Here is a 53113-nt window from a genome sequence, read left to right on the forward strand (position 1 = left end):
CGGCGTGAACGCCTTACCTACACAAAATGGCATCGGTTTGTAGGCCTGATAAGCGTAGCGCATCAGGCAATTTTGCATTTGTCTCAACACGAGGAACACTTCACGTGGACAAAATGGCAAACAAACCAGTACGAAAGCAAAAAAAAAGCCAGCACCCGGCTGGCTAAGTAATACTGGAAGCAATGTGAGCAATGTCGTGCTTTCAGGTTCTCCGCGAGGGTCTTCCTGATCGCGAGACAATAATAATCATTCTCATTCGCACTTGTCCAACACTTTTTGCAAAAAAATGCATTTGACTCGTATTTGAAAGTCAATGATGTTGAAAGGGACATTTACCCGAAAGAGGACAGAGGAATGAGTGAGATAGTAATACGCCACGCAGAAACGCGCGATTATGAGGCCATTCGGCATATCCACGCCCAGCCGGAGGTGTATTACAACACACTACAAGTGCCTCATCCTTCAGAACATATGTGGCTGGAACGACTCGCCGATCGCCCCAGCATCAAGCAACTTGTCGCCTGTATTGATGGAACTGTAGTCGGTCATCTCACCATTGATGTACAGCAACGCCCGCGCCGCAGTCATGTTGCCGATTTTGGTATCTGTGTCGACGCCCGCTGGAAGAATCGCGGCGTCGCCAGCGCCCTGATGCGAGAGATGATTGAAATGTGCGACAACTGGTTGCGGGTAGATCGTATTGAACTAACGGTGTTCGTCGATAACGCGCCAGCAATTAAGGTCTATAAAAAATTCGGCTTTGAGATTGAAGGGACCGGCAAGAAGTACGCATTGCGTAATGGTGAATATGTTGATGCGTATTATATGGCGCGGGTGAAATAGAGAATTTGTAATCTAAGTTTGTCATTTAAGCCCTCACCTACCAGGAGAGGGCTTAAGATATTAGTACCCTGCTGTTAAATCATCCACCGAGCGCGGGTCGGATGCGCCGTACAACTCACCGTCAGGCCCAACCATAATGCTTTGTGTACTGCCCATCGCCTCTTTCAGCGCCACTTTCTGACCTTTTGCTTCCAGCAGCTTGATCGTATCCGGGCTAAACCCCTTCTCGACACGCAGCTCGTCCGGCAACCACTGATGGTGGAAACGCGGCGCATTGGTCGCTTCGGCGACGTTCATCCCATAATCGATGCTATTTACCACCATTTGCAGCACAGTGGTGATAATCCGGCTACCGCCAGGGCTACCAGTCACCAGCCAGGTTTTACCGTCTTTCACCACAATAGTCGGCGACATCGACGACAGCGGACGTTTGTTCGGCCCGACGGCGTTGGCATCACCACCCACCAGCCCGTAAACGTTCGGCACGCCCGGTTTGGCGGAGAAATCATCCATCTGGTTATTGAGCAAAATACCGCTCTCACCCGCGACAATGCCCGTACCGAAGGTGGTGTTCAGCGTATAGGTCACCGCCACCGCGTTACCGTCTTTATCCACTACAGAGTAATGGGTAGTTTGATTACTCTCATAAGGCGCAAGCTTGCCAGGACGAATTTCGCTGGATGGCTTCGCTTTATTGCTATCGATTTGCTCGGCAATGGATTTGGCATAGGCTTTATTGGTCAGCGCCTGCCACGGTACTTTGACAAAATCCGGGTCGCCAAGATATTCCGAGCGGTCGGCGTAGGCGTATTTCTCGGCCTCTGCCATGATTTGCATCGCATCGGCGCTGCCAAAGCCGTATTTCTTCATATCGAAGTTTTCCAGAATATTGAGGATCTGCACGATATGAATCCCGCCGGAAGATGGCGGTGGCATGGAGTAAACCTGATACCCGCGATAATCGCCGCTAATCGGTGTGCGTTCTACTGCTTTATACGCGGCTAAATCTTCTTTCGTAATCAAGCCACCGTTTTTCTGCATCTCCTGAGCGATCTGCTCCGCTATCGTGCCTTTATAGAATTCATCCGGGCCGTTTTCGGCAATCATCTCCAGGCTCTTTGCCAGGTTCGCCTGCACCAGCTTGTCGCCCTTTTTCAGCGGTTCGCCCTCTTTCCAGAAGATAGCTTTGCTGTTTTCGTGATTCGGCAGCACTTCGCTCCCGTAGGTTTTGAGATCGTCGGCCAAAGCGTCGTTAATGATAAAACCATCGCGTGCCAGTTTAAACGCCGGTTGCACCACTTTGTTCAACGGCATGGTGCCGTATTTATCCAACGCCAACGAGAAACCTGCTACCGTACCGGGCGTGCCGGAAGCCAGATGCGAAGTGAGTGATTTTTTGCTGTCCGGGTTGCCCTGATCATCAAGGAACATATCGCGGGTCGCTTTGTCGGGCGCCATTTCGCGGAAATCGATAGCCGTGGTATTGCCATTTTTCGAGCGGATTAACATAAAACCACCGCCGCCCAGATTCCCTGCCTGCGGATGCGTTACCGCCAGCGCGTAGCCCACCGCCACGGCGGCATCAACGGCATTCCCGCCCTCCTTGAGGATATCCACCCCCACCTGAGTGGCAGTAGCATCTACAGACGCCACCATCCCCTGCTTTGCGCGTACCGGATGGAAGACATCTTCCTCCACACCATAAGAAACAGGTGGCGCGGCTGCCGCACTAAAACAACATCCTGAAAGCAAAGCTGCAATCGCCGCCCGGCGTAAAAACGTCGGTTTTATCATCGTTATTCTCCAGTTATGTGTGGGGCAACCCCAGCTAAGCCTGGTATATAACTCTGAATTAATCATCGTTTTGCCGGGAAGCGAGTAAACTTAAAGGATATCTTCAGAGGAGGATACGCGATGAAACGACTTCTGCTTTTGACGGCACTCCTGCCGTTTGTCGGCTTTGCACAGCCCATTAATACTCTGAATAATCCTAACCAGCCGGGGTATCAGATCCCCAGCCAGCAGCGGATGCAAACTCAAATGCAGACTCAGCAAATCCAGCAAAAAGGGATGCTGAATCAGCAACTGAAAACTCAGACGCAATTGCAACAGCAGCATTTAGAAAATCAGATTAATAGCAACTCTCAGCGGGTATTGCAGTCGCAGCCGGGGGAGCTAAATCCTGCCCGGCAGCAAATGCTGCCCAACACCAACGGCGGGATGTTAAACAGTAACCACAATCCGGATAGTTCGCTAAATCAGCAGCATATGCTGCAAGAGAGGAAAAACGGCGACATGCTGAATCCGCCCAGCACGTCGCAGCCTGACATTCCGTTGAAAACTATTGGGCCGTAAAGTTCGGACCAATCACATCAATCGCATCGGTACAGATGCAATCCACGCCCCAGCGCAGCAACTCTGCCGCGCGCTGGGGTTTGTTGACGGTATACACCAGAATCCGCAGTCCAGCGTCTTTCAACTGCATCACTCGCGCTTTATCGAGCAACTTATGATTGAGATGAATAGAGACGCAGCCCAGCCGCGCGGTCAGTTCGCGCCAGTCGTCGCGCCACTCATCAAGCAATAAACCACGCGGCAGTTCCGGTGCCGCCAATTGTGCGGCTTCTAAAGCATCAATCTCAAACGATGACAGCAGCGGCGGCGTCATACCGGCCCACAGTTCACGTGCCACCAGCGCCACCATTTTGCCCGTTAATGGCCCGGTGCCAGTGGTGGGCTTGATTTCGATATTCGCCATCATCCCATGTTCGCGACAGCGTTCCGCCACCTGCGAAAGCAACGGCAGCGGCTCACCTTTAAACGCTTTGCTGTACCAACTGCCTGCATCCACGCGCAGTAAATCCTGCCAGTTCAGCTCGCCCGCAACGCCCCAACCGTTGCTGGTACGTTCGAGATTATCGTCATGGAGCAGGAAGATCTCGCCATCTTTCGATAACTTCGCGTCAAATTCGATCATCTTATGACCGTATTTTGCCCCTACGTCGATTGCCGCCAGGGTGTTTTCCGGGGCCAACTTACCGCCGCCACGATGAGCGACGATGCGGGGATAAGGCCAGTTACTCATACTCGTTGTCCTGTTTCACCATCAAAAAGATGTAGCTGATTTTCCGGCAGATGCAGCCACAGCGTGCTGCCTGCCGTCGGGCGCTCCTGATGCGCCAGTCGCACCACCAGCTTCTGTTCCCCCCAGCGTCCGTGTGCCAGGTTATCTGCGCCGAGGATCTCCAGCGTGTCCATCACCAGTGGCACGCCGCCTTCTGCCTGCGAACTTAGCGCAATATGTTCCGGGCGGATACCGAGGGTCATTTTACGCCCGGCATACTGGCGATAGTAACCGTTTAGCGGCAGCGCAATACCGCCTTCCAGTTCGAAATGCGTGCCTTCGTTATTCACGCGGCCTGTCAGCAGGTTCATCGCCGGACTGCCGATAAAACTCGCCACAAACAGGCTGGCGGGCTTTTCGTACACTTCCACCGGTGTGCCAACCTGTTCGGCAACACCGCCGTTCATTACCATCACGCGCTGGGCGAGGGTCATCGCTTCAACCTGATCGTGGGTAACGTAGAGTGAAGTTGTTTTCAGGCGACGGTGCAGTTGTTGTAGTTCAAGCCGCATCTGCACGCGCAGCTTGGCATCGAGGTTAGAGAGCGGCTCATCAAACAAGAACACCGCCGGCTCACGCACAATCGCGCGCCCCATCGCCACACGCTGGCGCTGACCGCCGGATAGCTCACGCGGGCGACGTTTGAGCAGGCCGTCCAGCTCCAGAATACGCGCCGCTTCTTTAACGCGCTCGGCGATTTGCTGCTTGCCCATGCCGCGGATTTTCAGCCCCCACGCCATGTTCTCCTCAACGCTCATATGCGGATAGAGCGCGTAGTTCTGGAATACCATCGCAATTCCGCGATCTTTCGGCTCCATTTCAGTGACACGCTTGCGGTCGATCCAGATATCGCCCGTCGTTACCCGCTCCAGTCCGGCCACCATTCGCAATAACGTCGATTTCCCGCAGCCAGACGGCCCGACCATCACGATAAATTCGCCATCCGCCACATCAAGGGTCAGCGGTTTAATGACCTGGGTTTTGCCATCCCAGCTTTTGGTTACTGCCTGTAATTTCAGTCCTGCCATCTTATTTCTCACTATCGACCAGGCCGCGCACAAAGGCACGCTGCATCACTAAAACAATCACTACTGGTGGGATCAGGGTTAACAACATCGCCGCCATCACCGAGTTCCATTCCGTGGTGCCTTCGCCAGTGGCGATCATCCCTTTAATCCCTGCCACGGTGGTGCCGAGATCAACGTCGGTAATAATCAACAACGGCCACAAATACTGGTTCCAGCCGTAAATAAAGGTGATCACAAACAGCGCCGCCAGATTGGTTTTTGACAGCGGAAAAACGATGTCGCAAAAGAAACGCATTGGCGACGCGCCGTCGATCCGCGCCGCTTCCACCAGTTCATCCGGCAGCGTCATAAAGAACTGGCGGAACAGGAAGGTAGCGGTCGCCGAGGCCATCAGCGGCAGCGTTAAACCAGCGTAGCTGTCGAGCATCTTCAGGTTGGCGATGACTTCCACCGTCGGGAAGATACGCACTTCAACCGGCAACATCAGGGTGATAAAAATCATCCAGAAGAAGAGGTTACGTAGTGGAAAACGAAACCAGACAATGGCAAATGCCGAGAGCATCGAGACGGTAATTTTGCCGAGCGTAATGCTGAACGCCATCACAAAGCTGTTAAGCAACATCCGCCAGAACGGCGCGCTATTCGTACCAACCCCGTTTACCCAGATATTGTGGATGTTTTCCAGCAGATGCGTGCCGGGAATAAGCGTCATCGGCGCGGCGTAGACTTCTTGTTTATCCAGCGTCGCCGCGACAAACGCCACGTACAGTGGGAAGAGGATCACCGCGATCCCGAGGATCAGCATGGTATGGCTGAATATCGTCAGCCACGGACGGTTCTCAATCATTGGTAACGCACCTTGCTTTCAACATAGCGGAACTGCACCACCGTCAGCACGATGACGAGGAACATCAACACCACCGACTGCGCGGCAGACGAAGCCAGATCCAGTCCGGTAAAGCCTTCGCGGTAGATCTTATAAATCAGCGTCGTGGTGGCCTGAACCGGCCCGCCGGACGTGGCGGCTGATGCGCCGCGCGATAAATGCGCCCATTTCCGTGAGATAAATGGCACCGCTGCGGCGTTTCAATATTTGCAAAAGAATTACAATCCTATCGCGTCATCCTTCCTCTGACTATCTACCGGAAAATACCGGTAGAGCGTCGATAACCCCACCCCGTAGATAATGGCAAGCTGCTGGCGGGTATGCCCCTTATCCAATAGCCGTGCAATCTGTTCCCGCTCATGCGGCTTTAAAGCGTTGGGCCTTCCACCTATGCGTCCCTGTGCTCTGGCTGCTGCCAACCCGGCCAGTGTTCGTTCGACGATCAGCTCACGTTCCATCTCCGCCAGTGCCGACATGACGTGTGAAAGAAGAAGCGCCCCATGGCACTGCTGGTATCAATACTGTCTGTTAAAGAGCGGAAGTGGGCACCGCGTTCATGCAATTCTGATATCAGTGCGATCAGGTTCTTAACGCTGCGCCCCAGCCTGTCCAGTTTCCACACAACCAAGGTGTCTCCGCTATTAACGCACTTTAAAGCGCGATTCAGACCGGGGCGACTGGCAACTTTTCCGCTCATACGGTCTTCAAAAATGCGGTCACAGTTTGCGCTTGTGAGCGCATTACGCTGTAAATCGCTGTTCTGGTCGATTGTTGATACGCGGATATAACCAATGATGGCCATCAATTTTCCTCCTCTATGTCGCGGTGGGAGGATTTTTGCAGATTTCACTATGTGTAACTGCTTTTCCAAAAACCTTGGTTTGGGAACAGCGGCAAAACGGGATGTGGGTACGGGGGTAAATCAGATACCGGATATGTCGAGTTTTCAGTCGGGACTCTACTGGCAAAAACTTCCAGATAAACTTGTTCAGTGGGTTCCCATTCCTCCCCATGATGGTGACCAGGTTATTACCTTGCCTGTTCCTTTCCCCGGGGGAATTTCAGGCTTTGCAGTTGGTGCCGGATATGAACCAACCAGCGGTAGGATTACCACGTTTGCAATAAATGTTGGCACCGGACCGACATCAACTATTATTTCTCGCGCCAGTGACTCCATTTCTGGTGGTTCATGTATTTTGATAGGTTACTGAAAATATGAATAAATATCTGTATGACAGTAAAACAAATGCTTTCTACCCATTTATTCTGAAGGCTGACTATGAACATTCAGACACCTGGCCGGAAAGTGGAGTGGCGGTAGGGGAAGATGTTTTTCTGGAATTTGTGAGAGTGAATCCAGAGAAAGTCCGGGTTGCCGGAGAAGATGGGATGCCTGTATGGGCAGATGCACCGGAACCGACACCAGAACAAATTATTGACTCGGCAACCTGCGAAAAACAACGACGCATCGATGATGTCAATGATTATATTAACAACAAGCAGTGGCCTGGCAAGGCTGTCATAGGCCGCCTGAAAGGCGAAGAACTGGCTCAATACAATTTGTGGCTGGATTATCTGGATGCACTAGGAATAGTCGATACTTCCAGTGCTCCAGATATTGAATGGCCTATGCCTCCGGCTTCGGCGGAAAGGTAATACCAGGCGCGGTACTGGTATCGACTTTAGTCAGTTTGTAGCGGTACCGCTGCCATTCAGCCAGACGTGGCACGTCAACATCGTCGATGTAGCCTCCTGCCTGAGCATCTGCCAGTGGGGCGATAATCGCCGTTGCCTCCGCCAGTAACGCGGATTTCTGAAATTCCGCAGCGATAATTTGTTCTTTTTTAGATGGTGGTTGTACATCTATCCATGTTGGTTTCCCATTAACATCCGGGCCGCGAGTTTTGCCTTCTGGCGGTGTGCCGCTATATTCCGTAAAAATATCTTCGTCAACATCAACCCCATTTTCAGGCCATGCATTAGCTCGTTTGTAATCATCAAATAATGCCCAGGGATAAAAGGAATTTGTCTCGCCAGAATATCTGTATTTCATTATCAATACCCCACAGCTATATATGAGAGGTTGAATCCACCGGCACCACTCATCCAGGCCTGAAAACCTGTCCTGGTTTGTGACCCCACGACTATTCCATAAGACATTGTAGTCCCCGGAACTGCGCCACCTGACGTGACGTCAGACCACGTGAGATTGACTACGGCCCCTGACGCAAACGCGATCGGAAATGTAGTGCTTGAGAGATTTGAACCAATGCCAAATCCCAGCGTTCCCTTTTGAATAATCAGTCCACCTACAGTTTTGACCCAATTAGGCCCATAACCCTGAAAGCTCATATCCGGTATCTGATTTACCCCCGTACCCACATCCCGTTTTGCCGCTGTTCCCAAACCAAGGTTTTTGACAAAGAGCGCCGGGTCAGGAATATCTGCGCCGTTCTGGTCTTTGGCCAGCTTCTCCGCCAGCTTGTTCAACACCGTGGTCGCAAAGTTCGGATCGTTGCCGAGGGCATCAGCCAGCTCTTTGAGCGTATCCAGCGTCTCAGGGGCGCTGCCTGCAAGCGCCGCAAGTGCTTTGGCCACGAACTCTGTCGTCGCCAGCTTCTTGCTGTTATCGCTATTTGCAGGCGTAGGCGCTGTTGGCGTGCCGGTGAATGTCGGACTGGCTTTCGTCGCGTACTGGGTATGCGGGTCAACTGCCGCGATATGTGCAGCCAGGTCTGTTCCGCTTTTTTCGACCTTTTGTTTGAGGTATGACGTGCGGCTGGCCAGTTGTTTAGCCTGACGGTTAGAAATTCCGTCAGGCCCGCCCAGAACGGGGTCAGAGACCTCAATCTGGTAGATTCCGTCTTCCCACTGCGGGGTTTCAGGTAGGTTTGCCATAATTAACTGCTCCCGTGGTTATAGCTACCGTCATAGTTGACGGTGTTGTTGTAGCGAATGGCGACAGACTGATACTCAAGGCTCGCCAGATGGCAGCGGGCCGGAGCAAAGGCAGCGAGCGTCTGGCGTAACAGCGCCGCCTGATCGTTAGTAATGGGCTGTTGAAGGATGACGCGATAGACCGCCCAGGCTTCCGCATCGCCATGGACGAAAAGCCCGTTGTAAGTGTGTTTGCCGTCGTAGCCAATCTGGCCAGTGCCTTCAATCAGATCCACTTCGCCAAAGCCAAAACGGCGGATAATTTCCCGGATTGACCACGGCGTCCCTTTGTAGCGGTGCAGCTCGATAGCGGATTTGATAAGCATGCGGCGTACATCATCCGATTCCGCCAGCTCCCAGCCATCGCCGAACAGTGAGAACTGCTCGCCCAGCCATGGCAGCGCGGAACTGTCGACGATATCGACGAGATAGACCATCAGTACGCTCAGGTCGATGTTATCCAGCCGCCCGGCCAGTCTTCCCAGCGTTCTGAGGCTGATATCACCCTCAAGCGGCGGCGGCAGTTGCAGCGGTTCAGCCATCGGACACCCCGGTCATGTTAAGAGTGATCGCCGTACAATTTGCCCATTCGTTTTCTGCCACCACCCGCAATGCCGGTGTCACCAGTTCAACCTGGTACACCCCGGAGACGGACAACACGCTGATGATCTGGCTGGGGACAATATCACGCCCCAGCGTGGCGGTACGGGATGCCACCCAGTTCTGTATGGCGCTGTTAGCGCTGTCCTTTACCGAGTTCGCATCCTGATCACGGTAGATAGTGATGTTGGCTTCAATGGTGTAATCCACCTGAACAGGCGTTTTAGCCCGCACGGTATCAGTAAGTGGCCTGACTTTTTCGTCCGAACAGAAACTCTCTACCAGCGTGAGGATGCTGTCGTCCGGCAGACCGGTACTGAGCAGCGGATACAGCTCTACAGTGCCGGGAACCGGGGAAAGCACGGCAACATCGACGATGTTGGGATGGGCCTGCATGGCATGAAAACGGTATGCCATACGGCTTCCGGCGTTAGTGAATGACTCCGGGGCAAGTTTGATACGCTCGCGGAGCCTGTCATTGTCTTCCTGCTCAGAACCGCCAGAACTGGCCGCCAGATTGGTCACCTGCAGATCGACGTTATCAATCTCATCAAGCAACTGACTGACCTGCGCAGGTTGCCAGCCGTTGCCAGCGGCTCCCGGTTCGGTACAGGTGGCCGTGGCATTGACCAGCAGCAATCCGGCTTTCAGCACTACGTCCGTATCGGTGGCAAAAATAATGCTGTCGGAAGCGCTGACGCGGGTGCCCGCCGGAATCAGCACATCAATGGCCAGCGCATCATCCACGGAGAACTGGAGCGTGGTGGTGGCAGGCTGCGCGGCAAGACGGTATACACCGACCAGTTCACCGAGGTAATCAATCATCGGCTCACGGGCAAAGGCGACCAGATTCTGTTTGGCCGCTTCCTGCGTCGCCACCCTGACCAGCATTTCGCGGTATGCCCACAGGTCAATCAACAGGCGTTCAGCCTGAGCGGGATACAGCGTTTTGCCGGTTGCAGCTTCGTACTGTGCAATCATTTCAGCCGTGATTTTATCGGCATCACGTTCAATAAAATCGGGTTCTGTCAGCGCCATAGCAACTCCTGAGTCCGGGGCTGTCCGTCAGAGCCTTTCCAGCTCACCCGGAGCGTAAGATGTTCGCCATCGACGGCGGGTTTAACCGATATAAGCTGGCAGCGAGGCTCCCAGCGGCGGATGGCATCGACGGATTCGCGCACCACATGCGGAATGGCCCGGTCAATAGGCCAGTCGATATAAAGGTGCAGATTGCTGCCAAACTCCGGGCGATGCGGGTCGCTGCCGCGAGGAGTACGCAGGATGATTTGAATGGCCTGCCAGATATCATCCAGCCCCCGGACGATTTCGCCAGGGGCCTGCAGGGCCGGTTGCCAGAATACGGAGGTTGTTTTCATGGGGGCAGTATTGCCCCTGTGCGGGAACGCCGATATTAAAGGCGTTTAAGAAGGTTAATGGGAGTGATGATTGGAGTTCGGGCCGTCAGACAGCATGCTGCCTGTAGAGTGGGCATTGCCGTTGATTTCAAGGTTGCCGTTCACCGTGGTGGTGTCAGCGGTCAAATCAATAGTTTTTCCCTTCAGGCTGATACCTACCGCAACCTCGATTACTACGCGCTCGATACCGCCTTTGACCGTCAGCGTATGGGTCGCGCGGTTATAGCTGAACTCTGCACCATCCGCGTATTTCGTGCCCCGGACGTTTTTGTCGCTGAACGGCGGTTTATCGACTTCTGAGTACACCGCGCCCAGAATGACACCATCCTCGCCGTTGGCATCGAGCAGCACCTCAACCTGCTCCCCCACGTCAGGGAGCCAGTAATCCTTGTTATCCTGGGTATTGCGCTGCAGCACGTTAAGCCAGTTAGTGCGCAGGTTATCGCATTCCGGCAGACGAACGCGGGCCTGAACCTTGTCGGCATCGACGGCGCTGACCGTACCGACCTGACGGGTGACACCTGCCATTATTTCTTCTCCTTTATTACCGTGGACGTGCTGCCGTCCGGTTTATAGACGGTCAGCGTCTGGGTTTTGCCGGTCTTTTTACCTTTCTTCGCCTTGCCCTGCGTGACCGGCCCTCGTGCCACTTCCAGCTCGGTGATGTAGCCGCTGTTACGGTCAAACGCATGGCGGGCAGTGGTTATCAGCCATGGCCCGGATAACTGACCAAAGCCCACCAGTTCAATTTTGTTGCCTGCAGTCAACTGGGGCGTCCCCATCAGCGTCAGGGAGCCGTTCTGCTGGTATTCGTTATGTCTGGCCAGCGCCGAATCTGCTTTAATCCGGGCGCTGTCTGGGTCACTGACGCGGCTGTTGACCTTCAGTGAGTCGGCACTGGTGACTTTTCCGCCTTTGGTTTGTTTGTCGCTTTCGCTGGTACCGCCATCAGCTTCATAAACGATCAGCTTTTTATCGCTGCTCTTCTGGTGTTTTACCTTCGCGGATTTGTAGACGCGGTTGATGGTGTCACGCAGGGAAAAGCGGGCCACATCCTGCGGCTTTAACTGCCTGACCGGCTCCTGACCGCGCAGCGTGGCCAGATGAGAAAAAACCAGCTGGTCGCTGACCACTTTCACGGCATAACCATACTCGCTGGCCAGTCGGCGCAGGAAGCCCACGTCCGTTTCAGCATACTGGGTCACCCGGTCAATTTTAATGGACTCAATACTGCCAACCAGCTTCAGCTGATGCTTTTTGGCAATCCGCCCGGCGATAGCCGCCAGCGTGGTGCTCTCGAAACCACGACTGGATTTTGTCCGCAGGGCGTTGTTGACCGACGTGGCCACACCCCGGATAGCGACAACGGACGCGGGCGAACTCACCTCGATCTCGTCAATAGAGAACGTACCGCAGGACAGCAGCTTCTCGCCCTGATAACCCATTTTCAGTGTCAGCGTGTCACCCTTGCCCGGATACCACTTATCCAGCCAGCGGCCATCGGTGTCGTCCAGTTCCACCTCAATGGTATCGGACTCGCTTTTGATGTTATCGCTGTAGGTTACGCGGGTGACATAGGGGGCGATATCGGTGGTGATGTTCTTCTGCAGATACCACAGCGTGAACACCGGACTCAGAACATCGCTGACGCCGGTTGACGCTGATGCGGCCTGTGCAGTGCTGTTTATCTCAGCCATGGGGCAATATCCTCTTCTGTGGTGGCTTCTTCAGCCTCGATAACCGGAATCAGTAACAACAGCCCCGAGGGCAGCACCGGCGTGATGGCCACGTGCGGATTGGCGGCAATTATCCGGGGATAGCCCAGCGGGTCGCCATAGTACTGCCATGCGAGAGAGTCCCAGCGCTCTCCGTCACGGGTGACATGTTCAAGAAACATCACACACTCCTCGCCAGTATTCTGGCTGCCATGGTGCTTAACCCCGGCGACATACGGGTGAAGGTGGTGCTGGCGGAGTTAAGCTGCCCGGAAACGGCATCCAGCGCCGCCGCGATATTGCTGCCGTCGACTCCGCTCAGCGAAGACTGTGCCTGTTGTACATACGTGGCCGCATCACTGGTGGCTCTGGCCAGACTGATGGCATCAGGCATGGATTCAGAGAGTGCATTAAACGCCGGAACGCTCTTACCTAACGCCCCGGACACGTTGCCCAGTCCGTTCATCAGCCCCGGCATGCGGGTCAGTGCAACGGCGGGGTTATCCTTCATCTTCTGCGCCACCCGAACGGCACTGATAGTGGTCTGGAGAACAGACTGCGCCTGTTTGGCATAATTGACACCGTCGCGAACGTACTGCGCCACCCCGGAAGGTGAAGGAACGGCACCGGAGACCGCCCCGACGCCGGGAACCGTTGTGCGTATCGCAGGAGGCTGTAGCGGGTTTTTCGGGTCGCCGATGTACTCCCGGAGAGACGCGGTGGCATTGACAGCCAGCACGTTGCCGGTGCTGTCGGTTTGCTCGCTGGTCGCAGTAACATCGGTAATCACGAACCAGCCGCGATAGTCACCGTTGCCGAAGACCAGCGCCAGCGCCTGATGGGCCTTCATGGCCGTTCGCAGTCTCGCCAGCTCCACGTCGGGCACACAATAGTGCTGATGGAAGACCAGGCTTATCTGGATCTCGTCCAGCTTATCGCCAACGAACTGCAGGCCGGGCTTACCCTCGATACGGGGATGCTCCACATAATCGACGCCGAACGTGACCTCGAAGCCGTCCCAGTAGGTAATCAGTTCAAACTCAATATCACCCAGTACTGCAAACATCAGCTGTACCTCCTGCGTTGTTGCTGAGCCAGCAGACGCTCCAGCATTTTCTCCAGCTCATGCAGGCTCATATTCAGTGCGCCGGTCAACCCGTCAGGCGCTGCGGTTTCTTTGCCATTGAGGAAAAACTGAGGATTAAAGCTGACCTGAATACCGCCAGATGTCCCACCGCCAGTTGCAACTGCGCCACGACCTGAATATCCCGCAGCCATGATTTCCGGCGACGGGATACGGGGAACATCCGGTGTCATTTCGGTAGCCAGACGCTGCCCGGCCAGTGCAGCAAGTGGTGTGGTGCGCTGCAGGCCGATAGCTGCCCCCTGAGCGATGTTGTCACCGAAGCCCATAAACACGCGGCTCGGCGAATGGATGCCCAGCTTTTCCTTGAACCAGCCACCGACGTTGTCGCCCATATCGGTTACGGTGGTTTTGAGCGACTCCCATTTGTTTTTGATGCCGTTTATCAGCCCGTCGATAAGATGGCCACCGAAGTCAGTGAACTTCGCTGGCAGATCAACGCCGAGATATTTCAGTGCAGCCGCAAAGGCTTTATAGAGCAGACCAACCGGCGACCAGTTGAGTAACAGTTTACCTATCCCAACGATGCCCCCATTAAACGCCTCTTTAATGTCAGCCCAGCGCTGTTTAAACCAGCTACTGACTGTGCCCCAGTTGCGGTAAATAAGGTAAGCTGCCGCCGCGACGGCGGTGATGGCGAGACCAATGGGATTCATAAGCAGCGCCCGACCAATCCAGAGAACGGCCCGCCCGGCGATCATAATGCCGCGAACCAGCCCACCTGACAGCACACCACCCAAAGTTCTGGCTCCTCTGGCGACGGCGCTGAAGCCGGTTATCAGCCAGCGGAGCTTACCGCCTTCACCGAGTGCAATCGTCAGTCGAAGCCAGTTGGCCCGCAGTAAAACGGCATTTTTCCAGACGTTAACAAAGGGGGAAATAAGGAGATTCAGCCCCAACTTGAGACCGATAGTGGCCATCTTGAAAGCGAGTAATGCTCCTACAACCTTTATGGTACCGCTCACGAGTTGCGGGTTTGCCGCTATCCATTTGCCGATACTGTCCATTAAAGGAATAAAAGTCTCACCCAGTTGGATCAAGGCCGGGCGTAGTGACTCACCAATGCTGATGGCTGCCTCGTTAAAACCAATCTGAGTTCTGCGCCAACGACCTTCGAGCGTATTATTTTGTTTTGCAGCATCCTTATCCAGCGTAGACATTGCTGACGGGGTATTCATTTCCTGCTTGCTGGAAAGGTATTTATCCCAGCCCTGACGCATTGACAGTAAATGGTTAACAGTCTGGATATCAGTGAAGACTTCTGCCAGACCAAATGACTCCATTAGCTTCTGCTGGCCTTCCTGATCGCCTCTTGATCCTGCTGCTTTCCATTGCTGTAAAAACGCCTTACCTTTACCGTCGATAAAACGGTTGGCAATCACCAGTGAGGCTTCGTACTGTGAAAAGCCCTGAGCGACGTAATTCTGCATTGACCCCTGATAATCCACCCCGGCTTTAGCATATTTCTGGATGGTATCTCCGCGTCCCATAGCCGCCAGCCAGTTGGACATATTGGTGACCGCTTCCTCAGCAGAGCCGCTACCTTTGCCGACCTCCAGACTGGCAACAATCTGGGTAATTGCATCTTTTCCATAAATACCACGAGCTGCGAAGGCTTTAGCCATGCCGGGTAATGCTTTTGCCATATCCTTCAGCTCAAATGACCCAAGTTTGGCTCCTGTTGCCGCAATACCAAACGCCTGTTCAAGCTCTTTCGCATCAGTGATTCTAAGCGCATCGCTGAAGGCATATGTCATTTTGGCAAGGTCGGTCATATCGGCTTTGGTCGCCGTGGCCGCCTTACCCAACATCCCTGCAAAATTTGCTGCTTGTTCCGGGTTCATACCATCAGCAACCAATTGGCCAACGCCACCCAGCAGAGATTCCTGCAGCTGATTAACCCTGAGCGATGCCTGCCGAATAGCGTTACCAATAGCCTGTTCCTGCCGGGCATCCAGATCCCCTGTGACACTGATATCCCGCAACTGCGATTCAAACGAGGCATATTGTTTGACTGAGGCCATGACCGGTGCCCCCAGTGTTCTGCCGATGGCATAGGTTTCTGCTCCCTGGCCATAGAGCGCCATGCGGTTAGCTTTCAGCGCGTCACTGGTGGCTGATACTGCTGACAGACGGCGCTGCTGGCGCTCAATTTGCTCCATTGTGCGACTTACCCGCAGCAGGTCGCTGTTGAGGCGCTGCATCCGGGAAGAGCCTAACTGGCCATAACGTTCAGTTGCACGGGTTAAGGCATTCTGGCGTTCCTGCAGGCGGCGCGATGTATCGCCCAGGGAATCAAGGGCGCGTCGTGTACCGCTGACGGCAGAACGGAAGCTGCTTCCGACAATGCCGCCAATAATGACGCCGACTGAAAATTCACTGGCCACGGTGGTTATCCTCTGAAAGCGGAAAAACGGAAGGAAAATGTCTGAGAGCCATGCAGAACAGCCGCGAGTAGCGGCTGTTAAGTGATGAGGAGTTACTGATTATCGCCGAACTCGCTTCTGATTTGCTCTTCAGCCTGCTCCAGCCACATCTCCAGATCGTCAGTATCGAGGGCATCAATCTCCCCCGGCTGAAATCTAAACCACCTCGCCAGCAGCCCCTGTGCCTGCATCAGCGTTTTCGTCGCTCTTGCCCAGCCCAGTGACTTGCTGAAATCGTTTCTGCAGCTCCATGTAGTCGGCAAGATCCATGTTATCGAGGTCTTCCGGAAGAATACCGGTGCTACGGGCAATCAGCGGCTCGTCCCAGTCAGCCGGGTCTTTACTGATTTTGCGCACCTGCTTCAGGTCTTTGACCGTCAGGCGTTTCAGTTCAACCTGCTCAACTCTGGTGCCTGCAGCTGTGGTGAAGGGGTAAGACAGCTTAAAAGTATCTGATTGGGTTTGTGACATGATCGTGCTCCTGTGTAAGTTCAGAGCAGTATGTCCGGTGGTGGGACTGGCAGATATTAAAGGGGATTAAGAAGAAAGGGGCCGAAGCCCCTTTGGTATCAGTGAGTGCGAAAGCCTTTGCAGTTACGCAGGAAGGCGATAAGAAGTGCCTTTCCTTCGGATTTGCCGATGCCGGTGAACCAGTGGTCAGGTGGCTCCCATGCCTCAATCAGGTCAGCGAGCTTCCGTGCTTTGGAGCGGGTGCAGTCAATCGGGTCATTGGTTTTACGGGTATTAAAAAGGTTTTCCACCCCCGGAATATCGAGGATGGTAAACCAGGTGCCATTCCCCATGCCAATCGAACCACAGTTCCCGCCTTTATCTTCAATCTCAACGGTCATCGTGGTTCCCCGATGCCAGCTGGGACTTCAGCCTGTACCCCTCAAACTGCCACAGCGCTTCAGTCGCATTGTGCTGCGCTTTAGCGATGGCCACTTTCCTGCCGGTCTCTTCATCAAACAGCCCCGGATGCGCCGTGGCGCTGAATCCACTGCTGACCATAAAGCCATCTGGCATCAGCGCGACAGCAATTGTCAGCGTGGTGCCCGGAACGTGGTGGGTCTGATAACTCAGCGACGCCACTAGGTCGTCTATCGTTTTGCGCTCAACTTTGGGTACCACCATGATCACCCTCCGATATTGATGCGGTAATCAGTCAACTGGTCAACGCCGCCGACGCGGAAGATGTTGGCCAGATAGTCCAGCTCCAGCAGCTCTTCACCATCCAGTACCTGCTTGATGTACGTGCAGGTGAAGCTACTGGAGAACTCGGCGTTCTCATGCTGTTTGAACGTCCCCAGCGGGTTCTTCTTAAACATGATCGTCAGGAAGGTGACCAGCGGAATTTCGTCAATCAGCCCCTGCGAACTGTAGCGCTGAACGCTGGAACGGCACTGCAGCGCCAGCGACTTATACGGGTTCGCGGCAGACAGCATCGCGTCGCGGTAAAAGCTGTTCCACTTGATCTCGCCCTCAAGCTTGTCGAAGCCTGCAGGGAGTTCCACCTTGCCCACCATCCCCAGAGCCTTATGCTCCTGCATGGTCATGGAGACGTCAGGCAGTTTGACCTCCTCGGCCCGGCCCAGCAGGTTAGCGCCATCCAGGTAGATGTTGGCATTCGTGATGCGGTTGATCTCAATCTTTGCCATCAGCTATTCCCCTTCAGGGTTAACAGGTATTCCGAGGTGATCTCGGTCTCAAACGTCAGTCGCTCCAGTGGCGGTGGCGGCGTGTATTTGTAGCTCAGCAACAGGTGACCGGCGGCCAGCTCCGTTTCTTCATTACGGGCCGGATCAAACCAGCAGCTGAAGCCCAGCAGCGCACCGTCGCCAATCAGCTTACGACCGTAGGCGTTGACCGACTCCGTCAGCGCATCAATCAGTGCCTGGGTAATCGGCATGTCGATGTACTGCTGGCTGAAATAACGCAGGGACTCGTTGATCACATCACCGGTGCGGCGAACGTTCTCAAAGTTGCGCATATGGGTGACCGTTGGCCATGCTGCCGTCCGGTTGCCCCACAGACGCAGGCCGCTGCCGTAGCTGCTGAAGACCGTAGTGATGCCCTGTTCGTTGAGCAGGTTCACCTCACTCTGCGGGTCGTCAATCATTGCCGACAGCTGGCGCTCCACGCCGGTGATACCCAGAATCTCCTGGTTGGAGGACGACCACCAGTAGCCCTTGTCCAGGTCGACTTTGGCACGCAGACCTGCAGCACGCTGGCTCAGCGGCTCCAGCCGTTCGCTGTTGGTGGCCGCGTCGTACACCTTGACGTGCGGGTAGCACAGACGGACGCGGTCGGAGCTGGTATTGAAGTTAATGGTGCCTTCCGGGCCACGCCCCGCCAGAGCCTGCGCAAAAGTGGTACCAATCGGCGCGTCGATGTAGGTCACCGCGCCCAGCTTCTCAGCCATGGCGATAAGCTCAACCGAGACGCTGTTCTGGGTGCAGAATACCGGGGCAATCAGGATTTTGGCGAAGTAGCCAAACAGGTTGAAGCTGTCGTTAAGCAGCTTCATGCCGGTACGGTTGCCCGCCGCGTTAACGGCACCGATGATATCAGCCGGGGTGACTTTGGTCGGATCAGCATAGTTATAGCTGGCCTTCACCGTTGCATCTGCAGCAATGCTTTTACCAAGGTTAGTAATCACCCCGGTCTGCGCATCAAGCGAGTAGTCCTGACCTTCCACATAAGGCTGACCGTCGCTGTCCGGTTTCAGTACCAGCTGCGCGACCACCGGATTAGCCAGCTGTGCCTTGCCCGTCGCCTTGTCGAACGTTACGTCTTCATCGGCCACAGCGGTTTTATGCACAGCCGGATCAAGCACGTTAATGACCAGAACGGTGCCTGCCCCATGGTCGTAGATCGCATCCAGTGCCTGCGGAATGGTAAAACCGGTGAGCTGGCTGCCAAACGCCGCTGCATCTTTCTCAGACAGGCACTGCACCAGCGTATTGACGTCCCCCATGGGGGCGGTACCAATCAGGCCAATGACGGCAGACTTCACCGTTTTTACCGGGCGGGCACCGTTTTCCACCTCAATGGTTTCGACGCCATGCAGATAGTTAGCTGCCATGGGAGTCCTCCAGTTTTACATCGTTGTCGCCGCCGTTCCTGCGCTTTGGTGACTGCACAGCCGATGTGCTGGCGGGTTTAGTCTCTTCAGATACCGGCGTCAGATGCTTCAGCGCCACCAGTACCTTCACATAGTCATGCTCCTCCGGCAGGGAAACATTCTTCCCCGGCCAGAGCAGGATTTCGGTTCCGTCCGACAGCGTGACGCCGCTGGCCGGGCCGGAATAGCGGTATTCTTTCATCACTCGCTTTCCTCATAGTTCACTTCGGTTAACAGCGGGCCGGACGGTAAGTCGCTGTCTTCGATAAAGACGCTTTCGGTTGCGAAGTCGAGAGCGTACTGCCACAGCCCCTTGACCTCACCGATAAACACTTCACGGGTCAGCCATATACGACGGCGGCAGTTCGGCGGGGTGTAACCACCGAGGATGCGGCGGACTGCATCCAGAACGTCAATCGCACCTCTTTTACCGTTGAGCTGGCGGAAGACCACCGAGACGCAGAGCTGGATAGTCTGAGGCTGGATCACCGCACCAATATCATCGGGTTTGTCGAAGCGCGAACCGACATAGCTCAGCAGCAACGCCCCGACAGGATGATTCAGGCGGTATTCGGACGGTTTTTCCGGGAAGTACTCCACCTGCAACTGGGGCAGCTTCTCGCGCAACCGGGCCAGCACCGCATCTAGGACGGGCAGAACGTTCATCAGTATTTCTCCAGTAAGCCGTCACGCCCGCCAAAGGTGGGGCGGCGTGCCCGCGCCCGGATTTCACCGGACTCAGGCACATCCTTCTGAGTGGACTGCAGCCCCAGCGTCAGCTTCCCGTCGCGGATAGCCTCAAGCTGACGCCGGGCCTCTTTGTTGTCGTCTTTGACGGTGTCAGGCAGATCACCTTCAGGACGACGGACATACAGGCGGTAACGCACCAGCGTGATGGCAATATCCCGCAGAACGGTAGGCACTTCTGCCAGCGGCAGGGTATAGCGGCCACGAAGGTGCGCATCAATCAACTCCCCGGCGTAGCGAATACAGCTGTCCACAACCGTCACATTCACCGTGGCAGGGGTGTCGAAATCCACAACCTCGTTAGTGAGCTGAATCAGCGTTGACTCAGGCACCTGTTCCTGTAAATCCGCCAGGGTGCAGTACATGTCACACCCCGCGCAGGATGCGGATAACGTCACCTTCGTCCAGTGCCTCATCCAGCGCAATCCCGGCAGAGATACCCGCAGGAGTATCTTCCGTGGCGGCTGTCTGAGGAACGGCGCAGGCGTTTGCATCCGACTGGACGTTCTGCCCCTTAGCAATCGCGGCACCGGCCTCGACCGCAACAATACCCAGTACGTTGACCGGCGTTACATCACCGGCAGCGGCATCCACCTCAGCCACGCCGAGCGCGACGGCTCCGGCCTGACAGGGTGCGTTATCGGCACCGACAAAGCGCTGTTGTGTCAGCGCCGCGCTGGCCGTCACGGTAGTGGTCAGAATGACCTGCTGAGTTGTACCCATGACCGTCTCCTTATTTCACGATGTTGGTGACGAGATACCCGGCATCGCCACCGACCACGGCGACTTTGTAGATATCGGTATAACGGCAGTACTTCACCTTGCCGCCGACGCCGTCGTATTTATCCGCCACCGGCATCCCTTTACGGCGCAGGGTGTAACCGAAGGACGGCTCGTTTTCGTCGGCGCTGTCGGTGCCCGGCTGGGGTTTGCCGACGTAATGCAGCATCAGGTTGTCGCCCCAGATATCGGTCGGGACTTTGTCCTTGTTCTGCGCGTCTTTCATGGAGGCCATGGAGACCGGCTCGCCGATCACCACATCTTCCAGCTGGAAAAGGTCTTTCAGAATTTCGATGGTGATACGCTTGCGCTCGTTGGCACCAATCGCTGCCTGAATCGCCGGGTGGAACTTCAGCAGCGACATGACGCTTGCCCCCATGGTCATCAGGTTCGGACGCAGGCCTGTGGCGTTACGCACCGCTTCGATCCCGCCTTCAATGATGCCAATCGGGTCACCCTGACCACCGGCCCAGCGTTCAGCCGCAGCCAGCGCCTTGACGTTAGCCGCGCGATAGACTTTTTTGTCCTGAGCCAGACGGGCCGCATACAGTTCGCGCTTCAGGTTGACGCCGCTGGTCACACGGCGAATGGCTTTGGCCTCTTCGTTGAACATCGACTCGGCCTGCTCGCGATAGTCCACCGGCGCGGCCAGATCGTGCTCGTTAAGAACCAGGTCCAGTTTGCCGGTTTTCTCGCGCACCAGAACGTTGCTGTCAGCCCCCACGGCACGCTCGGTGTCGTACTCCACAAAGGCGGATTTACCGAAGGTCGGCACGGTCACACCTTCCTTATCGGTCAGTACGATAGGGAAGATGCGTTCGCCGATGAACGCGGCATTTTTATAACCGCGAGCGATACTGGTCAGCACCGGGTCAACGACGCGCTTACCCTTTAAATAGTCAGACATGTTCTCTCCTTAATTACAGGCAGCGGGAGACAGCAGCGTCGTAGCTGATGCCTTCTTTTTTCGACAGTTCCAGCGCTTTCTGATGCAGCGCCAGACGTTCCGGGTCGGCTTCAGCAAACTCTGCTGACGTCGTTTTGATATCCGTGTTCACGCGGTCTTTGGTCGCGTGCTCACTGAAATTCAGTACCGGATCAGTGCTGTCCAGCAGCGTCTTAAACGCCGTGGCCAGCGGGGTGCGGGTATCGCCCTCGGCAAACTCAACCGGCTTGTCACCTGCAGAGACCGCGTCCAGGATGGCCACAACAACTGACTTCGCTTTAGGGGCCAGTCGGCCATCACCAACCAGCTTCTCGGCAAAGGAGACGTTTTCCGCGTGCAGTTTGTCCTGCTTATCCTTCGCTTCCTGTTCCGCCCGCTGGGTGGCTTCCGCTTTCAGACGTGTGTTTTCCGCCTGAAGCGCTTTGATTTCTTCTTCAGTCATGGTGCTGTTCTCTTGTTGAGGGTTGGGATTGTGTTCACTGAAGTCCGGTTCAGACTTCCCGGTGTCGCGGTAAGCCTCTTCGCGCAGGGAGTCAACCTGCCATGAAGGAAGTACCTTGTCGGTCTCATCCAGCCCGAACTGGGCAATCAGGAAATCGCGCAGACGGCCCCATAAAGAGGCGTTGGTGATATCACTCCAGTCGGCAAACTCCACGACGCCTTCTTCTTTCTCACCAAACGACACCTGCTTCAGCCCCTTAATGGAAGGTGGCTGCGCCCCCAGAAAGCCGACATGACGCAGGTAAAGCGTGCCGGGCTTCGGGTTGTTCGGTGAGTCAGGGAGATAGAACGAGGCGGAGACCTTCTTGAAGCGTCCGTTGCCCACCAGTTCGGCAAACTGCGGGTCGAGCTGGTCAGGCTCTGCCAGCAGATCACCGCCGTTAAGCGACAGGGATTTCACCCAGCCCCACGCCGGGTCTTCCGTTTTGGGGTGGCCAATAACGAGTGGTGCTTCATGGACGGACGGGTCATAGGCTTTCACGCAGGCGGCAAGATCGCTTTGCGTGAACGGCAGTTTCGTGCCGTGCATATCGGTATGAGTACCGGCTTTAAAAATGTGAATGGCTGGCATTTTGCTGTCCCGCGTTACGTTGTCGGGGACAGTCTGTGGAAAAAGCGTCAGCAGCGCTTTTAATCTGCTTTAGAAAAAATCGGGGGTATCAGTACGGGAAATGTCACGCTGCGGGCGAATAGTGGTGCAAAGCGGGGGCTGTAAAGCCTTTATAAAGGTAATACAGCCCCTCAGCGGCTGGCAATGATAAATCACCCGCCTGCAGAGACAAAACTCAGCGACGGGCCGCTGCTTCAAGATGGCGGACAATCGTATCGAGGATAGGGACAACCACTTCAGGCTGCAGCTCACCGTCCCTCGTCAGCGGCAGGAACGGACGGGCAGGAAGTTCAACGGACTCATTACGCCCCGTTTTACCACCGAACTGGTGAATCGGCCCATAAATGACATTAGTGCCAACCGCTGCCTGCCGGTCGTCATGGTCGGTTGATACCGACCCCATCAGACGCCCGATATCCTGCAGCGTTTGCCCGTCGCGCTCCTGCGCTGCCAGCGAGGGAGTCCATCCCGGACGCCCCTCATCGAGAAAGTTAAACTGCGTTTCCGCCAGCAGGGTTCCGGCGATTTTGCGCATCACCGGTTCCAGGTCTGTGGCAGCCAGATCCAGCGCACGGAGGCTCCGGCGCAGGGATTCATCGTTAATGGTGACATTGACCAGGTTATCGGAAGCCATCGTTATCCTCTCAGTTCCTGCTGTGCCAGCGGTTGAAGCGTCCCCTGATAGCGGGCAAGGTCGGGACGGTATGCAGCCCCCGGCGCATAAGACCAGCCGACGTCGGTGGCCACCTTCGTGGTGCCGGTATTGAAGGTGGCGACGTTCTGCATCTCGCCTGTTTTCTCTGAGACCAGCTTCAGCTCCCATCCCATGGCTGAGCCAGAACCTGACACCTTCAGGCCACGGGCACGCACATCCGCCGCGCTCAGGGCAATCACGCCACAGCGGCAACGCCAGCCGTTCGGCGGGTAAAACGCCTGCCAGAACGGGTCATCATAGCGCAGCACCAGACCATGCAGAGCCAGATGGCTCTTGCGGGTATGGCTGTCGTTGATGCCGGTATACATCCAGTACGGCCTGTCGTCGACGTTCTCCATCTGCTCGGCCCAGCGACCGGCGCTGTAGAGTACGGACATATTGGTGCGAAAGATGGTGTCGAGCCTCCACGGACTGCCCTGCTGGATGGTGACCGGCTCGCCCGTTACCGGATCGGTGGTGTCACGTGGCCCCCACCATCCCTTACGCTGCAGCTCCGGCTCCAGTTCCTGCCGGAACCAGCGGCCTGTTTTTCCTTCATCGACAGCCTGCTGCAGTGCCCCGCGAATATCTTCCAGGATATCAAGGCGGGTTACTTTGGCGACGGTAAAGGCGCGGGCATGGGCATCCTGCCACATCTCCTCCCAGTCCCACGTGAAGCTATACTCTTTGGACTTCAGGTAACTGATAGCCCGCTTCGGGGGAAGCGTCATGCAGTACGCTAGTTCAGCCGTTGTCACGCTCATGCAGACGCCCCCAGACAGTTGCAACAAACATAATCCGTGCCAGCCGTTCCTGCAGGTCATCCGCGTTCATCTGCGGGTACAGCTCGGCCAGTTCGCCCAGCAGCTCAGACGGGTTAACACCATCCTCTACCCGCTTAAACAGAGGAGCCAGTACGGGTTCCAGCGTGCCATTTAACGCGCCTCCGTTCATCAGAATATCCAGCGCGTCGTCCAGGGCCTGCTGTGCCTGAATATCGGCATCAATGGCCTCGGCAAATGACAGCGGCAGCATGTTCTTCTGGCGTTCTGACGGTGGTGTCTCGTCAATATCGCCGTCCTGCAGCTGGTACTCACGCTTGAAGTATTTCGGGGTGAAGACCACACCGGCGCGGCTGAGTTTCTCGTCGCGGGTCGCCTGGGTATCGTCGACCGTTCCCTGTTCCCACATCTTCCAGACGGGGCTGGCCACATCGCCAAAGTTCATTGATACCGCCATCCTGATAGTCTGATTCACCGCGCTTTCCACGATATCAGCGTCAGCGTCACGGATATCATCGGTGACCTCCAGTCCGGCCTGCGCGGAGGCGCGGTTACTGTTAGCCTCGGTGGTCTGGTTCTGCCCCAGCAGGGCGATGGAGATTTCACTGCGGGCAAGCGTTATCAGGTTCTGATAAATATCGCTGCTGTCGGCCTTGCCTGCGGCCTCCTTAATTTCAATGGAGGAATCGTCAGGGATAGCGGCCACCGCATCCTCCACCATTGCCTCCATGGAGTCCAGCAGCAGGTCAATTTCGCCCTGTGCCGTACCGCGCGGATGCTTGCCGATAACCCACGGTGAGCCGTATTTCTCGGCAAAGCGTACCCAGAACTTCATGCCGCCTTTTTTGAATGTCACGGGCCAGAAGCACATCGACAGGTCAGGGAAGCCATATGGGTTGTCGTAGGTCGCGTCCTGACGCGGTACCACGAACTTGTTCAGTGGTACCGGCTCGCCTTCCAGCCCGGCGTCTTTAGCGCGAAAGCGCAGCAGGTTGTCGTTATCGAACTGGAACCACTCCGGTGGTTTACCCACGATATCGGCAATGGCCCAGGATTTAACAGAGCGTCCCCACATGATCTCACAGGGCTGATACCCGTAGAGAACGGCGTCGGTCATCTCGCCGATGATGCGGGACAGATCCAGATCGTCGAGCATATCCCGGATGAAGCTGAATACCCGTGCCGGGGCATGACCGCGTTCAAGGCCGCGCTCCAGTGATTTGACCGCCGCCTTACGCCTGCGAATGCAGCCGCCGACCAGCGGGTCGGTACGCAGCTCGCGATAGATGCGGATATCCCGGCCCTGAGATTTAAGAATAGGGTCAGGGTTAGGCAGGTACATCCCCAGCCCGAAGAAGTCGATGGAGCGGCTGCGCGAGGCGATCTGCTCCGTCAGCGTTTTATTGGGTTCGGCAAAAGAGACAAACTCATTGGGTGAAACCCAGAGTCCACGGGCCATCAGTAATCCTCCAGCATACGGGCCGCCTGACGACGACGGCGTGAGCTTGCCTTCACCGGCCCTTTGTTAATTTCACGGCTGGCGAAGTACGCCAGCGCCAGCGCGATGGCTGAATCCCCGTGACGCTTACCATTGTCAGACTTCGCTTTTGAGCGCTGTTCCGGCACGCGGGGAACGCCGTTTACCACCTGAACGGCCCGCAGGTCGTCCAGCGTGTCTTCATCCTTTGGTAAGTCCACCAGGTTGCCGTCTTCCAGCGCAGCCTTGACCGGCGGCATATGCTCGCGATACCAGTTTTCAGTTGGCATCACCTGCTTAACCCGGCTGGAGCCGTAGCGCTGCATGGCGTATTCGGCGAGATAAGAGCCGTTACCACGGGCATCAAGCGCCGCCCCCATCAGGTTCGGCAGGCCATCCATCAGGTACCAGGCGATTTGCTCCTGCTGTTTGAACGGCACGTTGCGCAGTTCCATCACAAACGGCACACGGCGAACCAGGTTCTTCTCCTGCAGCAGGGGATAGTCCACCGACAGGTCACCGCTGCGGCCAAAGTCGCGACCCAGGAAAGAACGTGCGTCAGCGGGGAGCGCCTCCAGCAACGGCTTCAGATGCGTATCAAGCCACTCCTGCGTCTCGCTCCAGCGGACGTCGTCGGGCTTCAGCTCGTAGCCCTCCGGGCAGGTCAGGCGCAACACCGGCGTGCCAGCTGACATACGGGACTCAATCAGGGCGCGGGACAGCCAGGCTCCGCCGCCGTTGGCCGGAACACAGTCAAGCTCCTCCGATGCACCTGCACCGTAGAATTTGTACACCGATGCCATCCACGCCAGCTCGGACGCTTCCGACCATTCTTTCCCGGTACGCAGGCAGACGCGGTGGAACAGTCCCTCGGACACGGCCTCCTGAAAAGTAATGCGATGTACGCTGCCCCCCTGACGCCCGGCCCGGATATCACCGATATGCGTATTGAACGGGTTATCGTCACCGTCATGGGTGGAGATAACGCGCACTTTACCGCCCCAGATAAGCATCGCCAGCGCCGCCTTCAGCAGCTCGTCCAGTTGCTCATGGAACGCCGCTTCGTCGATAACGATGATGCCCTGACGGCCACGCAGGTTAGACGGGCGACTTGAGAGCGCGACAACGCGGAAGCCGGAGTCAGGGAATTTGATGGTGTAGGTCTTGATGTGCTTGTCGTCTTCGTCCTCCTCCCAGAAACCCTCTTCGATTTCACTGGCAGCATAGTTGAATGCCCGCGCCCACATCGCACACGCCTGGATATATTCGACGGTCATGTCCTGGTTATAGGCGATGTAATACACGTTCATCCCGCCCGCAGGGGCTGAAGAGGCAGCGGTCAGCACATCATCGGACGCCTCAGCCCAGGTGATACCGGTACGGCGGCTCTTCTCAATCACCTTAAGCGGAGACGTGTCAGCCACCCAGCGCTGCTGGTAGGGCATCAGAACGGCGGGGATATCCAGCGCCGAGGTATCAGGCAAAACGGGAGCAAGCTGGCTCATGTGGCAATCCCCAGAATTTCACGACGCAGCGCCTGTACCGCATCGGTTGACAGTCCACCCTTACGGGCAATCTTCTCGGCGTTGCTGGCCGCCTGCTGCGCTCTGGCCCGGACTTCGGACTGGAACTTCTTAAGGTTGACGGAAGCGCGGGACAGCGTGGCCACGTTCTTTGCAACCTTCGACAGCAGCGCCACGCGCTCTTTAGGGTCGACTTCGCCTTCTTCCGCTTCCTGCAGCTGGACGATGCTCTCGAACAGCTCGGTCTGAATCAGGGCGATCACCGCCTCCGAACGTGCATCCTGATCGTCAGCCGCACCTTCGGTCAGCATACGAGCCGCTTCGGTGGCAGCACGGATAGCGCCATAACGGCGCTCAATCTTCTGGCCATAGCGATGGATAGCCGATTTGCTGATAACGTAACCCTGCTCACGCAGCAGGGACTCCAGCTCGTTATACCCGCTGAAGCCGGATTCAGTCAGCGCCCGCTCAAGCCAGCGACGCACGTCTTCCGGCAGCTTTTCTATCGTGCTGCGTCTGGCCATCATTCACTCCAGTACTTTTCCGGGCGGGCGATGCCTGGGCCGCATTCCACGGTGTATTCCACCAGGTCTACGCCGAGGCGGGTCAGGTCAGCAAACCAGCCGCCGGAGGGTTTCTTCTCCAGATCAACCATCTTGCGGTCTGACAGATAATCCAGCTCACGGCGCAGCTCCAGCGGCGTGGTGTCCGGGTAGATGGCGCGGGACACGTCCAGCAGCAGCGTCTCGCTGGCGGTGTACGGGCGGGTTTTGTTCAGAGCAACCAGCAGACTCCAGCGCAGGGATTCCCGGCGCACGCGGGTGATATCAACCATGGTGACCTCCTGTATGACGGTACTGCTGTACCACTTCCAGTTTGTTGTAGAGTGCGTCCAGCTTGGCCTCGATGACCGTCTGGCCCCGGATGTAATCCTCGCGGCGGACGTAGTTCAGCGGTAAATCCGCCTTAAACCGCATAAATTCTTTTTCCAGCTCGCCCCAGTTGGAGGCGGACTGTTGCAGCGACTGCTCAAGGGAGGCGAACCGCGCCGCCTGACGCTCTTCCGCTTTACTGAACAGCCACTTGGCCATACCGCCGACAAAGCTCATGAAGGTGATGAGAAAGCCCACCACCGTCCAGAATTCAACCTGCAACGTCATTTCTGTAATCCTTCCCGTTCGTCCAGCAGACTGTTTATCTGGCTGCGCCAGCTGCGGCACTGCTTCGCGTTGTCGATGATGTTGGCGAGGACGTCACGCTGGGAGACGCCTGAGTCGCGTAGCCAGGCGTCAGCGGCTTCAGATTGCCCGGACGCTGCGCCAGTGCCGGTGCCAGCGGCGGCAGTTGCGTCTGAATGACCGGTGTCGACGGATGCGTTGTCATATCCGAGCGCGGCGTTGTACTGGCGCACGAAACCGCGAGTAAACACGCACTCAATGGGATGGCTCTTACCTTTTTCATCAATCCAGCGCTGTGTGACATCGTTAATTTGCCCCTGTAGTTGTTTGTTCTGGCTCTCCAGTTGAGCAATCTGCTCAAGGTAACTGGCTTCAGCCTGCTGCCCGACGGCTACCTGCTCCTGATACCGTTTTGCCCAGGCCCGCAGCGCAGCGTTCTCAAGCGTTGCCTGCTCCGTTTTGTACGTGTCGAACGCTGACTGCAGCCGACTGAGCGCTGCGTCACCGTCACGTTTTGCGTCCTCAGAACCGTCGTGATAGCCCCAGCGGTTCAATCCATAAAGAGCAGCCACCAGAACAAGCGCCAGCACCATGCCGCGCCACGGTAATCTTTTAACCAGGTTCCACACAGCTGCTGCCTCCCCATGTGAGATAACGGGGGGCCAGCTCCCGAAGGATGCGCTGCGGATAATGACGGTTCTCTCGCCAGTTGGCAGCGCTGCGCCCGGCATTCACCGTGGCGACATGCCCAAACCAGCGGGTGCTGTCCAGCCCCTGCTGCGTGGCCAGCCGCTTGTCCCGCTGTACCCAGCCCAGACCGCCGTTATAGCCCGACAGCGTCATGGCCATACGTTCGCAGCCGTTGGCGGCGCTGACGCGCTGCCACAGCCAGCGGTCATAGCTGACCAGCGCCCGGATGGCCCACGCCGGATTAAACGGCTCGCGGCTGTTCAGCCCCGGCATCAGCTGGCTTATCCAGTCAGCGGTGGCGGGCATAAATTGCGCCAGCCCCTGAGCGCCAACCGGCGAGACCGCATCAGGTCGCCAGCCGCTTTCCTGATGCAGCTGTGCGGCGAAGTCAGCCACCGGCGCAGACATTCCCCATTCAAGCCGGGCATTACGGATCACATCGTCGCGATACTGCAGCGCGGCCTGCGGTGGCTGGGCTGCGCGGGCCTGACTGAAGAAGCCGCCACACCAGAGCAGCCAGGCAATAACCAGGTTGCCAGCGAGCTGCCACCAGAAGCTGTATTTATCGTTGCGTGGCTCGCCATGCTTAATGGCGGTTACGCCCAGACCAAAGGCAAGCAGGATGATGAGGGTGATTTGAGGCCAGTTCATGATTACAGCCCCGTCGCTACGGCCAGACAGACTGCGGCAACAATCAGTGCACGGCGGATTAGCGCAGCGGAAAAGACCAGGTGAAGGCCAGTCTGGACGGGGAAGCGACCATCAGCCATCAGCCTGTCATCATGCTTCAGGTACTGACCGGGACGGGCCTTGGGGAAAAGCGAACGGTCAAGCCAGTAGCCCAGCACTGCCGCCAGCGTGATGAGGGACAGCTTGTAGACAACCACCGGCAGTTGCTGGGGCGATACAAGACCGATGGTGCCGAGCAGCAGCGCTGAGGTCAACAGCCAGCCGCTGAGACGTGGCTTTTTAACAGAGGGAATGAATTTTTTCAGGTTTTTCATGGGTGTCTCCTTGTTGTGTGGGAGACAGCATCACAAATGTGGCGGGATACGGATTTTAAAGCGCGTTATAAGTGTTCGCAGAGGGAAGCGGCCAGAATGGTGGCACACAAAACACAGGGGAGGCAAGCACGATGACTGAACCGAAACAGACCGGACTTAAAAAAGGGTTCCTCTTTGGGATCAGAACCGGAGAGCAGAATAAAACTTACACGCTAAGCGTGGATGCCAGTTGTCCAACCGAGGCGATTGCAGAACTGAGAAACGCGCTGACGGCGCTTGAAACGCGAAGCAGCCATTTCGCCAGCGGAGAAAACAACGTCATGATGATTGGCAATGTGGCGGCGACATCACGATATAAAGCCGCACCTAATCCTGCTACTCAGTTATCCGGCGGCCAACGAAGACTGGAAGCGGAATCAGCAGTTCCCAGAACGGTTCTTCCTCACCAGTTTTAACCGGGGCCGCTTCTCCCGACCAGTAAAGCCAGGCCCGGTGATACAATTCCAGCACCGGGCAATCACTGTTCAATAACCTCATATCTCCGCGATGCACCGGCTCATCTGTGATGACTTCATATATCGGTGCCGTTCTGATTTCGTCTTCGCCTCTCTCATCGGCCAGTAATGCCCGGAACTTCCTGACTTCACTCAGATGCTGACAGGCAAACAGTGACTGATAGCGGGAAGGTTTGTCAGGAAAATGGCTACGGCGAACTAACTCAAACACCAGACCGACCAGCAGACTTCTGCTGACTCCACTGTCATCTTCCATTTTAGGGCCGGGGTTATAGAGATAGTTATGACCGTGCTTGGAAAGACCATCGGGATACATCTGATGAAGGAAAGCGGCCAGCTCCGGCGCTTCAGGTTCGTATTTTCCGGTAATTACATGGCAAGGCGAAGGCAGACGATTAGCGGAATCAAGTGTGTAATACGTTCCCATTCAGAAAACAATCCTTATCGAACAAACACTGCACGCCGGTAACACATCCAGTAAATCGCGTTAATAGAAAACAGTTATCTATAAACCTCATTCTGACAGTGAAAGAACGACCAGCCCGGTGCGCGAACACCGGGCTGGTCATCAACCCACAGGTATGCACTGTGAGCCGACCAGGGTTCAGTCAGTCTCGCGAGACCAGACTAGCCTGCCATATTTTCACTGATTGCAAAAGGCTTACGGATAATGAAAGAACAATCTTTGCCCATCGTTCCCTGGATTGGCGGAAAACGTCGTCTGGCGAAGCATATTTTACCGTTATTTCCGGCCCATACCTGCTATGTGGAGCCATTCTGCGGAGCAGCTGCGCTTTATTTTCTTAAGACACCCAGCAAGATCGAAGTCATTAACGATATCAACGGTGATCTGGTGAATCTGTATCGGGTGGTAAAACATCACCTGGAAGAGTTTGTCCGCCAGTTCAAATGGGCACTGGTCAGCCGTCAGATTTACAAATGGCTACAGGATACGCCGGAAGAGACACTCACCGACATTCAGCGGGCGGCCCGGTTCTACTACCTGCAGAAACAGGCGTTTGGCGGTAAGGTCGCCGATCACACATTCGGTACCTCTACAACCAGTGCGCCGCGCTTCAATCTGCTGCGTATTGAAGAAGAACTGTCGATGGCACACCTGCGCCTGTCGAGAACGCTGATAGAGCATCTGGACTGGCACCAGTGCATAGAGCGATATGATCGCCCACATACGCTGTTCTACTGTGACCCACCGTACTGGGGAACGGAAGGCTATGGTGTGGAGTTCGGGCTGGAAAACTATGATCACATGGCAGATTTAGCGCGAAGGATCAAAGGGAAGATGATTATATCAGTGAACGATATCCCAGAAATGCGGCAGGCATTCAACGGTCTGAACATGCAGTCGGTTGATATCAGTTACAACCTTAAGCTAGCTGGCAAACCCAGCCCGAAGAAAGAGCTGGTAATTTGTAATTTTTGAAAGAGGTAGTTAAAGGTGGTGGTGCATCTGCAGCACCACCTAAACATTTAATCCTGCCTTGGACAAGTCCAATAATCATTATCTGGCTCTGGTGAATAAGCTTTCAAACAGCCTGCACGCGGGGTCTTACCATCATCTGTCATAGGAACTTTTTCCTTATCAAGTTTCACGGTCAGGTCACCACCGGGAACATCCGTTTTATCGAAAAAAACAGCCTGACATGCTGATTTAGATATTTTCACTTCGTGGGCATTATTTGATATGAACAAATAACAATTATGACCAGAGGCTATGTAGTCACTTGGAATATTATTTTCGTCTTTAATATGAAACTGCACCGTTGTCACCGGGCGTTCGCTATCCTCGGATACTTCGATTTTTTCAAAACTGTCCGCGTACTTATCCAAGCCGGGGAGTTGTTGGCGAATAAACGGTAATTCGCGATTTACAACCGGATTATCTGTTTCAACGCTAAAAACCGCGTGCTCCTTAGCTGTGGTTGACGTATCAGCAGGTTCGGTATTATCTCCACACCCAGATAAAACAAATATCAACGGTAAAAATAATTTGCGCATAGTCATGTCCTTATACCTCTAATGTTCTTAATAGGAACAGATTAACCCGTATTTTTTAATCTCTCGAACGCTGCGGACAGCTCCTTAAGCTGTTTTTCCATATCAATCATTCGCTGTTTTTCCTCAGCGCCTCGCAGCAACTCTTTTCGTACCTCTGGCTCCAGTTGGTTGAGCAGCTCCAATAACTTCAGATCAGACTGGTTGAAATGCTGCTCCTGATTAGCTGGCTGTGCTTTCTCTACCCCAACAGCTTCCCCTTTACCAGTAAGTAGCCAATCTATTGATATGTTCAAATGGGTGCTTAGCGCAACAAGAGCCTCTGCATTAGGTTCTCTTTCTCCACGCAGATAGTTTTGAAGTGAGCGATATGGAATTTTTGATAAGTCTGACAATGCTTTTATTGTCAATTCCTTAGCATCCATCGCTTCGCGCAATCTCTCTTTTATACTCATTTGAACATATCTCAATTTGACATACCCGTTTGGGTGCGTACAATAGACCCAATAGAGTACATCATAACCCAACAGGAACACGGTGCATATGAACAAACAACAAGTTCGGGCACGGCTGGTTGAAAGAGGCAGTAGCTTGCGCCAGTTCGCGCTTAACGCGGGCTATGAGCCACGAACAGTTACCCAGGCTGTCAGCCGCTGGGCAGGCAAAAGCGAACTTCCACGCGGTCGTTTGACTTATCGGATTCTACGAGACCTTTCGGTCGCAATAGGCAAAGAAGTTACCCCCGGCATCCTCAAGGAGGCGTCATGAGTAAACCAAATACATCAAGCTCAGGTACCCGTATTTTGCGTGTCCTTAAGGCTTTACGCGGTCACGCTCTGAACGGTGTTTCTAACGGTGAACTGGCATCGGCTCTGGGCGAGTCACCGGCGAATATCAATCGTGCGCTCAATACCCTTATCGAAGAAGGACTGGCCCTGAAACTGGATAACGGACGTTTTGCTCCTGGAGTCCAGCTCTTACAAATCGCCATGGCGCACAGTACCGAAATGGCGCGGGCACAGGATCGTATTAATGAAATCAACCAGCGCGTTATGGCTGGCAGTCGCTAAGGAGTTGAAATGGGACGCACAAAATCACAACCAGCTGAACTAATGGAAGACGCACCGCTGAGTGATGGCCTCAACGTTAGTCTTAATGCCATGACCGAACATCGCCTCGAAATCATGCAGCAGTTTGGTGATGGGCTGCCGTATGAACGCGATCGTATTGTCCATGAAACTCGTTTTTACATGGCTCAGAGTGCAGAAGCCATGCTGGAGGCGGGTAAGCGACTGGTAATTCTCAAGGAGAATGAACCTCACGGCGATTTTATAAATATTCTCGAAAATGACCTCGGCCTTGAGCCGCGCGTCGCACGCCGCATGATGCAGGCCAGTGTGAAATTTTTGGGTAATGGCGATCAAAATTCAAAACGGACAGCGCTGACCGTTTTAGGTAAGACCAAGTTGTATGAACTGATGGTTCTGGATGACGAAGAACTCGACGCATTAGCTGATGGTGGAACCGTCGCCGGGGCAACGCTTGATGATATTGATCGCATGACCAGCCGCGAACTGAAGGCCGCCCTACGCGAAGCCCGTGAAACCAACGCAGCACAACAGCGCGTACTCGCCGACAAAAACGAAAAAATCGACTCGCTTTCCACAAAACTGGAGAAGAAATCCCGTATCCAGCCGCCCAAGCCTGACGAAGAGGTGAAGAAGCTGCGTGCGGAAGTTACAGCGTTAGCGGTTGAGGCGGAATCTGCCATCGCCGTTCGCTTGTCCAGCGCCTTTGAGACCCTGTGCGCATACTGTGCTGAAAACATGATTGATACCCCCAGAGACTTTATGGCCGGTCTGGTCTGCCAGCTGGAAAGCTCCGCGCGTAGCCTGCGCTCCACATTTGACCTGCCGGACGAGCCGACAGGCAACGCAGCCCCTTCATGGCTGACTGACCCGACGCCAGAGATTAACGGGCAGGAGGCATAACCCATGAGTGCCGCCCTGACTGAACGACTGGTTTATGTTGCCCGCGCGGCACGTGACGCGGGGCATGGTAAGCGTGGTGCGATATATGATGCCGCCTGCGCCGAACTGGGCATGTCCCGCGCCACCCTGCTGCGCAAGCTGAAGGAGGTATCAGTGACTGACAAACGTAAAAAACGCGCCGATGCCGGGCGCAGTGCCCTGAGCCGCGACGAAGCCGCGCTGATATCTGCCACGCTGCGCGAGGCCACCCGTAAGAACGGTAAGCGCCTGTATTCCATCGCGGATGCGGTGGAGACCCTGCGGTCAAACGGCTTTATCATTGCTGGCAGAACGGACGAGGCCACAGGCGAGTTTTTCCCGCTGTCCGAGGACACCATCAGCCGCGCCCTGCGGAACTATGGTCTGCACCCGGAACAGCTTGACGCACCGGCCCCGTCGTCCGAGATGGCCAGCCTGCATCCCAATCACGTCTGGGAGATTGATGCCTCACTTTGTACGCTTTACTACCTGAGCAACGGCCATAAAGGGCTGCAGGTGATGGACAGCGCGAAGTTCTACAAGAACAAGCCTGCCAACATCGCCCGCATCGCCAGTGACCGCGTGTGGAGTTACGAGATTACCGACCATACCAGCGGCTGGATTTACGTTGAGTACGTGATGGGTGCGGAATCTGGTGAGAACCTCTGTTCTGTACTTATCAACGCCATGCAGGAGCGCGGCGGCGCGGACGTGCTGCACGGCGTGCCGAAAATACTCTACCTTGATCCCGGTTCGGCGAACACCGCTGGCATGACGAAAAACATGTGCCGCTCGCTGGGCATCAATCTGATAGCGCACAAGCCGCATAACGCCCGCGCCACCGGGCAGGTGGAAAAGGCCCGTGACATTATCGAACGCAAACTGGAGCCGGGTCTCAAATTCCAGCCGGTTCATAGCCTGGACGAACTGAACGCGCTGGCGGTGAAATGGCGCAGCCACTTTAACGCCACGGCGGTCCACAGCCGCCACGGTAAAACCCGCACGGATATCTGGCTGAAGATTACTGCTGACCAGCTGAAAAAAGCGCCATCCGTTGAGGTTTGCCGCGAACTGGCGGTGGCCGCACCGGAACTCCGCAAGGTCACATCAAAACTGCGTGTCTCGTTCCGGGGCGCTGAGTTTGATGTTTCGACAGTACCGGGCGTACTGGTCGGCGAAAAACTGATGATTACCCGTAACCCGTGGCGCAGCGATGTGGCGCAGGTGGTGCTGACCGGTGAGGACGGTCACGAGACGTTCTTCCTGGTCGAGGAGGTCAGAAAGAACGAGTTCGGCTTTGCCGAAAGCGCGGCGGTATTTGGCGAAAGCTACAAAGCCCTGCCGGAGACCCCGGCGCAGACGGCTGCAAAAGAAATCGAAGAGCTGGTCACGGGCACCGATAACGCCGCCGATGCAGCTGCTGCACGCAAGGCGAAGGCGCTGCCGTTCGGCGGGCGACTTGACCCGTACAAACATATCGACGACACCACGCTTCCGGCCTATATGCCGAAGCGCGGTCAGGCTTCAGACGTGCGCGGGCCGCGTATTGAGCAGCGTCCGCTGACCCATGTGGAGGCCGCGAAAGCCCTGCGCGAGAAGTTCAGCGTTAACGGCCACATCTGGACGCCGGAACATTACCGCCAGTTAACGGCGCAGTACCCGGATGGCGTACCGGAAGCCACGCTGGATGAGGTCATGGTCACCCTGACCACTCCGGCCCGCAACAGCGTTATCAGCATCGTTAACGGTAACTGAGGAGGAAGGCATGCTGGTACTGAAGCAACAACTGAAAGAGGCCCGCATCCCGCAGGCGGTGGTGGCAAGAGCCGTCGCCGTTTCCGAGGCCACGCTGGCCCAGATTGTGAACCATAACGAGTGGCCCCGCACCAGCACGGAGGAGGTGCGCCAGCGTCTGGCGTTATATCTGGAAAGTCAGGGGATTGATACAGCGAAGAGTTTTGATGCTGTACAGGGCGCTGTCACGCCCCGTACAGCGGGTACTACCGATAAAACCAACCTCAGTGAGGAAGAGAACATGTTACTCAAAAAGCAGGTGTTATTTCCAGCAACTAAAAAAGCGTTTGGCCTTTTCCGTGACCCGTTCGCCGATGAAGCTATGCAGGGCGCGGACGATGTGTTCACCACGCCGGATATCCGCTACGTGCGTGAGGCGCTGTTCCAGACTGCCCGCCACGGTGGCTTTCTGGCGGTTATCGGCGAGTCCGGCGCGGGTAAATCCACGCTGCGCCGCGACCTGATTGAACGCGTTAACCGTGAGAACGCGCCGGTGATTGTCATAGAGCCATACATCATCGCCATGGAAGACAATGATGTGAAGGGCAAAACCCTCAAGGCGGCAGCTATCGCCGAAGCCATCATCAGCAGCATAGCGCCACTGGAGAGCATCAAACGCAGCCAGGACGCCCGTTTCCGCCAGCTGCACCGCGTTCTGAAGGACAGCAGCCAGGCGGGTTTCAGCCATGTTCTGGTGATTGAGGAGGCCCACAGTCTGCCCATTCCGACACTGAAGCACCTTAAACGCTTCTTTGAACTGGAGTCCGGCTTCAAAAAGCTGCTGTCCATCGTGCTGATTGGCCAGCCTGAGCTGGCGGACAAACTGTCCGAACGCAACATGGAAGTCCGTGAGGTCGTCCAGCGCTGCGAGGTGGTTGAACTCCTGCCGCTGGACAACAGCCTCGAAGAGTTTCTGACGTTCAAGCTGCAACGCGCCGGTAAGCAACTCGCCGACATCATGGACGCCAGCGCAGTGGAGGCCATCCGCGCCCGCCTGAGTAATCTGGGCAGTAACCGAAAAAGCATGGTCAGCCTGCTGTATCCGCTGGCCGTCAGTAACCTGGTGATAGCTGCCATGAATCTGGCTGCTGAAATCGGGGTTCCGCAGGTCAACGCCGACGTCGTCAAAGGGGTTTAATCATGAAATCCATCGCCGATATCAACCAGCAAATGAGCAAGGTGCAGTCCGCCATTATGGCGCTCAACGCCATGAACACCACCGTGCAGAGCGTCATGATTGCGGGCAGTAAGCCGGTTATCCGTATCGCCCGCAACGGGCACTGTGCCCGTCTGCTGGAGCAGGGCAAAGCGAGTTATACCCATGTTGGCCATGACGGCTCAGGGCGCTTTCGTCAGGGCGTCTTTGAGTTGCATGGCTGCCGTATTACCTGGTCAGAGTCATTACATTAACCATAAGGTGAACAGAGATGAGCGAAGTAAATAAAGAAGACTACATGAAAGACCGCAAGGGGCGTCTGGTGCCGGTTGACCAGGTGTCTGACTATGACCTTGCGATGGATTCTTTCGTTAAAGAACAGGTTGCCGCCGCGAAAGTTAAACGCGATGAACTCAGCGACTTCAAGCGTCGTGCCTTTGACGAGTGCTATGCCTGGCTTGACCTTGTGGCCGAGAAGTACGGCAGAACGCGTGGCGGTGCCAAAGGCAACGTGACCTTCAGCAGCTTCGACGGTGCTCAGCAGATCACCATCCGCGTGCAGGAAACCCTGACCTTCGGGCCAGAGCTGCAGATTGCCAAAGATCTGATAGACGAGTGCGTCACCGAGTGGTCGGAAGGCGCAAACGCCAACCTGCGGGCCATCATCAGCGATGCTTTCCAGGTGGACAAAGAGGGCCAGCTTAATACCGGACGTATTCTTTCCCTGCGCCGCGTCAAGATTCAGGACGAGCGCTGGAACCGTGCTATGGAGGCCATATCGGAATCACTGCAGGTAGCAATGTCCAAAACCTATATTAATTTCCGGGAGAAAGATAAACACGGGAAGCTAATTAATATTCCGTTAGATATCGCTGCCATTTAATTTTAATTCAATTTCTTTTTTATTTCGGCGTCAGTGCCGTGGGCTTCTGCACGCCGAAAACAGCATTGAGGAATAAATCATGTCCATCAAATGTTCCAACTGTAAGAAAGGTATCACCACCCTGAAGTTCAGCGACGCCAGCGTCATTATCTCTGGCAAATACCATGTGCCAGCCGTCCTCATCACGCTGGTATGCCCTCACTGCAGCCAGCATTACTACACCGAAGTTCCGGCCATGGAGTTCATCCCCTGCGAGGCAAAAAAATGAAAGGCATGAAATTATATAACCGCTCCACTATATACAATCTGGCCCTGAAAACCTTTGGCCCTGAAGCACAGGCGCTAAAGCTGATGGAAGAAGCCGCCGAGCTGGCCGCTGCTGCCGCCCGCAACATGAACGGACTGGGCAGTGAAGTTGATCTGGCTGGCGAACTGGCTGACGTTGAAATCATGATTGAACAGTTCCGCCTCAACGGGATGGGCCTGATGATTGATTTTCATAAGCAGAAAAAGCTGGAACGCCTTGCCGAACGCCTGGGGGTGACTTATGCCGCAGAATAATGAAAAGCTGCTGGAGAAGTTAAAAAAGCTACTTGCGCTGGCTAAATCCGATAACCCCCATGAAGCGGCACTGGCACTGCAACGCGCCCAGAAACTGATGCAAGCCTATAACATCACCCAGGCTGACCTCGCACTCAGTGATATTGATGAAAGCGTCAGTAACTACTGGGCTGCAGGTAGCGTTAATCCGCCGCGTTACATGCTGGGTCTGCTGGACATTATCCAGGTGGCATTTGGCGTTAAGTCTATTATTCACTCCGGCTTTAAACCCAGCGTTGGCTTTTACGGTAATAAAGACCGGGTTGAACTGGCCTCATATACATGGGAGGTACTGGCCAGACAATTAATCATGGCCCGTAAAAACTATATTCGACAGCAGAATAAAAGGATCAAAAACACGACCAAGACCAGCCGTGGTGACAAATTTGCCGAAGGGTGGGTTCTGGCCGTGCGTAGCGAGGTTCATTTATTTGCTATGTCCCGCGAAGAACGGGAGCTGGCAAGCCTCTGGCTTGAACAAAAATACCCTGATTCAGGAACAACCTCTGGCCGCAAAGCCGGTAAATCCCGTGACGCGGACATGTCCCGCCACATCGGTTACAGAGAGGGAGAAAACGTCCGCCTGCATCAGCCTGTCAGCGGGCAGGAACAGCGGAAGCTGGGGAGTAGCTTATGATGGCTGAATCTATTGTATGTGCCCTGTTCTGGTATGGTCTCGTGGGGTGGTGTACCGCTGAACTGCATCGCCGCTCAGGGTTTTACTCACGTTACAGCGGTGCCGGACACTGGATCAGTTGGGCCGTTATGTTCCTGTGCTGGCCTGTAGCGCTTCCTTTATATGTCGATTATATCGGTGGCGCAGGTAAAAGGAGCGGCGATGATGACTAGGCAGCGTCTTATTCAACTCATCCATATTGCCCGCAATGACCTCCAGATGGATGAGGATACCTACCGCCAGATGCTACAGGGGCTGACCGGCAAAGCCTCAACCAAAGGGATGGATACCACACAACTAAACCGCGTGCTGGAATCCATGAAAAAGAAAGGCTTTTGCATTAAGTCTGCCGGGAAAGCCAGGCCCGGCTTACCGCTGGATAGCCATCCGCAGTCAAAGAAAATCCGTGCGCTATGGCTTGAAATGGCTACGGCAGGCGTCGTCCGTGACAGTTCAGAGCAGGCGCTGGCGCTATGGGTTAAACGGGAAACGGGCATCAGCGCGTTACGCTGGCTCAGCAATGAGCAGGCAAGTAGCGTGATTGAGAAACTGAAGAAGTGGCAGCGCAGAGCTGCGGGGGTGAAGCAATGAGCGACCTGAATCAGTTTCGTAGTAAAGGGCCGGAACTGTTGGTAGAGCTGGCACAGCATACCTCTGAGACCGTCCGCGAGATTATTGATATCGAACCCGCAGTTGCCGACCAGATTGGTCAGGCCGTCGCGAACCGCATGATGCAGGTCTGGGGCGGGCAAAACGTCTATTTTCCGATGGGCATGGTCTGGAAGGTCAGCCAGCGCGATCGGGAAATCTTTCTGGAGTTTGACGGGCGCAACCATCACGAACTGGCCCGCAAATTTGGTGTTTCACTACAGTGGGTTTACAGCGTGGTGAAGCGAGTCAGAAAAGAAGAACTGGATCGGATGCAGGGCAAACTGTTTGATGGCGAACTTGATGCCGATATGGGGAAAAAGGAGTAATATCTGCGATCAGGCTGGTGCGAGTTCTGTTTTTTTCGGGCCGGTCTGATTTTCACATACTGTAAGGTTATTGCATATTCCATCCAGTCTCTTCCCATGTTGACCCAGTTCTTCCCATAATTATCTCACTTATTCCCTGTCATTTATCTCAAGTCTAATCAGGCGGCGTCGATCACCGGGAAGGTGTCGAAGAAGGCGTACACCAGGTTCACCACCAACAGGAAGAAACTCACCGGGGCGATAAGCGGCAGCGCAATCTTAAAGAAGCGGCGAATCGGCCCTGCGCCGTCAATAGCTGCGGCTTCAATCAACGAACGGGGAATGGATTGCAGCGCGGCATAGAAGAACAGGAAGTTGTAGCTAATTTGCTTCCACACCGAGGCAAACACCACCAGAAACATCGCCTGACCGCTGTTTTGCGCATGGTTCCAGTCGTAGCCGAACTCTGCGAGAAAATGAGTGATCAGCCCGCGACCGGGGTTAAACAGGAAGATCCACAATACGGCGGCAACGGCGGGAGCCACGGCATACGGCAGCAGCATTAAGGTTTGATAGAAACGGCTGCCGCGCACGATGTACTCCACCAGCGCCGCGAAGAACAACGACACCAGCAAACCGCTGACGGTGACAAAGGTGCTGAATTTTATCGTCGTCCAGAAGGAGTCGAGATAGTAGCTGTCATGGAACAGCGTGACAAAGTTATCCAGGCCGACAAACTGGCTGGAGAAACCAAACGGATCGACGCTTTGTAGCGAGTACCACAACGCTTCGCCCGCAGGCCAGATAAAAAAGATAACGGTGATGATGAGCTGCGGCGCGACCAGCAAATAAGGCAGCCAGCGCGAGCGAAACACCGGACGGGATGATGGCATTACGGTTAATTCCTGAACTGTGCCGGATACGCTTCGCTTATTCTGCCTACACTCGATGGCAGGTCGGATAAGCGAAGCGCACCCGACATTTCACTGGTTAAGACTTCGTCGATTTCTCAAAGCGGCGCAGCAACTGATTCCCACGCTCAACGGCGGTATCCAGCGCCTGCTGTGGCGTCTTCTTACCGGTCCACACGCTTTCCAGTTCTTCATCCACAATCACGCGGATCTGCGGCATGTTGCCCAAACGCAGCCCTTTGGTGAACGGCAACGGCGGCTTGTTCAGCATCTGACGCGTCGCGATATCCGCCCCGGGGTTTTTCTCGTAAAAGCCCTGCTCACGGGTCAGGTCATACGCCGCTTTGGTGATTGGCAGATAACCGGTTTTCTGATGCCACTCGGCAGCGTTTTCTGGCTTCGCGAGGAAGTCGAGGAACTTCGCCACGCCGGTATACGTTTCTTTATCTTTGCCCTGCATCACCCACAGGCTGGCCCCGCCGATAATGGCGTTTTGTGGCGCACCTTTCGCATCGGCGTCGTAAGGCATCATGCCTACGCCGTAGTTGAATTTGGCGTACTCGCGAATGTTGGCAAGAGAACCAGAAGAGGCTGTCGTCATTGCGCAATCACCGTTATAGAACTTCTCGGTGGATTCATCCTTACGCCCGACGTAGCTGAAGTCGCCCTTCTTGTTCATCTCTTCGAGCATGGTGATGTGTTTCACCTGCTCCGGCTTGTTGAATTCAAGCACCGCGTCTGTGCCGTCAAAGCCGTTGTTTTTGCTGGCAAACGGCAGACCGTTCCAGGCGCTAAAGTTTTCCAGTTGGATCCAGCCCTGCCAACCGCTGGCGTAGCCGCAATTCATGCCGGAGGCTTTCAGTTTCGCGGCATAGTCAGCCAGATCCTGCCAGGTTTTCGGCGGCTGTTCCGGGTCTAACCCTGCTTTCTTGAAGGCGTCTTTGTTGTAATAGAGAACGGGAGTCGAGCTGTTGAACGGCTGGGAGAGTAAGTGGCCCGTTTTGCTGTCAGAGTAGTAACCTGAAACCGTCGGCACAAACTGCGACTCATCGAATTGAATCCCCGCCTCTTTAAACACGTCATACACCGGTTTAATGGCTTTCGACGCCATCATGGTGGCAGTACCAACTTCATAAACCTGCAAAATAGCCGGCGCGTTACCGGTACGGAATGCGGCAATCCCCGCGCTTAAATTCTGTTCGTAGTTGCCTTTATAGGTCGGTACAATTTTGTAATCCGGGTTTTCGGCGTTAAAACGTTGGGCCAGAGAGTCCACCTCTTTCCCCAGTTCCCCTTCCATAGAATGCCAGAACGGAATGGTCGTCACTGCCTGCGCATTGCCCATTAACGCCAGTCCGAGCGCCAGTGCTGAAGCTGTATAATGTAACGGTTTCATTGATTATCTCTCTTGTTGTACCGAATGCGCGAATTCACGCGTTTTATGCTCGCGGGGTAACATGACATGCTCGAATTACAGAAAAATAACTCTTTTGTTACATTTTTAAGATAGTAAGGTGTCAGAAAGATGACAAGGCGGTGACGGCGCGGGTGAGGGAAAATGGGAGATGGGGCACGGATATCCCAAGAATGCACTGAAAAGAAGCGATTAACGACCTTCTAATCGCCAGAACGCCTTACCATGAAGAGCAAAAATGGCAGCAAATTCTGCGTCCAGTTTTGCTGCCCGATGAGAAGTACATTTTTCAATTTTAACAATAGATTGCCGCTACACTGGTCTAACGGCAAAGAAGATTTTCATCGCACCACACTCTGCTTCAGCCGTTCATTGGCGGTCTTAATCCATTCCCGGTGGTGTTTTCTATAATGAGGTCTTGAGCGTTTAGCCGTATCAACCACAGCAACATACTGCTCGTTGGCTTCACGTAGTCGACTCATTTTCGCCAGCATTTCCGCATAGTAAATACGCGCCTGCGGGCCGGGGTAATAAGAAACAAGCACCTCAAACTCGCTTTCCGCATCAGCGTATTTTTCCTGGGCGGCTAAGGTTCTGGCGAACAATAAATGCCCGTCTGCCGACTGAAAATCGGGGTTATAACGCATCACATCTTCCAGCGTCTGCTGGCAGGCGGCGAACTCCTGGATGGCAAATTGTGCCTGCGCCAGGCTCAACATCATTGCCGCTTCATGGACGAATATCCCGCTTAACGCCTGCTGATAATGGGGAGCGGCTTCGTGATAACGCCCAAGGCGCGCCAGTTCATTAGCCAACGCATAATGGTTTTGATTCGTCTCGGCAATCGCCAGTTCTTCGGTTAATTTGCGCAGGTGGCGCTCAGGGTTGAGTTTGTCCTGCAGGCGCATCAGCAAAGTATGCCCGTGACGGTCAGCGCCCGTTTCAGGCAGCATCACTATGACGAAATACGCCACGCAGCCAATCACCGGAAAACAGAAAATGATAAAAATCCAGTACCGCTCTTGTCCGGTACGGTAAGCGTGAATACAGCAAAGCAGTTCAAGCATGACAACAACGGCATAATGCATGGGAGCAAACCTTTCCGTGGCAAATAAGTGGTCTGGTTTTAATCCTCCCGGTCTGTTGAAACAAGTCTGTATACGGACGAAGAGCCCGGCAGAACGTGGCTGCCGGGTATTCGATAATTTACCCGCCTAAATATGCACTTCTCACTGCTTCATTCGCCAGCAGCGCGTCGCCAGTATCGGAGAGCACCACATGGCCGTTTTCCAGCACGTAGCCCCGATCCGCCAGTTTTAGCGCCTGGTTGGCGTTCTGCTCGACGAGGAAGATAGTCATCCCCTGCTCGCGCAGCTGCTCGATGGTGTCGAAGATTTGCTGGATGATAATCGGCGCAAGACCGAGCGAGGGCTCATCAAGCAACAACAAACGCGGGTTGCTCATCAGCGCGCGACCAATCGCCAGCATCTGCTGTTCACCGCCGGACATCGTTCCCACCCGCTGAATACGGCGCTCATGCAGACGTGGAAACAGTTCATACACCCACTTTATGCGCTCCTGAAACTGGTCGCGTTCAGCAAAGAAGCCGCCCATCGCCAGGTTCTCTTCCACCGTCATCCGCGAGAAGACGCGACGCCCTTCCGGGACAATCGCTACCGCTTCGCGCATGATTTTCGCCGTCTGCCAGTCGGTAATGTCTTTATCATCAAACACAATTCGCCCGCTGGTGGCGCGCGGGTCGCCGCATAACGTGCCGAGCAAGGTGGTTTTCCCCGCCCCGTTCGCGCCAATGAGGGTGACAATCTCGCCCTGATTGATATGCAGGCTCACCTCATGTAGCGCCTGGATTTTGCCGTAGTGGGCGCTGACTTTGTCAAAGGACAACATGACTTTTTCCATCTTATGCCTCACCTAAATAGGCACGGATCACGTCCGGGTTATTACGGATTTGCTCCGGCGTACCGTTTGCCAGCGGCGTACCCTGATTGACCACGTAGATTCTGTCTGAAATTCCCATCACCAGCTTCATATCGTGTTCAATCAACAAGATAGTGGTGTTGTGATGGTTACGCAGTTCGGCAATCAGCTCATCCAGTTCTTTCGTCTCTTTCGGGTTAAGACCTGCTGCCGGTTCGTCGAGCATTAAAATCTCCGGCTGCGTCACCATACAGCGGGCAATCTCAAGACGGCGTTGGTCACCGTAAGCCAGGTTACTCGCCTGACGGTTGGCGTGTTCCAGCAAACCAATGCGCTCAAGCCAGGTGGCGGCGCGGTCGAGCGCTTCGCTCTGGGCGCGACGGAAAGAGGGCGTTTTCAACAGGCCAGAGAACAGCCCGGTTTTCAGTTGCTGATGCTGCGCCACCAGCAGGTTTTCAATCACCGTCATTTCGCGGAACAGACGCACATGCTGGAAGGTACGCACCACGCCCAGGCGGGCAATTTGCTGCCCCGGTAAACCTTCCAGATGCTGATCGCGCAGTAAAATGGTGCCTCCAGTGGGTTTGTAGAATCCGGTCAGGCAGTTAAAGACCGTGGTTTTTCCGGCGCCGTTAGGACCGATTAACGAGACGATCTCCTGCGGGTACAGTTCAAGATTGACGTTGTTCACAGCCAGCAGGCCGCCGAAGCGCATCATCAGGCCGTTAACAGATAATAATGGCTGACTCATGCCTGCTCTCCTTTCGCTGCGCCGTTTTTCAGCTTCAGTTGCGGGCGCGTCATGGGCAGCAAGCCCTGCGGACGCCAGATCATCATCAGCACCATCAAACCACCGAGCATTAACATGCTGTATTCGTTGAAATCACGCATCAACTCGCGCGACACCACCAGCAAAATTGCCGCCAGAATCACCGCAAATTGCGAGCCCATACCGCCGAGCACCACTATCGCCAGTACAAACGCCGATTCGGCAAAGGTGAAGGATTCCGGGCTGACAAAGCCCTGACGCGCCGCAAACAGCGTTCCGGCAAAACCGGCAAACGCGGCACTGATGGTAAAGGCAGTCAGCTTGATACGACGCGGACTTAAGCCCAGTGAACGACAGGCTATCTCGTCTTCACGCAACGCTTCCCACGCACGGCCCAGCGGCATCCGCAGTAAGCGGTTAATGACAAACAGGCTTAATACCACCAGCAGCAACGCCACCAGGTAGAGGAAGATAACGCGATCGGAGGGATCGTATTTCAGGCCAAAGAAATTACTGAAGGTGTCCCAGCCGCCTTCACGGGCGGTACGGCTGAACTCAAGGCCGAAGAAAGTCGGTTTCGGGATCTGACTGATACCGTTTGGGCCGCCGGTAATCTCGGTGTTATTGAGCAGCAATATGCGCACAATTTCGCCGAAACCGAGGGTAACGATCGCCAGATAGTCACCGCGCAGACGCAGCACCGGGAAGCCAAGCAGAAAGCCCGCCGCCGCTGCCATTAACCCGGCAATAGGCAGACAGGTCCAGAAGCCAAGACCGTAATAGTGATTGAGCAGCGCAAAGGTGTAAGCGCCGATGGCGTAAAAGCCACCGTAGCCCAGCACCAGCAAGCCGGAAAGCCCCACCACTACGTTCAGCCCGAGGCCGAGGATAATGTAGATCATGGTCAGGGTGGCAATATCCACCGTCCCGCGCGACACCATAAACGGCCACGCCACCGCAAGCACCAGCAGCGCCACGAGGAACAGCTTTTGCTTCACCGTGGAGCCATCAATGGCTGGCAGAATAAACTTCGGCCCGGAAACGCTTTTTAGCCCTTTCTGGAAAGCAGGTCGCACAAGCTGGAAGAAAAAGACCACCGCCGTGCCGATAAACACCCACTCCCAACGGACATCCGAAGCCGTGTCGACCACCAGTTTGGTGCCGTCCAGCTCCAGCTGCACGCCCATAAAGACGCCAGCGAGGATAAAGAACATCGCGGCAGAGAGCAGCGCCATTGCAATATGCATCGGTTTCATACTTTCTCTACCTCCGGACGGCCCAAAATACCGGTCGGCATCACCAGCAGCACCAGAATCAGCAGGGCGAATGAGACCACATCTTTATATTCCGTACTCAGATAGGCAGAAGAGAGCGCCTCCGCAATCCCCAGGATCAGCCCGCCAATCATCGCCCCCGGAATACTGCCAATCCCGCCGAGTACCGCAGCGGTAAAGGCTTTCATCCCGGCCATAAAGCCGATGTAGGGGTTAATTACGCCGTAGAACTGACCGAGCAGTACGCCCGCCACCGCCGCCATCGCCGCACCAATCACAAAGGTCAGCGCAATCACCCGGTCGGTGTTGATGCCAAGCAGGCTCGCCATTTTCAGGTCTTCGGCGCAGGCACGACAGGCGCGCCCCATGCGGGAATAGCGAATGAAAATCGTCAGCGCCAGCATGGCGAGGAAGGTGACAATCCAGATCACCGCCTGCATGGTAGTAATAGAGGCAGAGAAGTTTTCGCTATGGCCCACCACCCACTGCCCGTTAAACAGGCTGGGCAGCGCCACGTCGCGCGAACCTTCGGTCAGGCTGACGTAGTTTTGCAGGAAGATGGACATGCCGATTGCAGAGATGAGCGCAATCAGGCGCTTAGAGTTGCGCACCGGGCGATAGGCCACCCGTTCGATACTCCAGCCGTAGGCGCTGGCAATGACTATCGCGCCGACGAATCCCGCCGCCACCAGCAACCAGCCGGTATCAATGCCCATCATCATCAGTGCGGCGATGATCATAAATGAGACATAGCTGCCAATCATATAAACCTCGCCGTGGGCGAAGTTGATCATGCCGATAATGCCGTAAACCATGGTGTAGCCGATGGCTATCAACGCGTAGGTACTGCCCAGCGTGACGCCGTTAAACATCTGCTGCAAGAAATACAAAAACTGCTCAGACATAAGGTAACCTTTCTAAACCCGCCCGCATTTCACGGGCGGTGGGATGATCACTTGGCTGCCGTGGATGAACCGTCGGCGTGCCACTGGAAGACACCAAAATCAAATCCCTTAAGATCGCCTTTTTCATCCCAGTTCAGCGGCCCAATCACGGTATTTGCACCGTTAGCTTTTAAATCTTTCACCAGCGCCAGCGGTTCATCGCTGCCGGTACGCTCAAGGGCAGTCGCCAGAGATTGCACCGCCGCGTAGGTGATCCAGACATAGGGGCCGGTTGGATCTTTTTTGTCGGCTTTCAGTGCATCAACGATGCCCTGGTTTGCCGGATCCTGGTCATAGCGCTTTGGCATGGTGACCAACATACCTTCGGCGGCATCACCGGCAATGTTCGACAGCGACGCATTACCCACACCTTCCGGCCCCATAAACTGGGTTTTCAGCCCGACGGAACGGGCCTGGCGCAGCATCTGCCCCATTTCCGGGTAGTAACCACCGTAGTAAACAAAGTCGATATTTTCTTTTTTCAGGCGGGCAATCAGCGCGGAGAAATCTTTCTCGCCAGCGGTAATGCCGTCGAAGAAAACGATGTTGGCATTAGCCGCTTTCAGACCGTCCTGCACCGAACGCGCCAGCCCTTCGCCATACTGTTGTTTGTCGTGAATGATGGCGATGCGCTGGGGCTTCACCGTCTCAAGAATGTATTTCGCCGCCGTTGGCCCCTGGGAGGAATCCAGTCCGGCAGTACGCATAATGTGTTGATAACCGCGTTGGGTCAGTTCCGGGTTGGTCGCTCCCGGTGAGATCATCAAAATACCTTCGTCTTCGTAGATATCTGATGCAGGTTGGGTAGAAGAAGAACACAGATGACCAATAACGTATTTAATGCCGTCATTAACGATTTTGTTGGCGACCGCAACGGCTTGTTTCGGGTCACAGGCATCGTCATATTCCACGCCAACCAGCTTATCGCCCTTAATTCCCCCTTTGGCATTGATGTCTTTGATTGCCTGACGCGCGCCGTTAAATTCCATATCGCCCCACTGGGCAACCGGGCCGGACATCGCGCCGACAACGGCAACTTTAATATCGTCGGCCAACGCGGTGTGTGATATTGCCAGTGCAATCATCCCTGCGATGATAGTTTTCGCATTCCGTTTCATTATTCAAAATCCCCACTCGTAATGTTGTGCTGCTTTGTTTTTATGTATTCAGAAATCAGACTGTTCTTTTTTTATACTGCACTGTTTTTACCTGTCTGATTAAGGGTTTAGCACAGTATATTGTGATAATAGCGATTAAAATCCCTATTTTTCAGTCGATTAAGAACAGATAATATTCTGAATATGTTGATAGATAAACAGAAAAAAGCGTCGTTGTCAGCATAAAATAACGGCATAAAGGGCGGAACAATTCACTACCCATCAGGGGATTATGCTGGACAATTTTCATTCTCTAATGTTTTTAATTTGTAATTATTGCTGAAAAAAAATTAATCACCTGCCAAAAGAAATAAAAAAGAGAAAGCCTCCGATTAAATTATTTCGCTACACTGGTTCCACTTTTGTGATTTACACGGGTTACCCATGAAGCTGACCATCATTCGATTAGAAAACTTTAGCGACCAGGACCGGATTGACCTGCAAAAGATCTGGCCGGAGTATTCCCCTTCCTCTTTACAGGTTGACGATAACCACCGTATCTACGCCGCGCGTTTTAACGAGCGCCTTCTCGCGGCCGTGCGGGTAACCTTAAGCGGCACCGAAGGGGCACTGGATTCCCTGCGCGTGCGGGAAGTCACCCGCCGTCGCGGTGTGGGGCAATATCTGCTGGAAGAGGTTTTGCGTAACAATCCTGGCGTTTCATGCTGGTGGATGGCGGATGCTGGCGTGGAAGACCGCAGCGTGATGACAGCGTTTATGCAGGCATTGGGGTTTACGGCACAACAGGGCGGCTGGGAGAAGCGTTAATCGCTCTGTGTAAAAAGCAGTTCAATGGATTTGGTTGGGAAAAATAACGCATTTTCGTTTTCTCCGACCAGCGGGATAAAGCCCAGCGACTGATAAAACGTATGGGCTTTTTCATTCAGCGCCTCGACAAAAAGACCGTGAATACCTACCGCTAAAGAGGCTGACCAGACGACTTTCATGGCATGAGCAACCAATGTTGCTCCCCATCCCTGCCCCTGTAATGAACGATCAATTGCCAGACGCCCAAGAGTGACGCTGGGAATATTTTTGTAGGGAATTTTTTTCTGTTTCGATTTCGAGGGCAATGCGGCTCGTTCAAAACAACTGCCGGATAATGTGTAATATCCCAGCACCTGACGTTCTGGAGTGTTGCGACAAAGGATATACGCTCGCAGAATTTTATTGCGATGTTGACGAACCAGATGTGTCGTCAGAAAGAGATTTAACGCTTCCTCGCCGCAGTCGAATCGCTGTAGATCATAATCTGCATCATCGGTCAGAATCTCTATCGTCAGATCATCCATAAATTATTACATTCCCTGAAGACGTTTTGCCGCGCGTTTTAGCTTTTCACCTGGCGACGGGGGATTACTCAGCGCATCCATCACCCGCGTCCAGGATTCCTCATTGAGGATCATCCGCCGATGCTGTTCAATCACTTCCGCAGCCCGCTGTGAAGCGCTGTTCAACATAAATTGGCTGACGGACTGATTAGATATCGCTGCCGCTTCCTCAATCATACTTTTATCATCGTCAGTTAAACGCAGATCGATACGCTGCTTTTTAACAGCAGACATGTGAACTCTCCTGCTCCGTATAATATGTACGGCACATCACCGTACAATAAGCATATCCTGGATTGTTTAATCTTTCTACAACCATTTCGACAAACACAAAAAAACCCGATAGCCGTTAAGCGCATCGGGCATTTTCATTTATCTATCTGTTACTTCGCATCGGTCGCCGTGCCGTTGGCGTGCCAGTCAAATACGCCGAACTCAAAACCTTTCAGGTCGCCTTTCTCATCCCAGGTCAGCGGCCCCATCACGGTATCCACCGAGTTCGCTTTCAGGTATTTGGCGATCTCCGCCGGATCGTCAGACTGATTCAGGCCCGCCTGCAAAGATTGCAGCGCGGCGTAGGTGGTCCAGACGAACGCACCGCTTGGATCCTGTTTTTTCGCTTTGATCGCGTCAACAATCGGTTTGTTCGCCGGAACCTGATCGTAGTTCTTCGGCTTGGTCACCAGCAGCCCTTCCGCTGACTCGCCCGCGATATTAGACAGCGAGACGTTAGCCACGCCTTCCGGCCCCATAAACTGAGTTTTCAGCCCTGCCGCGCGTGCCTGACGCAGGATTTGCCCCATTTCCGGGTGGTAACCGCCGTAATAAACGAAGTCGATATTCTCTTTCTTCAGACGCGCCACCAGCGTTGAGAAATCTTTTTCCCCGGCGGTGATACCATCAAAGAACACCACGTTAGCATTGCCTTTCTTCAGGCCGTCCTGCACCGCACGCGCCAGACCTTCGCCGTACTGTTGTTTGTCGTGGACGATAGCAATACGCTGCGGTTTCACTTTCTCAAGAATATATTTCGCCGCCGTCGGTCCCTGGTCGGAGTCCAGGCCGGTGGTGCGCATAATCAACTTATAGCCACGCGCAGTCAGCTCTGGCGCGGTTGCCGCTGGGGTGATCATTAAAATGCCTTCGTCTTCGTAGATGTCAGACGCTGGCTGCGTTGATGAAGAACAGAGGTGACCAATCACATATTTAATGCCGTCGTTAACGACTTTGTTCGCCACCGCGACCGCTTGTTTCGGGTCACAGGCATCGTCATATTTTACGATTTGCAGTTTGTTGCCTTTAACGCCGCCTTTGGCGTTGATATCCGCTACCGCCTGCTCTGCGCCAGTAAACTCCTGGTCACCGTACTGGGCCACCGGACCAGACATCGCGCCCACGACCGCAACTTTAATATCTTCCGCCAGAGCCATATTGCTGAATGCCAGCGCGATACATCCTGCCAGTAACGCTTTACCCTTTATATTCATCCTGAGAATCCCCATTCTTCTGGTTATTACGTGTGTTGTGATGTTGTTATTCAGCACTTTATTTCGTTTTATGCATGGCTACCCGTGCTTTAGCAGCATACTCTGCTAAAACATACCCGATTTTTATGATATTGGAATAGCTATTTTGACAGTTTATTAACAATCTGCGTGGGGATTGGCGTTTTGCCGGAGGGGGAAATTGATTATTGCAGAGGCCCAAAAAACAAAAACCCCGGACTCTCATCCAGGGTTCTCTGCTTAACAGCGGAAATTACGCTTCAATAGCAGCGCGAAGTTTTTTCATCGCGTTCTTTTCCAGCTGACGCACACGCTCAGCGGAAACACCGTAACGGTCAGCCAGTTCCTGCAACGTGGACTTGTTGTCTTCGTCCAGCCAGCGCGCGCGGATGATATCCTGGCTACGCTCGTCCAGACCTTGCATCGCATCGGTCAGGCGGTTTGCCGCCTGCTCTTCCCAGTTATCATCTTCAATGCCGTCGGCAAAGTTGGATGATTTATCCTGCAGATAGAGCACCGGAGCCATCGGCTGGCTATCGGAATCGTCGTCGGAAGACAGGTCAAAGGTCATGTCCTGCGCTGCCATACGTGACTCCATCTCACGCACGTCTTTGCTGGTTACGCCCAGTTCACGGGCCACCATTTCGACTTCGTCCTGGTTAAACCAGCCCAGACGCTGCTTGGTTTTACGCAGGTTGAAGAACAGTTTGCGTTGCGCTTTGGTGGTCGCAACTTTGACGATACGCCAGTTACGCAGAACGTATTCGTGGATCTCTGCTTTGATCCAGTGAACGGCGAAGGAGACCAGGCGCACACCCACTTCCGGGTTAAAACGGCGCACTGCTTTCATCAGGCCGATGTTACCTTCCTGAATCAAATCCGCCTGTGGCAGGCCATAGCCCGCATAATTACGAGCAATATGAACAACAAACCGCAGGTGAGACAGGATCAGCGTTTTAGCTGCTTCCAGATCGCCATGGTAATGCAGCTTTTCAGCCAGCGCCCGCTCCTCGTCAGCCGACAACATCGGCCACGCGTTAGCTGCCCGGATGTAGGAATCCAGGTTGCCAACAGGGGCTAAAGCTAAACTTTGC

69 protein-coding genes and 3 pseudogenes (1 of these 72 running past the window's edge) are annotated in these 53113 nt (G+C 54.8%); 19 read left to right on the forward strand and 53 right to left on the reverse strand.

Annotated features, from left to right (window positions below; genetic code table 11):
* Positions 1-354: 354 nt before the first annotated feature.
* The gene (gene yhhY / locus FEK66_RS06265) at positions 355-843 is read left to right on the forward strand and encodes an N-acetyltransferase (protein WP_130217728.1); all 489 of its coding nucleotides are present in this window, start codon (positions 355-357) and stop codon (positions 841-843) included.
* A 60-nt stretch (positions 844-903) separates the two neighbouring features.
* Here yhhY and ggt read toward each other — a convergent pair whose 3' ends face one another.
* Positions 904-2637, reverse strand: a complete 1734-nt coding sequence (gene ggt / locus FEK66_RS06270) for a gamma-glutamyltransferase (protein WP_135495246.1) — start codon at positions 2635-2637, stop codon at positions 904-906.
* Positions 2638-2757: 120 nt separating this feature from the next.
* Between ggt and FEK66_RS06275 the strand changes: the two genes are divergently transcribed.
* On the forward strand, positions 2758-3198 hold the full coding sequence (locus FEK66_RS06275) for a DUF2756 family protein (RefSeq protein WP_130209058.1): 441 nt from the start codon (positions 2758-2760) through the stop codon (positions 3196-3198).
* Here the strand turns inward: FEK66_RS06275 and ugpQ are convergent.
* From ugpQ to FEK66_RS06305, 5 genes and pseudogenes are all read right to left on the reverse strand, one after another.
* The gene (gene ugpQ / locus FEK66_RS06280) at positions 3185-3928 is read right to left on the reverse strand and encodes a glycerophosphodiester phosphodiesterase (protein ID WP_130260957.1); all 744 of its coding nucleotides are present in this window, start codon (positions 3926-3928) and stop codon (positions 3185-3187) included. The two genes, FEK66_RS06275 and ugpQ, sit on opposite strands and share 14 nt — an antisense overlap.
* Entirely contained in the window at positions 3925-4995 is a 1071-nt protein-coding gene (ugpC, locus tag FEK66_RS06285) for a sn-glycerol 3-phosphate ABC transporter ATP binding protein UgpC (protein WP_135495247.1), read from the reverse strand. The genes ugpQ and ugpC overlap by 4 nt, the downstream gene beginning before the upstream one ends.
* Before the next feature lies 1 nt (position 4996).
* Positions 4997-5842 (reverse strand): sn-glycerol-3-phosphate ABC transporter permease UgpE, encoded by an 846-nt coding sequence (gene ugpE, locus FEK66_RS06290; protein WP_000572183.1) that lies wholly within the window; start codon positions 5840-5842, stop codon positions 4997-4999.
* A pseudogene (locus FEK66_RS06295) lies at positions 5839-6021 on the reverse strand (glycerol-3-phosphate transporter permease); the annotation flags it as partial. The gene ugpE and the pseudogene FEK66_RS06295, both read right to left, overlap by 4 nt.
* A 78-nt stretch (positions 6022-6099) precedes the next feature.
* Positions 6100-6683, reverse strand: a pseudogene (locus FEK66_RS06305) (recombinase family protein).
* A 49-nt stretch (positions 6684-6732) separates the two neighbouring features.
* On the opposite strand from FEK66_RS06305, the gene FEK66_RS25915 reads away from it, so the two are divergent.
* Positions 6733-7092, forward strand: coding sequence for a hypothetical protein (locus FEK66_RS25915; RefSeq protein ID WP_346763425.1), 360 nt, complete (start codon positions 6733-6735; stop codon positions 7090-7092).
* Between the two features lie 4 nt (positions 7093-7096).
* Positions 7097-7537 (forward strand): tail fiber assembly protein, encoded by a 441-nt coding sequence (locus tag FEK66_RS06315; RefSeq protein ID WP_135495249.1) that lies wholly within the window; start codon positions 7097-7099, stop codon positions 7535-7537.
* Here the strand turns inward: FEK66_RS06315 and FEK66_RS06320 are convergent.
* From FEK66_RS06320 to FEK66_RS06490, 33 genes are all read right to left on the reverse strand, one after another.
* Positions 7509-7934: a tail fiber assembly protein gene (locus FEK66_RS06320; protein WP_135495250.1), complete on the reverse strand. Its 426-nt coding sequence runs from the start codon at positions 7932-7934 to the stop codon at positions 7509-7511. The two genes, FEK66_RS06315 and FEK66_RS06320, sit on opposite strands and share 29 nt — an antisense overlap.
* Positions 7935-7936: 2 nt before the next feature.
* The gene (locus FEK66_RS25920) at positions 7937-8779 is read right to left on the reverse strand and encodes a phage tail protein (protein WP_240782955.1); all 843 of its coding nucleotides are present in this window, start codon (positions 8777-8779) and stop codon (positions 7937-7939) included.
* Between the two features lie 2 nt (positions 8780-8781).
* Positions 8782-9360, reverse strand: a complete 579-nt coding sequence (locus tag FEK66_RS06335) for a phage tail protein I (RefSeq protein WP_016246279.1) — start codon at positions 9358-9360, stop codon at positions 8782-8784.
* Positions 9353-10456 carry a baseplate J/gp47 family protein gene (locus tag FEK66_RS06340; RefSeq protein WP_135495251.1) on the reverse strand — a complete coding sequence of 368 codons (1104 nt, stop codon included), beginning with the start codon at positions 10454-10456 and terminating at the stop codon, positions 9353-9355. Before FEK66_RS06340 ends, FEK66_RS06335 begins: the two co-directional genes overlap by 8 nt.
* Positions 10447-10794: a GPW/gp25 family protein gene (locus FEK66_RS06345; RefSeq protein ID WP_087768339.1), complete on the reverse strand. Its 348-nt coding sequence runs from the start codon at positions 10792-10794 to the stop codon at positions 10447-10449. The genes FEK66_RS06340 and FEK66_RS06345 overlap by 10 nt, the downstream gene beginning before the upstream one ends.
* 54 nt (positions 10795-10848) lie before the next feature.
* Positions 10849-11361 (reverse strand): phage baseplate assembly protein V, encoded by a 513-nt coding sequence (locus tag FEK66_RS06350; protein ID WP_135495252.1) that lies wholly within the window; start codon positions 11359-11361, stop codon positions 10849-10851.
* Positions 11361-12530 (reverse strand): contractile injection system protein, VgrG/Pvc8 family, encoded by a 1170-nt coding sequence (locus tag FEK66_RS06355; RefSeq protein ID WP_135495253.1) that lies wholly within the window; start codon positions 12528-12530, stop codon positions 11361-11363. Before FEK66_RS06355 ends, FEK66_RS06350 begins: the two co-directional genes overlap by 1 nt.
* Positions 12518-12730 carry a tail protein X gene (locus tag FEK66_RS06360; RefSeq protein WP_000478225.1) on the reverse strand — a complete coding sequence of 71 codons (213 nt, stop codon included), beginning with the start codon at positions 12728-12730 and terminating at the stop codon, positions 12518-12520. Before FEK66_RS06360 ends, FEK66_RS06355 begins: the two co-directional genes overlap by 13 nt.
* Complete coding sequence (locus FEK66_RS06365) at positions 12730-13614, reverse strand: phage tail protein (RefSeq protein ID WP_135495254.1); 885 nt, start codon at positions 13612-13614, stop codon at positions 12730-12732. Before FEK66_RS06365 ends, FEK66_RS06360 begins: the two co-directional genes overlap by 1 nt.
* The gene (locus FEK66_RS06370) at positions 13614-16079 is read right to left on the reverse strand and encodes a phage tail tape measure protein (RefSeq protein ID WP_135495255.1); all 2466 of its coding nucleotides are present in this window, start codon (positions 16077-16079) and stop codon (positions 13614-13616) included. Before FEK66_RS06370 ends, FEK66_RS06365 begins: the two co-directional genes overlap by 1 nt.
* Positions 16080-16171: 92 nt before the next feature.
* The gene (locus FEK66_RS06375) at positions 16172-16309 is read right to left on the reverse strand and encodes a GpE family phage tail protein (RefSeq protein ID WP_094948383.1); all 138 of its coding nucleotides are present in this window, start codon (positions 16307-16309) and stop codon (positions 16172-16174) included.
* Positions 16275-16589 (reverse strand): phage tail assembly protein, encoded by a 315-nt coding sequence (locus FEK66_RS06380; protein WP_055311824.1) that lies wholly within the window; start codon positions 16587-16589, stop codon positions 16275-16277. Before FEK66_RS06380 ends, FEK66_RS06375 begins: the two co-directional genes overlap by 35 nt.
* Positions 16590-16687: 98 nt before the next feature.
* On the reverse strand, positions 16688-16969 hold the full coding sequence (locus tag FEK66_RS06385; RefSeq protein ID WP_032438844.1) for a hypothetical protein: 282 nt from the start codon (positions 16967-16969) through the stop codon (positions 16688-16690).
* Positions 16959-17252, reverse strand: a complete 294-nt coding sequence (locus FEK66_RS06390; protein ID WP_135495256.1) for a Gp49 family protein — start codon at positions 17250-17252, stop codon at positions 16959-16961. The genes FEK66_RS06385 and FEK66_RS06390 overlap by 11 nt, the downstream gene beginning before the upstream one ends.
* Before the next feature lie 2 nt (positions 17253-17254).
* Positions 17255-17779, reverse strand: a complete 525-nt coding sequence (locus FEK66_RS06395; protein WP_162837902.1) for a phage major tail tube protein — start codon at positions 17777-17779, stop codon at positions 17255-17257.
* Positions 17776-19203 carry a phage tail sheath subtilisin-like domain-containing protein gene (locus FEK66_RS06400; protein ID WP_023304056.1) on the reverse strand — a complete coding sequence of 476 codons (1428 nt, stop codon included), beginning with the start codon at positions 19201-19203 and terminating at the stop codon, positions 17776-17778. Before FEK66_RS06400 ends, FEK66_RS06395 begins: the two co-directional genes overlap by 4 nt.
* The gene (locus tag FEK66_RS06405) at positions 19193-19444 is read right to left on the reverse strand and encodes a hypothetical protein (RefSeq protein ID WP_171023566.1); all 252 of its coding nucleotides are present in this window, start codon (positions 19442-19444) and stop codon (positions 19193-19195) included. Before FEK66_RS06405 ends, FEK66_RS06400 begins: the two co-directional genes overlap by 11 nt.
* Entirely contained in the window at positions 19444-19908 is a 465-nt protein-coding gene (locus tag FEK66_RS06410; protein WP_135495258.1) for a Gp37 family protein, read from the reverse strand. Before FEK66_RS06410 ends, FEK66_RS06405 begins: the two co-directional genes overlap by 1 nt.
* Positions 19908-20354: a DUF1320 domain-containing protein gene (locus FEK66_RS06415; protein WP_039271488.1), complete on the reverse strand. Its 447-nt coding sequence runs from the start codon at positions 20352-20354 to the stop codon at positions 19908-19910. The genes FEK66_RS06410 and FEK66_RS06415 overlap by 1 nt, the downstream gene beginning before the upstream one ends.
* A gap of 1 nt (position 20355) precedes the next feature.
* Positions 20356-20712 carry a DUF2190 family protein gene (locus FEK66_RS06420; RefSeq protein WP_109549635.1) on the reverse strand — a complete coding sequence of 119 codons (357 nt, stop codon included), beginning with the start codon at positions 20710-20712 and terminating at the stop codon, positions 20356-20358.
* 10 nt (positions 20713-20722) lie between these two features.
* The gene (locus FEK66_RS06425) at positions 20723-21676 is read right to left on the reverse strand and encodes a hypothetical protein (RefSeq protein ID WP_109549636.1); all 954 of its coding nucleotides are present in this window, start codon (positions 21674-21676) and stop codon (positions 20723-20725) included.
* Between the two features lie 13 nt (positions 21677-21689).
* Entirely contained in the window at positions 21690-22787 is a 1098-nt protein-coding gene (locus FEK66_RS06430) for a peptidase (protein WP_109549637.1), read from the reverse strand.
* A gap of 214 nt (positions 22788-23001) precedes the next feature.
* A complete protein-coding gene (locus FEK66_RS06435; RefSeq protein ID WP_135495259.1) occupies positions 23002-23460 on the reverse strand; it encodes a phage virion morphogenesis protein in 459 nt (152 codons plus the stop codon).
* 2 nt (positions 23461-23462) lie between these two features.
* Positions 23463-24284, reverse strand: a complete 822-nt coding sequence (locus FEK66_RS06440) for a phage minor head protein (RefSeq protein WP_135495328.1) — start codon at positions 24282-24284, stop codon at positions 23463-23465.
* Positions 24265-25761 (reverse strand): DUF935 domain-containing protein, encoded by a 1497-nt coding sequence (locus tag FEK66_RS06445; RefSeq protein ID WP_138211427.1) that lies wholly within the window; start codon positions 25759-25761, stop codon positions 24265-24267. The genes FEK66_RS06440 and FEK66_RS06445 overlap by 20 nt, the downstream gene beginning before the upstream one ends.
* Positions 25761-27284 carry a hypothetical protein gene (locus tag FEK66_RS06450; RefSeq protein ID WP_135495260.1) on the reverse strand — a complete coding sequence of 508 codons (1524 nt, stop codon included), beginning with the start codon at positions 27282-27284 and terminating at the stop codon, positions 25761-25763. The genes FEK66_RS06445 and FEK66_RS06450 overlap by 1 nt, the downstream gene beginning before the upstream one ends.
* Entirely contained in the window at positions 27281-27826 is a 546-nt protein-coding gene (locus FEK66_RS06455; RefSeq protein ID WP_011410682.1) for a DUF3486 family protein, read from the reverse strand. The genes FEK66_RS06450 and FEK66_RS06455 overlap by 4 nt, the downstream gene beginning before the upstream one ends.
* Positions 27826-28137, reverse strand: a complete 312-nt coding sequence (locus tag FEK66_RS06460; RefSeq protein ID WP_135495261.1) for a hypothetical protein — start codon at positions 28135-28137, stop codon at positions 27826-27828. Before FEK66_RS06460 ends, FEK66_RS06455 begins: the two co-directional genes overlap by 1 nt.
* Complete coding sequence (locus FEK66_RS06465; RefSeq protein WP_000175096.1) at positions 28130-28462, reverse strand: hypothetical protein; 333 nt, start codon at positions 28460-28462, stop codon at positions 28130-28132. Before FEK66_RS06465 ends, FEK66_RS06460 begins: the two co-directional genes overlap by 8 nt.
* Positions 28459-29109, reverse strand: a complete 651-nt coding sequence (locus tag FEK66_RS06470) for a hypothetical protein (RefSeq protein WP_135495262.1) — start codon at positions 29107-29109, stop codon at positions 28459-28461. The genes FEK66_RS06465 and FEK66_RS06470 overlap by 4 nt, the downstream gene beginning before the upstream one ends.
* Positions 29093-29821 (reverse strand): transglycosylase SLT domain-containing protein, encoded by a 729-nt coding sequence (locus tag FEK66_RS06475; protein WP_135495263.1) that lies wholly within the window; start codon positions 29819-29821, stop codon positions 29093-29095. The genes FEK66_RS06470 and FEK66_RS06475 overlap by 17 nt, the downstream gene beginning before the upstream one ends.
* A gap of 2 nt (positions 29822-29823) precedes the next feature.
* Complete coding sequence (locus FEK66_RS06480) at positions 29824-30174, reverse strand: putative holin (protein WP_135495264.1); 351 nt, start codon at positions 30172-30174, stop codon at positions 29824-29826.
* Positions 30175-30549: 375 nt separating this feature from the next.
* Positions 30550-31116 (reverse strand): DUF2441 domain-containing protein, encoded by a 567-nt coding sequence (locus tag FEK66_RS06490; protein ID WP_135495265.1) that lies wholly within the window; start codon positions 31114-31116, stop codon positions 30550-30552.
* A 243-nt stretch (positions 31117-31359) separates the two neighbouring features.
* Between FEK66_RS06490 and FEK66_RS06495 the strand changes: the two genes are divergently transcribed.
* Positions 31360-32130, forward strand: a complete 771-nt coding sequence (locus tag FEK66_RS06495) for a DNA adenine methylase (protein WP_135495266.1) — start codon at positions 31360-31362, stop codon at positions 32128-32130.
* A gap of 47 nt (positions 32131-32177) precedes the next feature.
* Here the strand turns inward: FEK66_RS06495 and FEK66_RS06500 are convergent, their stop codons facing one another.
* Together FEK66_RS06500 and FEK66_RS06505 are read right to left on the reverse strand one after the other, a co-directional pair.
* Positions 32178-32705 carry a hypothetical protein gene (locus FEK66_RS06500; RefSeq protein WP_230201816.1) on the reverse strand — a complete coding sequence of 176 codons (528 nt, stop codon included), beginning with the start codon at positions 32703-32705 and terminating at the stop codon, positions 32178-32180.
* A 41-nt stretch (positions 32706-32746) separates the two neighbouring features.
* Entirely contained in the window at positions 32747-33157 is a 411-nt protein-coding gene (locus FEK66_RS06505; RefSeq protein ID WP_135495267.1) for a helix-turn-helix transcriptional regulator, read from the reverse strand.
* A gap of 88 nt (positions 33158-33245) precedes the next feature.
* On the opposite strand from FEK66_RS06505, the gene FEK66_RS06510 reads away from it, so the two are divergent.
* The 13 genes from FEK66_RS06510 to FEK66_RS06570 all read left to right on the forward strand — a co-directional run bounded on the left by FEK66_RS06510 (position 33246) and on the right by FEK66_RS06570 (position 40797).
* Positions 33246-33470, forward strand: coding sequence for a hypothetical protein (locus FEK66_RS06510; protein WP_001041677.1), 225 nt, complete (start codon positions 33246-33248; stop codon positions 33468-33470).
* Complete coding sequence (locus FEK66_RS06515; protein WP_000042842.1) at positions 33467-33772, forward strand: helix-turn-helix domain-containing protein; 306 nt, start codon at positions 33467-33469, stop codon at positions 33770-33772. Before FEK66_RS06510 ends, FEK66_RS06515 begins: the two co-directional genes overlap by 4 nt.
* 9 nt (positions 33773-33781) lie before the next feature.
* Positions 33782-34693 (forward strand): DUF3102 domain-containing protein, encoded by a 912-nt coding sequence (locus FEK66_RS06520; RefSeq protein WP_135495268.1) that lies wholly within the window; start codon positions 33782-33784, stop codon positions 34691-34693.
* A gap of 3 nt (positions 34694-34696) precedes the next feature.
* Positions 34697-36466 carry a DDE-type integrase/transposase/recombinase gene (locus FEK66_RS06525; protein ID WP_135495269.1) on the forward strand — a complete coding sequence of 590 codons (1770 nt, stop codon included), beginning with the start codon at positions 34697-34699 and terminating at the stop codon, positions 36464-36466.
* A gap of 10 nt (positions 36467-36476) precedes the next feature.
* A complete protein-coding gene (locus tag FEK66_RS06530) occupies positions 36477-37643 on the forward strand; it encodes an AAA family ATPase (RefSeq protein WP_135495270.1) in 1167 nt (388 codons plus the stop codon).
* A 2-nt stretch (positions 37644-37645) separates the two neighbouring features.
* Positions 37646-37915, forward strand: coding sequence for a hypothetical protein (locus FEK66_RS06535; protein WP_023214064.1), 270 nt, complete (start codon positions 37646-37648; stop codon positions 37913-37915).
* Positions 37916-37932: 17 nt separating this feature from the next.
* Positions 37933-38544 (forward strand): DUF3164 family protein, encoded by a 612-nt coding sequence (locus tag FEK66_RS06540; protein ID WP_006118595.1) that lies wholly within the window; start codon positions 37933-37935, stop codon positions 38542-38544.
* A 79-nt stretch (positions 38545-38623) separates the two neighbouring features.
* Entirely contained in the window at positions 38624-38812 is a 189-nt protein-coding gene (locus FEK66_RS06545; protein ID WP_045347206.1) for a hypothetical protein, read from the forward strand.
* Entirely contained in the window at positions 38809-39105 is a 297-nt protein-coding gene (locus FEK66_RS06550; protein ID WP_032438819.1) for a hypothetical protein, read from the forward strand. Before FEK66_RS06545 ends, FEK66_RS06550 begins: the two co-directional genes overlap by 4 nt.
* The gene (locus FEK66_RS06555) at positions 39092-39781 is read left to right on the forward strand and encodes a DUF2786 domain-containing protein (RefSeq protein WP_055312237.1); all 690 of its coding nucleotides are present in this window, start codon (positions 39092-39094) and stop codon (positions 39779-39781) included. Before FEK66_RS06550 ends, FEK66_RS06555 begins: the two co-directional genes overlap by 14 nt.
* Positions 39778-39993 (forward strand): hypothetical protein, encoded by a 216-nt coding sequence (locus FEK66_RS06560; protein WP_064352592.1) that lies wholly within the window; start codon positions 39778-39780, stop codon positions 39991-39993. The genes FEK66_RS06555 and FEK66_RS06560 overlap by 4 nt, the downstream gene beginning before the upstream one ends.
* Positions 39983-40411 (forward strand): regulatory protein GemA, encoded by a 429-nt coding sequence (locus FEK66_RS06565; protein WP_167854257.1) that lies wholly within the window; start codon positions 39983-39985, stop codon positions 40409-40411. The genes FEK66_RS06560 and FEK66_RS06565 overlap by 11 nt, the downstream gene beginning before the upstream one ends.
* Positions 40408-40797 carry a Mor transcription activator family protein gene (locus tag FEK66_RS06570; protein WP_135495271.1) on the forward strand — a complete coding sequence of 130 codons (390 nt, stop codon included), beginning with the start codon at positions 40408-40410 and terminating at the stop codon, positions 40795-40797. Before FEK66_RS06565 ends, FEK66_RS06570 begins: the two co-directional genes overlap by 4 nt.
* 161 nt (positions 40798-40958) lie before the next feature.
* On the opposite strand, the pseudogene ugpA reads toward FEK66_RS06570, so the two are convergent.
* The 8 genes and pseudogenes from ugpA to livK form a co-directional block, all read right to left on the reverse strand.
* Positions 40959-41669 (reverse strand): annotated as a pseudogene (ugpA, locus tag FEK66_RS06575) (sn-glycerol-3-phosphate ABC transporter permease UgpA); the annotation flags it as partial.
* Positions 41670-41766: 97 nt separating this feature from the next.
* Entirely contained in the window at positions 41767-43083 is a 1317-nt protein-coding gene (gene ugpB / locus FEK66_RS06580) for a sn-glycerol-3-phosphate ABC transporter substrate-binding protein UgpB (protein ID WP_130260960.1), read from the reverse strand.
* A 359-nt stretch (positions 43084-43442) separates the two neighbouring features.
* Positions 43443-44189 (reverse strand): tetratricopeptide repeat protein, encoded by a 747-nt coding sequence (locus tag FEK66_RS06585; protein WP_135495272.1) that lies wholly within the window; start codon positions 44187-44189, stop codon positions 43443-43445.
* A 118-nt stretch (positions 44190-44307) separates the two neighbouring features.
* Positions 44308-45021: a high-affinity branched-chain amino acid ABC transporter ATP-binding protein LivF gene (gene livF / locus FEK66_RS06590; protein WP_135495273.1), complete on the reverse strand. Its 714-nt coding sequence runs from the start codon at positions 45019-45021 to the stop codon at positions 44308-44310.
* 1 nt (position 45022) lies between these two features.
* Complete coding sequence (gene livG / locus FEK66_RS06595) at positions 45023-45790, reverse strand: high-affinity branched-chain amino acid ABC transporter ATP-binding protein LivG (RefSeq protein ID WP_135495274.1); 768 nt, start codon at positions 45788-45790, stop codon at positions 45023-45025.
* Entirely contained in the window at positions 45787-47064 is a 1278-nt protein-coding gene (gene livM, locus FEK66_RS06600) for a branched chain amino acid ABC transporter permease LivM (RefSeq protein ID WP_135495275.1), read from the reverse strand. Before livM ends, livG begins: the two co-directional genes overlap by 4 nt.
* Positions 47061-47987 (reverse strand): high-affinity branched-chain amino acid ABC transporter permease LivH, encoded by a 927-nt coding sequence (gene livH, locus FEK66_RS06605; RefSeq protein ID WP_001295111.1) that lies wholly within the window; start codon positions 47985-47987, stop codon positions 47061-47063. The genes livM and livH overlap by 4 nt, the downstream gene beginning before the upstream one ends.
* A gap of 47 nt (positions 47988-48034) precedes the next feature.
* Complete coding sequence (gene livK, locus FEK66_RS06610; protein WP_135495276.1) at positions 48035-49144, reverse strand: high-affinity branched-chain amino acid ABC transporter substrate-binding protein LivK; 1110 nt, start codon at positions 49142-49144, stop codon at positions 48035-48037.
* 423 nt (positions 49145-49567) lie between these two features.
* On the opposite strand from livK, the gene panM reads away from it, so the two are divergent.
* Positions 49568-49951 (forward strand): aspartate 1-decarboxylase autocleavage activator PanM, encoded by a 384-nt coding sequence (gene panM, locus FEK66_RS06615; RefSeq protein WP_105966193.1) that lies wholly within the window; start codon positions 49568-49570, stop codon positions 49949-49951.
* Here panM and ataT read toward each other — a convergent pair.
* From ataT to rpoH, 4 genes are all read right to left on the reverse strand, one after another.
* Positions 49948-50475 carry a type II toxin-antitoxin system toxin acetyltransferase AtaT gene (ataT, locus tag FEK66_RS06620; protein ID WP_000342453.1) on the reverse strand — a complete coding sequence of 176 codons (528 nt, stop codon included), beginning with the start codon at positions 50473-50475 and terminating at the stop codon, positions 49948-49950. The two genes, panM and ataT, sit on opposite strands and share 4 nt — an antisense overlap.
* Before the next feature lie 6 nt (positions 50476-50481).
* Positions 50482-50748 (reverse strand): type II toxin-antitoxin system antitoxin AtaR, encoded by a 267-nt coding sequence (ataR, locus tag FEK66_RS06625; RefSeq protein WP_001277106.1) that lies wholly within the window; start codon positions 50746-50748, stop codon positions 50482-50484.
* Between the two features lie 149 nt (positions 50749-50897).
* Positions 50898-52001 (reverse strand): branched chain amino acid ABC transporter substrate-binding protein LivJ, encoded by a 1104-nt coding sequence (livJ, locus tag FEK66_RS06630; protein WP_130209078.1) that lies wholly within the window; start codon positions 51999-52001, stop codon positions 50898-50900.
* 271 nt (positions 52002-52272) lie between these two features.
* Positions 52273-53113, reverse strand: partial view of an RNA polymerase sigma factor RpoH gene (gene rpoH, locus FEK66_RS06635; RefSeq protein WP_000130217.1) — the 3' portion only. 14 nt of this gene lie beyond the right edge of the window; only the last 841 of its 855 coding nucleotides appear in the window; the start codon falls outside the window, past its right edge; its stop codon occupies positions 52273-52275.

Origin of the sequence: Escherichia sp. E1130 (assembly GCF_005781065.1) — a bacterium.
Taxonomy (GTDB): domain Bacteria; phylum Pseudomonadota; class Gammaproteobacteria; order Enterobacterales; family Enterobacteriaceae; genus Escherichia.

Bases quoted from the DNA above. Each gene is read 5' to 3' on its own strand.
- FEK66_RS06405 (WP_171023566.1), bottom strand. From the start codon at position 19,444: ATGAAAGAATACCGCTATTCCGGCCCGGCCAGCGGCGTCACGCTGTCG.
- ugpQ (WP_130260957.1), bottom strand. From the start codon at position 3,928: ATGAGTAACTGGCCTTATCCCCGCATCGTCGCTCATCGTGGCGGCGGT.
- FEK66_RS06400 (WP_023304056.1), bottom strand. From the start codon at position 19,203: ATGGCAGCTAACTATCTGCATGGCGTCGAAACCATTGAGGTGGAAAAC.
- FEK66_RS06460 (WP_135495261.1), bottom strand. From the start codon at position 28,137: ATGGTTGATATCACCCGCGTGCGCCGGGAATCCCTGCGCTGGAGTCTG.
- FEK66_RS06455 (WP_011410682.1), bottom strand. From the start codon at position 27,826: ATGGCCAGACGCAGCACGATAGAAAAGCTGCCGGAAGACGTGCGTCGC.
- FEK66_RS06355 (WP_135495253.1), bottom strand. From the start codon at position 12,530: ATGGCTGAGATAAACAGCACTGCACAGGCCGCATCAGCGTCAACCGGC.
- ugpC (WP_135495247.1), bottom strand. From the start codon at position 4,995: ATGGCAGGACTGAAATTACAGGCAGTAACCAAAAGCTGGGATGGCAAA.
- ugpE (WP_000572183.1), bottom strand. From the start codon at position 5,842: ATGATTGAGAACCGTCCGTGGCTGACGATATTCAGCCATACCATGCTG.
- FEK66_RS06480 (WP_135495264.1), bottom strand. From the start codon at position 30,174: ATGAAAAACCTGAAAAAATTCATTCCCTCTGTTAAAAAGCCACGTCTC.
- FEK66_RS06570 (WP_135495271.1), top strand. From the start codon at position 40,408: ATGAGCGACCTGAATCAGTTTCGTAGTAAAGGGCCGGAACTGTTGGTA.
- livF (WP_135495273.1), bottom strand. From the start codon at position 45,021: ATGGAAAAAGTCATGTTGTCCTTTGACAAAGTCAGCGCCCACTACGGC.
- FEK66_RS06550 (WP_032438819.1), top strand. From the start codon at position 38,809: ATGAAAGGCATGAAATTATATAACCGCTCCACTATATACAATCTGGCC.
- ugpB (WP_130260960.1), bottom strand. From the start codon at position 43,083: ATGAAACCGTTACATTATACAGCTTCAGCACTGGCGCTCGGACTGGCG.
- FEK66_RS06535 (WP_023214064.1), top strand. From the start codon at position 37,646: ATGAAATCCATCGCCGATATCAACCAGCAAATGAGCAAGGTGCAGTCC.
- FEK66_RS06510 (WP_001041677.1), top strand. From the start codon at position 33,246: ATGAACAAACAACAAGTTCGGGCACGGCTGGTTGAAAGAGGCAGTAGC.
- FEK66_RS06445 (WP_138211427.1), bottom strand. From the start codon at position 25,761: ATGGCCCGTGGACTCTGGGTTTCACCCAATGAGTTTGTCTCTTTTGCC.
- FEK66_RS06520 (WP_135495268.1), top strand. From the start codon at position 33,782: ATGGGACGCACAAAATCACAACCAGCTGAACTAATGGAAGACGCACCG.
- FEK66_RS25915 (WP_346763425.1), top strand. From the start codon at position 6,733: ATGTGTAACTGCTTTTCCAAAAACCTTGGTTTGGGAACAGCGGCAAAA.
- ataR (WP_001277106.1), bottom strand. From the start codon at position 50,748: ATGTCTGCTGTTAAAAAGCAGCGTATCGATCTGCGTTTAACTGACGAT.
- FEK66_RS06565 (WP_167854257.1), top strand. From the start codon at position 39,983: ATGATGACTAGGCAGCGTCTTATTCAACTCATCCATATTGCCCGCAAT.
- FEK66_RS06415 (WP_039271488.1), bottom strand. From the start codon at position 20,354: ATGTACTGCACCCTGGCGGATTTACAGGAACAGGTGCCTGAGTCAACG.
- FEK66_RS06500 (WP_230201816.1), bottom strand. From the start codon at position 32,705: ATGCGCAAATTATTTTTACCGTTGATATTTGTTTTATCTGGGTGTGGA.
- FEK66_RS06515 (WP_000042842.1), top strand. From the start codon at position 33,467: ATGAGTAAACCAAATACATCAAGCTCAGGTACCCGTATTTTGCGTGTC.
- FEK66_RS06450 (WP_135495260.1), bottom strand. From the start codon at position 27,284: ATGAGCCAGCTTGCTCCCGTTTTGCCTGATACCTCGGCGCTGGATATC.
- panM (WP_105966193.1), top strand. From the start codon at position 49,568: ATGAAGCTGACCATCATTCGATTAGAAAACTTTAGCGACCAGGACCGG.
- livH (WP_001295111.1), bottom strand. From the start codon at position 47,987: ATGTCTGAGCAGTTTTTGTATTTCTTGCAGCAGATGTTTAACGGCGTC.
- FEK66_RS06375 (WP_094948383.1), bottom strand. From the start codon at position 16,309: ATGCAGGCACAGGGGCTGCTGGCGAGGTGGTTTAGATTTCAGCCGGGG.
- FEK66_RS06365 (WP_135495254.1), bottom strand. From the start codon at position 13,614: ATGTTTGCAGTACTGGGTGATATTGAGTTTGAACTGATTACCTACTGG.
- FEK66_RS06525 (WP_135495269.1), top strand. From the start codon at position 34,697: ATGAGTGCCGCCCTGACTGAACGACTGGTTTATGTTGCCCGCGCGGCA.
- livG (WP_135495274.1), bottom strand. From the start codon at position 45,790: ATGAGTCAGCCATTATTATCTGTTAACGGCCTGATGATGCGCTTCGGC.
- FEK66_RS06275 (WP_130209058.1), top strand. From the start codon at position 2,758: ATGAAACGACTTCTGCTTTTGACGGCACTCCTGCCGTTTGTCGGCTTT.
- livK (WP_135495276.1), bottom strand. From the start codon at position 49,144: ATGAAACGGAATGCGAAAACTATCATCGCAGGGATGATTGCACTGGCA.
- livJ (WP_130209078.1), bottom strand. From the start codon at position 52,001: ATGAATATAAAGGGTAAAGCGTTACTGGCAGGATGTATCGCGCTGGCA.
- FEK66_RS06585 (WP_135495272.1), bottom strand. From the start codon at position 44,189: ATGCATTATGCCGTTGTTGTCATGCTTGAACTGCTTTGCTGTATTCAC.
- FEK66_RS06555 (WP_055312237.1), top strand. From the start codon at position 39,092: ATGCCGCAGAATAATGAAAAGCTGCTGGAGAAGTTAAAAAAGCTACTT.
- FEK66_RS06320 (WP_135495250.1), bottom strand. From the start codon at position 7,934: ATGAAATACAGATATTCTGGCGAGACAAATTCCTTTTATCCCTGGGCA.
- FEK66_RS06490 (WP_135495265.1), bottom strand. From the start codon at position 31,116: ATGGGAACGTATTACACACTTGATTCCGCTAATCGTCTGCCTTCGCCT.
- FEK66_RS06505 (WP_135495267.1), bottom strand. From the start codon at position 33,157: ATGAGTATAAAAGAGAGATTGCGCGAAGCGATGGATGCTAAGGAATTG.
- FEK66_RS06315 (WP_135495249.1), top strand. From the start codon at position 7,097: ATGAATAAATATCTGTATGACAGTAAAACAAATGCTTTCTACCCATTT.
- FEK66_RS06410 (WP_135495258.1), bottom strand. From the start codon at position 19,908: ATGAACGTTCTGCCCGTCCTAGATGCGGTGCTGGCCCGGTTGCGCGAG.
- ggt (WP_135495246.1), bottom strand. From the start codon at position 2,637: ATGATAAAACCGACGTTTTTACGCCGGGCGGCGATTGCAGCTTTGCTT.
- FEK66_RS06380 (WP_055311824.1), bottom strand. From the start codon at position 16,589: ATGTCACAAACCCAATCAGATACTTTTAAGCTGTCTTACCCCTTCACC.
- FEK66_RS06335 (WP_016246279.1), bottom strand. From the start codon at position 9,360: ATGGCTGAACCGCTGCAACTGCCGCCGCCGCTTGAGGGTGATATCAGC.
- FEK66_RS06390 (WP_135495256.1), bottom strand. From the start codon at position 17,252: ATGGTGGTACCCAAAGTTGAGCGCAAAACGATAGACGACCTAGTGGCG.
- FEK66_RS06440 (WP_135495328.1), bottom strand. From the start codon at position 24,284: ATGAGCGTGACAACGGCTGAACTAGCGTACTGCATGACGCTTCCCCCG.
- yhhY (WP_130217728.1), top strand. From the start codon at position 355: ATGAGTGAGATAGTAATACGCCACGCAGAAACGCGCGATTATGAGGCC.
- FEK66_RS06360 (WP_000478225.1), bottom strand. From the start codon at position 12,730: ATGTTTCTTGAACATGTCACCCGTGACGGAGAGCGCTGGGACTCTCTC.
- FEK66_RS25920 (WP_240782955.1), bottom strand. From the start codon at position 8,779: ATGGCAAACCTACCTGAAACCCCGCAGTGGGAAGACGGAATCTACCAG.
- ataT (WP_000342453.1), bottom strand. From the start codon at position 50,475: ATGGATGATCTGACGATAGAGATTCTGACCGATGATGCAGATTATGAT.
- FEK66_RS06560 (WP_064352592.1), top strand. From the start codon at position 39,778: ATGATGGCTGAATCTATTGTATGTGCCCTGTTCTGGTATGGTCTCGTG.
- FEK66_RS06425 (WP_109549636.1), bottom strand. From the start codon at position 21,676: ATGTCTGACTATTTAAAGGGTAAGCGCGTCGTTGACCCGGTGCTGACC.
- FEK66_RS06420 (WP_109549635.1), bottom strand. From the start codon at position 20,712: ATGGGTACAACTCAGCAGGTCATTCTGACCACTACCGTGACGGCCAGC.
- FEK66_RS06465 (WP_000175096.1), bottom strand. From the start codon at position 28,462: ATGACGTTGCAGGTTGAATTCTGGACGGTGGTGGGCTTTCTCATCACC.
- livM (WP_135495275.1), bottom strand. From the start codon at position 47,064: ATGAAACCGATGCATATTGCAATGGCGCTGCTCTCTGCCGCGATGTTC.
- FEK66_RS06540 (WP_006118595.1), top strand. From the start codon at position 37,933: ATGAGCGAAGTAAATAAAGAAGACTACATGAAAGACCGCAAGGGGCGT.
- FEK66_RS06545 (WP_045347206.1), top strand. From the start codon at position 38,624: ATGTCCATCAAATGTTCCAACTGTAAGAAAGGTATCACCACCCTGAAG.
- FEK66_RS06350 (WP_135495252.1), bottom strand. From the start codon at position 11,361: ATGGCAGGTGTCACCCGTCAGGTCGGTACGGTCAGCGCCGTCGATGCC.
- FEK66_RS06340 (WP_135495251.1), bottom strand. From the start codon at position 10,456: ATGGCGCTGACAGAACCCGATTTTATTGAACGTGATGCCGATAAAATC.
- FEK66_RS06475 (WP_135495263.1), bottom strand. From the start codon at position 29,821: ATGAACTGGCCTCAAATCACCCTCATCATCCTGCTTGCCTTTGGTCTG.
- FEK66_RS06385 (WP_032438844.1), bottom strand. From the start codon at position 16,969: ATGACCGTTGAGATTGAAGATAAAGGCGGGAACTGTGGTTCGATTGGC.
- FEK66_RS06435 (WP_135495259.1), bottom strand. From the start codon at position 23,460: ATGGCTTCCGATAACCTGGTCAATGTCACCATTAACGATGAATCCCTG.
- FEK66_RS06530 (WP_135495270.1), top strand. From the start codon at position 36,477: ATGCTGGTACTGAAGCAACAACTGAAAGAGGCCCGCATCCCGCAGGCG.
- FEK66_RS06430 (WP_109549637.1), bottom strand. From the start codon at position 22,787: ATGCCAGCCATTCACATTTTTAAAGCCGGTACTCATACCGATATGCAC.
- FEK66_RS06495 (WP_135495266.1), top strand. From the start codon at position 31,360: ATGAAAGAACAATCTTTGCCCATCGTTCCCTGGATTGGCGGAAAACGT.
- FEK66_RS06345 (WP_087768339.1), bottom strand. From the start codon at position 10,794: ATGAAAACAACCTCCGTATTCTGGCAACCGGCCCTGCAGGCCCCTGGC.